This window comes from Dyadobacter sp. HNCC25DJ183, from assembly GCF_056895175.1.
Genome location: NZ_JBXHAP010000007.1, coordinates 287,388 through 345,058, shown reverse-complemented (window position 1 = coordinate 345,058; position 57,671 = coordinate 287,388). Strand labels below are relative to the sequence as shown.

At 47.4% G+C, this 57,671-nt stretch carries 42 protein-coding genes (2 of these 42 cut by a window edge); 8 read left to right on the top strand and 34 right to left on the bottom strand.

The features are described from left to right. The 8 genes from AC1XTG_RS19315 to AC1XTG_RS19280 form a co-directional block, all read right to left on the bottom strand. On the bottom strand, positions 1–952 hold the 5' portion of the coding sequence (locus AC1XTG_RS19315; protein WP_056285352.1) for an AEC family transporter. The gene continues 143 nt to the left of window position 1, outside the view; the window shows 952 of its 1,095 coding nt (coding positions 1–952); its start codon is at positions 950–952; its stop codon lies off the left edge, out of view. Positions 953–1,290: 338 nt separating this feature from the next. Further along, positions 1,291–2,481, bottom strand: a complete 1,191-nt coding sequence (locus AC1XTG_RS19310; protein ID WP_056285349.1) for a pyridoxal phosphate-dependent aminotransferase — start codon at positions 2,479–2,481, stop codon at positions 1,291–1,293. A 123-nt stretch (positions 2,482–2,604) separates the two neighbouring features. Next, positions 2,605–3,177 (bottom strand): hypothetical protein, encoded by a 573-nt coding sequence (locus AC1XTG_RS19305; protein ID WP_056285346.1) that lies wholly within the window; start codon positions 3,175–3,177, stop codon positions 2,605–2,607. Positions 3,178–3,212: 35 nt separating this feature from the next. After that, a complete protein-coding gene (locus tag AC1XTG_RS19300) occupies positions 3,213–4,691 on the bottom strand; it encodes a SusD/RagB family nutrient-binding outer membrane lipoprotein (protein ID WP_484843072.1) in 1,479 nt (492 codons plus the stop codon). Positions 4,692–4,728: 37 nt separating this feature from the next. Beyond that, on the bottom strand, positions 4,729–7,884 hold the full coding sequence (locus tag AC1XTG_RS19295; protein ID WP_484843071.1) for a SusC/RagA family TonB-linked outer membrane protein: 3,156 nt from the start codon (positions 7,882–7,884) through the stop codon (positions 4,729–4,731). 762 nt (positions 7,885–8,646) lie between these two features. Continuing rightward, positions 8,647–9,555, bottom strand: coding sequence for a carbon-nitrogen hydrolase (locus tag AC1XTG_RS19290; RefSeq protein WP_056285338.1), 909 nt, complete (start codon positions 9,553–9,555; stop codon positions 8,647–8,649). 47 nt (positions 9,556–9,602) lie between these two features. Continuing rightward, positions 9,603–10,589 (bottom strand): glycosyltransferase family 9 protein, encoded by a 987-nt coding sequence (locus tag AC1XTG_RS19285; RefSeq protein WP_484843070.1) that lies wholly within the window; start codon positions 10,587–10,589, stop codon positions 9,603–9,605. Beyond that, positions 10,582–11,496 (bottom strand): lysophospholipid acyltransferase family protein, encoded by a 915-nt coding sequence (locus AC1XTG_RS19280; RefSeq protein WP_484843069.1) that lies wholly within the window; start codon positions 11,494–11,496, stop codon positions 10,582–10,584. Before AC1XTG_RS19280 ends, AC1XTG_RS19285 begins: the two co-directional genes overlap by 8 nt. Positions 11,497–11,749: 253 nt before the next feature. Here AC1XTG_RS19280 and AC1XTG_RS19275 point away from each other — a divergent pair, with 253 nt between their 5' ends. Then, the gene (locus tag AC1XTG_RS19275) at positions 11,750–12,019 is read left to right on the top strand and encodes a hypothetical protein (RefSeq protein WP_409012518.1); all 270 of its coding nucleotides are present in this window, start codon (positions 11,750–11,752) and stop codon (positions 12,017–12,019) included. Between the two features lie 3 nt (positions 12,020–12,022). Here the strand turns inward: AC1XTG_RS19275 and cobA are convergent, their stop codons facing one another. From cobA to AC1XTG_RS19185, 18 genes are all read right to left on the bottom strand, one after another. Next, positions 12,023–12,787: a uroporphyrinogen-III C-methyltransferase gene (gene cobA / locus AC1XTG_RS19270; RefSeq protein ID WP_484843068.1), complete on the bottom strand. Its 765-nt coding sequence runs from the start codon at positions 12,785–12,787 to the stop codon at positions 12,023–12,025. A 90-nt stretch (positions 12,788–12,877) separates the two neighbouring features. Continuing rightward, entirely contained in the window at positions 12,878–15,106 is a 2,229-nt protein-coding gene (locus tag AC1XTG_RS19265) for a HEPN domain-containing protein (RefSeq protein WP_484843067.1), read from the bottom strand. A gap of 129 nt (positions 15,107–15,235) precedes the next feature. Then, entirely contained in the window at positions 15,236–16,480 is a 1,245-nt protein-coding gene (locus AC1XTG_RS19260; RefSeq protein WP_056285322.1) for a sulfate adenylyltransferase subunit 1, read from the bottom strand. 94 nt (positions 16,481–16,574) lie between these two features. Continuing rightward, entirely contained in the window at positions 16,575–17,516 is a 942-nt protein-coding gene (gene cysD / locus AC1XTG_RS19255; RefSeq protein ID WP_484843066.1) for a sulfate adenylyltransferase subunit CysD, read from the bottom strand. 138 nt (positions 17,517–17,654) lie between these two features. Continuing rightward, positions 17,655–18,359, bottom strand: coding sequence for a phosphoadenylyl-sulfate reductase (locus AC1XTG_RS19250; protein WP_056285315.1), 705 nt, complete (start codon positions 18,357–18,359; stop codon positions 17,655–17,657). Positions 18,360–18,368: 9 nt separating this feature from the next. Then, positions 18,369–18,815 (bottom strand): type II toxin-antitoxin system VapC family toxin, encoded by a 447-nt coding sequence (locus tag AC1XTG_RS19245; protein ID WP_056285311.1) that lies wholly within the window; start codon positions 18,813–18,815, stop codon positions 18,369–18,371. Continuing rightward, a complete protein-coding gene (locus tag AC1XTG_RS19240; RefSeq protein ID WP_484843065.1) occupies positions 18,812–19,156 on the bottom strand; it encodes a hypothetical protein in 345 nt (114 codons plus the stop codon). Before AC1XTG_RS19240 ends, AC1XTG_RS19245 begins: the two co-directional genes overlap by 4 nt. Before the next feature lie 24 nt (positions 19,157–19,180). Then, positions 19,181–20,368, bottom strand: a complete 1,188-nt coding sequence (locus AC1XTG_RS19235; RefSeq protein WP_056285303.1) for a trans-sulfuration enzyme family protein — start codon at positions 20,366–20,368, stop codon at positions 19,181–19,183. A 198-nt stretch (positions 20,369–20,566) separates the two neighbouring features. Then, the gene (locus AC1XTG_RS19230; RefSeq protein WP_484843064.1) at positions 20,567–21,739 is read right to left on the bottom strand and encodes a sulfite exporter TauE/SafE family protein; all 1,173 of its coding nucleotides are present in this window, start codon (positions 21,737–21,739) and stop codon (positions 20,567–20,569) included. A gap of 156 nt (positions 21,740–21,895) precedes the next feature. Then, positions 21,896–24,184 (bottom strand): FAD-dependent oxidoreductase, encoded by a 2,289-nt coding sequence (locus tag AC1XTG_RS19225; RefSeq protein WP_484843063.1) that lies wholly within the window; start codon positions 24,182–24,184, stop codon positions 21,896–21,898. A gap of 40 nt (positions 24,185–24,224) precedes the next feature. Beyond that, the gene (locus tag AC1XTG_RS19220) at positions 24,225–26,255 is read right to left on the bottom strand and encodes a glycoside hydrolase family 2 protein (protein WP_484843062.1); all 2,031 of its coding nucleotides are present in this window, start codon (positions 26,253–26,255) and stop codon (positions 24,225–24,227) included. A gap of 38 nt (positions 26,256–26,293) precedes the next feature. Further along, entirely contained in the window at positions 26,294–28,015 is a 1,722-nt protein-coding gene (locus AC1XTG_RS19215; RefSeq protein ID WP_484843061.1) for a sodium:solute symporter family protein, read from the bottom strand. 129 nt (positions 28,016–28,144) lie between these two features. Next, positions 28,145–30,715 (bottom strand): glycoside hydrolase family protein, encoded by a 2,571-nt coding sequence (locus AC1XTG_RS19210; RefSeq protein ID WP_484843060.1) that lies wholly within the window; start codon positions 30,713–30,715, stop codon positions 28,145–28,147. Then, entirely contained in the window at positions 30,712–31,731 is a 1,020-nt protein-coding gene (locus tag AC1XTG_RS19205) for an FAD:protein FMN transferase (RefSeq protein WP_484843059.1), read from the bottom strand. Before AC1XTG_RS19205 ends, AC1XTG_RS19210 begins: the two co-directional genes overlap by 4 nt. Positions 31,732–31,747: 16 nt before the next feature. Continuing rightward, positions 31,748–33,538, bottom strand: coding sequence for an FAD-dependent oxidoreductase (locus AC1XTG_RS19200; RefSeq protein WP_484843058.1), 1,791 nt, complete (start codon positions 33,536–33,538; stop codon positions 31,748–31,750). 274 nt (positions 33,539–33,812) lie between these two features. Further along, complete coding sequence (locus AC1XTG_RS19195) at positions 33,813–34,748, bottom strand: hypothetical protein (protein ID WP_056285283.1); 936 nt, start codon at positions 34,746–34,748, stop codon at positions 33,813–33,815. Between the two features lie 213 nt (positions 34,749–34,961). Continuing rightward, complete coding sequence (locus AC1XTG_RS19190) at positions 34,962–36,458, bottom strand: RagB/SusD family nutrient uptake outer membrane protein (protein WP_056285280.1); 1,497 nt, start codon at positions 36,456–36,458, stop codon at positions 34,962–34,964. 17 nt (positions 36,459–36,475) lie between these two features. Then, positions 36,476–39,499, bottom strand: coding sequence for a SusC/RagA family TonB-linked outer membrane protein (locus tag AC1XTG_RS19185; RefSeq protein ID WP_484843057.1), 3,024 nt, complete (start codon positions 39,497–39,499; stop codon positions 36,476–36,478). A gap of 340 nt (positions 39,500–39,839) precedes the next feature. Between AC1XTG_RS19185 and AC1XTG_RS19180 the strand changes: the two genes are divergently transcribed. From AC1XTG_RS19180 to AC1XTG_RS19170, 3 genes are all read left to right on the top strand, one after another. Next, positions 39,840–41,006 carry a LacI family DNA-binding transcriptional regulator gene (locus AC1XTG_RS19180; protein ID WP_484843056.1) on the top strand — a complete coding sequence of 389 codons (1,167 nt, stop codon included), beginning with the start codon at positions 39,840–39,842 and terminating at the stop codon, positions 41,004–41,006. A gap of 66 nt (positions 41,007–41,072) precedes the next feature. Continuing rightward, entirely contained in the window at positions 41,073–41,309 is a 237-nt protein-coding gene (locus tag AC1XTG_RS19175) for a hypothetical protein (protein ID WP_484843055.1), read from the top strand. Further along, positions 41,269–41,535: a Txe/YoeB family addiction module toxin gene (locus AC1XTG_RS19170; protein WP_484843054.1), complete on the top strand. Its 267-nt coding sequence runs from the start codon at positions 41,269–41,271 to the stop codon at positions 41,533–41,535. Before AC1XTG_RS19175 ends, AC1XTG_RS19170 begins: the two co-directional genes overlap by 41 nt. 75 nt (positions 41,536–41,610) lie before the next feature. On the opposite strand, the gene AC1XTG_RS19165 is transcribed toward AC1XTG_RS19170, so the two are convergent. The 4 genes from AC1XTG_RS19165 to AC1XTG_RS19150 form a co-directional block, all read right to left on the bottom strand. After that, a complete protein-coding gene (locus AC1XTG_RS19165; RefSeq protein ID WP_056285269.1) occupies positions 41,611–43,269 on the bottom strand; it encodes a RagB/SusD family nutrient uptake outer membrane protein in 1,659 nt (552 codons plus the stop codon). Positions 43,270–43,314: 45 nt separating this feature from the next. After that, positions 43,315–46,890 carry a TonB-dependent receptor gene (locus tag AC1XTG_RS19160; RefSeq protein WP_484843053.1) on the bottom strand — a complete coding sequence of 1,192 codons (3,576 nt, stop codon included), beginning with the start codon at positions 46,888–46,890 and terminating at the stop codon, positions 43,315–43,317. A gap of 167 nt (positions 46,891–47,057) precedes the next feature. Continuing rightward, complete coding sequence (locus AC1XTG_RS19155; protein ID WP_484843052.1) at positions 47,058–48,173, bottom strand: FecR family protein; 1,116 nt, start codon at positions 48,171–48,173, stop codon at positions 47,058–47,060. A 95-nt stretch (positions 48,174–48,268) separates the two neighbouring features. Next, on the bottom strand, positions 48,269–48,874 hold the full coding sequence (locus tag AC1XTG_RS19150; RefSeq protein ID WP_056285265.1) for an RNA polymerase sigma factor: 606 nt from the start codon (positions 48,872–48,874) through the stop codon (positions 48,269–48,271). Between the two features lie 237 nt (positions 48,875–49,111). On the opposite strand from AC1XTG_RS19150, the gene AC1XTG_RS19145 reads away from it, so the two are divergent. Then, the gene (locus AC1XTG_RS19145) at positions 49,112–50,188 is read left to right on the top strand and encodes a glycoside hydrolase family 76 protein (RefSeq protein ID WP_484843051.1); all 1,077 of its coding nucleotides are present in this window, start codon (positions 49,112–49,114) and stop codon (positions 50,186–50,188) included. A gap of 81 nt (positions 50,189–50,269) precedes the next feature. Here AC1XTG_RS19145 and AC1XTG_RS19140 read toward each other — a convergent pair whose 3' ends face one another. From AC1XTG_RS19140 to AC1XTG_RS19125, 4 genes are all read right to left on the bottom strand, one after another. Continuing rightward, positions 50,270–51,733, bottom strand: a complete 1,464-nt coding sequence (locus AC1XTG_RS19140) for an alpha-L-fucosidase (protein ID WP_484843050.1) — start codon at positions 51,731–51,733, stop codon at positions 50,270–50,272. A gap of 205 nt (positions 51,734–51,938) precedes the next feature. Further along, a complete protein-coding gene (locus AC1XTG_RS19135) occupies positions 51,939–52,433 on the bottom strand; it encodes a hypothetical protein (RefSeq protein ID WP_484843049.1) in 495 nt (164 codons plus the stop codon). A 76-nt stretch (positions 52,434–52,509) separates the two neighbouring features. Further along, positions 52,510–53,931, bottom strand: coding sequence for an alpha-L-fucosidase (locus AC1XTG_RS19130; protein WP_484843048.1), 1,422 nt, complete (start codon positions 53,929–53,931; stop codon positions 52,510–52,512). Between the two features lie 40 nt (positions 53,932–53,971). Then, a complete protein-coding gene (locus AC1XTG_RS19125; RefSeq protein ID WP_484843047.1) occupies positions 53,972–55,006 on the bottom strand; it encodes an isoaspartyl peptidase/L-asparaginase family protein in 1,035 nt (344 codons plus the stop codon). Between the two features lie 252 nt (positions 55,007–55,258). Here AC1XTG_RS19125 and AC1XTG_RS19120 point away from each other — a divergent pair, with 252 nt between their 5' ends. The 3 genes in view from AC1XTG_RS19120 to AC1XTG_RS19110 are tightly spaced (at most 11 nt apart) and all read left to right on the top strand, a layout consistent with a single transcriptional unit that may run on beyond the window. Next, a complete protein-coding gene (locus AC1XTG_RS19120) occupies positions 55,259–56,167 on the top strand; it encodes a hypothetical protein (protein WP_484843046.1) in 909 nt (302 codons plus the stop codon). A gap of 11 nt (positions 56,168–56,178) precedes the next feature. Beyond that, positions 56,179–56,811, top strand: a complete 633-nt coding sequence (locus tag AC1XTG_RS19115; protein ID WP_484843045.1) for an ABC transporter ATP-binding protein — start codon at positions 56,179–56,181, stop codon at positions 56,809–56,811. Beyond that, positions 56,808–57,671: the 5' portion of a hypothetical protein gene (locus tag AC1XTG_RS19110; RefSeq protein ID WP_484843044.1), read on the top strand. Its footprint extends 207 nt past the window's final position; only the first 864 of its 1,071 coding nucleotides appear in the window; it begins with the start codon at positions 56,808–56,810; the stop codon falls past the right edge of the window. Before AC1XTG_RS19115 ends, AC1XTG_RS19110 begins: the two co-directional genes overlap by 4 nt.

The following is a 57,671-nucleotide window of genomic DNA, read 5'->3' as shown; positions in this document are numbered from 1 at the left end:
TGGAAAAAGGCAGTGAGAATGCGAGCAGCAGTACTGCGAGTTCAAGATCAAATGTGCGTTTTTCTTTGGGTAAACCCTTGGCATCTTCTTTCAGGTTGAATGCAGAAATATGCGCCAGCGGCCAAAAGCTTGCCGCGCTCAATGGGATCACAATAGCGAGCAGTATCATCGCATAATCATTGATATTGAGCACATAAATCATCCCTGCGCTGATCAGCATGGTAATGCCCGCGCGAAAGAACAAAATGCTTGCTACGATCCGCTTTTTGCCTTCTTTTAACTGAACCGCCAATCCGATAAACAGCAGCACCAGCGGTGTCATCATCGCACTGGTTTTGTCAAAAAGATCGGTAACCAGGGAAGGAAGGGTATTGTAGTTGATGCCCAGACTAAGCAGAATGATTGCCAAAAAAATAAGCAGATTGATCGGTTCCTGGAACATACTCGCAAACAGGCTTTTGAGCTTTCCGCCCACTTTCGTTTCCTTGTCGTCGCTGTTTTTCAGAAACATATTCATCGCAAGAATATAGAGTGATATCAGTACGAAAAATTTGTTTCCCACATCTGCCAGTGCGGCGATTGCCAAACTTTTTTCACCTAAAAACTCCGCAATAAACGGAAAGCAGGAGAGGCCCGGCGCAAGCGATGGGATCAGCATCATTAATGTCCGCCCGGTCGGACTATTTTTCTCCACACCAAAAAGCGCAAAAGCCAGCGGCGCGGAGAAGAACATCAGGAAATTGAAAACCAATGTCACCAGCGGAATGATGATCATGGAGGAGTCTATGTCGATCTTCATCAGCGAGATGAAGATGGTGGATGGCAATGCAACCGAAAGGATAATTTCTTTGATCCCATTGGTCTGGTCCTTGTTTTTGAACTTACTTTTCAGGAGCAGGCCAAGTGCAATCAGCAATAAGAGTGTTATGGTTTTTTGCAATGCATCACTCATAATCAAGAAGAATTTGAATGGTAAAGTCGGTGATAACGAGATTAAAGAGGGTAGTTACTTCCGGGTACGTGATAATGGGAGTGTGCTTTGACCGCCCGGTCCGCTCAGTGTGACGCTTCGACTGCGCTCAGCGTGACAAAATTGTCGACTGTTGATTGTCAGCCTGAGCGCAGTCGAAGGTGCTACGAAGAATGCACTTCGCAAAAGCACTTCGACTGCGCTCAGTGTGACAAGGGCGGGTTGTATGCACTTCGACCGCCGGGCAGTCGAAGACACGTACCTTCGAGCGCCTACCGCCTTGTCAAACTGAGCGGACCAGGCCGCTGGGCGGTCGAAGTTTAGCTCAACTGGTTCAGCGCCCCTACAAACGCTTTCATTTCATCCATTGTACCGAGACTCACGCGGCACCATGGTTTGTTCTGGATATCGAATGCGCGGACTGCGACGCCTTTTGCATTCAGTTTCGTTAACAGCTCTTTTCCGGGGATCGTAACCGGGAACAACACGAAGTTGGTGTAGGAAGGAATGTATTTGTATCCCATTTTATCCAGGTTTTCGTAGAGGTACAGTTTTGCTTCGTGGTTGAGCTTGCGCGTGTTGCCCTGGAAATCCTTGTCGTCGAGACTGGCAGAAGCAGCGAAGATCGAAGTGTACGATATTCCCATTCCGCCGCGGGTGATCTTGTTGATGCTTTCCAGGTAAGACGGAAGTGCCACCATATAACCCACGCGAATACCTGCCATTCCCATAATTTTGGAGAAAGTACGGGCCACGATCACATTTTTCTTTTGAGTAAGCAGGGATACCATGCTTTGCGTGTCTGCACCTACTGCCAGCTCAATGTAAGCTTCGTCTACAAATACAGGTACTTTTTCGGATACGCGTGAACAGAAATCAAGCAGGTCCTGACCTTTCGTGATCGCGCCGGTGGGGTTGTTTGGGTTGCAAACGTACACCAGCTTGGTTTCGCTGTCGATTGCTGCTTCCATTGCTTTCAGGTCGTGTGACCAGTCTGCTGTACAAGGAACCGGCTTCCAGGTTGCGCCTACTGACTTAGCCACCTGTACAAGCGACATATAGCAGGGGTCAGCCGAAACGATGTTTCCTTTTCCATTCATGAATGTAACCAGCGCCACTTTTTCCAAAAGGTCCGACGAGCCCGGTCCCATCATAATGTGGTCCGCAGATACACCTTCTTTCTTGGCAATTTTATCTACCAGGTCGTACATTTCTTTCCATGCATAACGGTTACCGTTTTTCACAGAATCCGCAACAGCCTTTTGTGCTGACATCGGCGGCCCATAAGGGTTTTCGTTTGCATTCAGTTTTGCTACGATCTTCGGTGCTTTGAAATCAGCTGGTAAAAAATGTTCTCTTACCATTGGGCTTCGGTAAATGCGGTTTTCCGGATCCAAAGACAATGGTGAGTTAGCAAAAGCTCCCATGCTCAGATGCGGAGCCAGGGTCATACCTCCGATTGCCATTAAACCGGATTTAAGTAGATTCCGACGGTCCATTTTGTGGTTCATTGTTCAACAGTTTAGTAAGATTCGTGACGATAAGTATATTGTAATTTAATAAAAATTCAAGTGAATGTGATTGCGATAACTAAATAATGCAGATCAAACCTTCGTATAATTCGAATATTGCAGTTAATTCTTTGTTACAGCCATTTGTGAGGTTCTGGTGAATGCGATCCCCTTATGGGTACCTGTCCAGCTTAGCTTGATAATGTCATCTTTCCGCTGGATCCTGTTCCCGGTAAGTCCCAAAGCTTTGTAGGTGGTCTTTAATGTAACCACTCCATTTGCGTCAGATGTAACCTCGCCCAAAACGCCGGCCGCCTTAAATGTTTCGGCGGTAAAGTTGTAGGTGACACCCTTGTAATCGACTTTGCCCGGTTTGACAGTTTTAGTAAGGTCGAAAGAAACCTTCATCGCAATGTTCGGCACCGGAATGGAATCAATCCCTTTGGTGTGGTCCAGGATGTTCGTTTTGTCAAGTTCGAGGAGGCGGGAAGTCAGTACCAGTTCCTGCATGGAACTGTCGTAAGCTACCGAGGGAGTACTTGCAAGCGGCGCTCCAAACGGTGCACCTACTATATCCACCAGCACCGGCGCTACATTCCTGTCGAGGAAGGGGTCTTCTTCCTTACAAGAGGTAAGTCCTAATGCGGCAGTAACAAGCAGACAAAGTCCGGGGAGAAAAGTCTTGATATTGTTCATGATTTCTGATGTCTTGAATGGATAAAATCGGCTGTCTATTTCTCGGCCCACCAAAGTTTTGTTTTCATATCATCGGCGCCTCCATTTAGATTTACACCATCGGATACCGACTTCTGGTTCAGAGAGTATTCGGAAGCAGGATAGTTGAAGCGGGTTGGCAGAACACCGTTATTGTTTAATACCGCTCTCGGGTCTGGCGCAGGGAATACCGGCAAGCCCGTTCTCCGCCATTCAATCCAGGCCTCTACGCCCTGCCCGAACAATGAAATCCATTTTTGTTCAAGTATCTTTTCTTTGCTGGCCGCACCTGCTTTGGCAAAATAGCCGGCAGGAGGAGTAAGTCCGTATTGTGCAAATGAAGCTGTGATCCCTTCTTCGTAAAGCGTCTGCGCATTGGCTGTGATATCACCGTCAACCGCCGCTTCTGCAAGGATAAACTTCAATTCTGCCAGCGTCATAATCACCTCAGGCGCAGCTGCGTCAGTGAAAGCCTTGCCGATGGTTGCACTCGAAGACAGGTAGTTAGTCGCGATCGCATCCGGTAACCCATTTGGGTGGCCCTGGTAAATGCCGTCTTTGTTTGGGTTGGCGTAAACGGTAATGCGCGTGTCGCCCAGCTCGTTCATCTTGTCGGCCAGCGTTTTGCTGATGTTCCAGTCGGTACGACCGCCCTGTATCAGGATCTGGTTCCATTCATTGTTGCTTGGAAGTACCGTGGTGCATTTCAGCGAAGCATTGTCTGCATTGCTCGTAAACAGGGGATACTTGGTTGCATCTGCCAGGATTTCAGCCATAATCGCCTTTGATTCTGCCGGTTTCTTGGCTGCCTGGCGGTTGGCCAGGCGCAGCCGGAGCGAGTTGGCAAACTTCTTCCATTTCAGAATGTCGCCACCGTAAAGGATATCACCTGCAATCGCCGGTCCGCCTACTACCAGCTTTTCGTTCGCCATTTTCAGGTCGTTCAGCAAACCTGCATATACAGCTTCCATTGAATCATACTTCGGTGTATAAATCGGCTCAGTTGCTGTTCCTTTGATCGCGTCGCTGTAAGGGATTGCACCGTACATATCCGTGAGCAATGAAAAAACCCAGCTGCGCATCACTAGCGCCACACCTTCGTAATTGCTGTTCGGAGTAGCTGATTCTGCGTTGGTTTGTGTGATAATGCGCTGGAAATTCAGCAAACCATCGTTGAAGAAGCCTTTCCAGTTATTGGAGAGCAGGGCAGGAGAAACCGTGTAATCGTCGCCTTCGTTACTGTAAATGTTACGGGTCAAATGTTGCACATACAGCTCGGCAGCATCAATGTTGATCCGTTCAAACCGTTCTCTGTGTCCCCAGTAGCGGTCAATGGAAGTTTCAATGCCTTGGGGAAGCAGGTATTGTGGCCCAATCGCCGTGGGGCTGTTGGGACTGGTATTCATTTCGTCAAAATCCTTGGTGCAGCTGGTCGCCGTAAGAATCCCCGCGAGGGCTGTCATCCAGATATTTCTATGAGTCAGTATGTTTTTCATTTCAAAAATCTTTAATGTCCCTGAATAGCTTGCTGGATCAAAACGAGAGTGAAAGGTTGGCGCCTATGCTGCGTGAGCTTGGCAATTCACCGTAACCAAAACCTTGTCCGTTGGCACCTTTTGCGTCAATTTCCGGATCGATGTGCGGCGTATTCTTGAATATCATCCACACGTTACGTCCTACCACCGATAATTTAGCCGACTGGATTTTTACTTTTTTCAGGATCGAAGCGCTGAAAGTGTAGCCCAGAGACAATTCGCGAAGCTTTACATAGCTGGCATCGAAAATGGCCGATTCGTGGTAGTTACGAGGGTTGCTGTATCCGTAAAGCTGATTTGCAGTTACGATCACGTCATTTGGAACATACGATTTGGAACCATCGGCAGCAGTTAGTTCACGTACACCTTTGCCGATTACACCTTCCTCGCGGCCCAATGCAGTTTCAGCATACTGACCAGTCCAGCGCGCGGTGCCAGTACCTTCGTCATAAATATCACCACCCATACGTACATCCACCAATGCGCTCAGCGAGAAGCCTTTGAAGTTCAATGTGTTCTGCATGCCGCCGATCCAGTCAGGCTGAATGTTGCCAAGTCTCTGGCCGCCAGCAGTGATCGGCAGCCCGTTGGCGCCGTACACCACCTGTCCATTGTATTTCTGGAAACCTACACCGTAGAAGGTACCGTAAGGCTGGCCTACCCGGGCCTCGGAAGACATACCGCGCTGAGTTGTGAGCGTGTAAGTAGTAAGTCCTTCTGCAAGCTCCACCACCTTATTGCGGTTGCGGGCCCAGTTTAGCGAAACATCCCAGCTGAGCCCGTTCGGTAATTTCACTGGGGTGCCCGAAATGCTTATTTCGACTCCTTTGTTGGTGATTTTACCTGCATTCAGGATACGTGTATTGTACCCGCTTGCTTTGGAAATCTCTACGCCCAGGATCTGGTCTCTCGTGGTCTGGTCGTAATAGGTAACATCAAGTCCGATTTTTCCTTTGAAAAAACGCAGGTCTGCACCCAGTTCCAGACCGGTTGTGATTTCAGGTTTTAGCGTAGAATTCGCGATCTCAATGTTCTCTGCAAACTTGGCAACCGATCCGTTCCAAGGACCTTTCGACTGGAACGTTTGTGCAAGCTGGTAAGGACTGGCGTCGTTACCTACCTGTGCATAGCTCGCGCGGATCTTGCCGAAAGAGAAAACATTTCCTTTTAAATCCAGCAATTCGGTAATCACCGCACTTACAGAAGCAGAAGGGTAGAAGTAGGAGCGTGCATTGGAAGGCAATGTGCTCGACCAGTCGTTACGGGCAGTCAAGTCGAGGAACAATGCGTCTTTCCATGAGAAATTGGCAGTTCCAAACAAGCTTTGCGTTTCCGATTCCCTGATCTCGCTTTCAATGCTGTTCTGGCTGGCCACCGAGTTTCCTGCATTATAAAGTCCGTCCACCACCAGTTCGCCAACATAGAAGTAGTTTCTTTTGTAATAATTTTTACGCTGGATACCTCCGAACTGCACATTCATCCCAAAGTCAGATGTCAGGTCTTTGTTGAAAGTGAGCATGAAATCCGAGTTGGTTTCCTGGCTCCTCAGTACTTCCTCAGAGTAGCGGCCCGGCGTGCGTACCCCATTCCTGACGCGCAGGAAGTTGGATACATTGATCCGGGTATCATTCCAGTAATCTGTTCCGGTCCGCACCAGAATGCTCAGCGAAGGAAGGATTTTATAGTTCAATGCGATATTGCCGAGCAGACGGTCCTTTTCATTGCCGGACGGCAGGTTTTTCTGGGAGAAATATGGGTTTGTAAAAAACGTGTGCTGCCAGTGAGGAGGATCGGTGTCTCCGGCGCGCTGGTTATGAACGTCGGTATAGCTTTCATAGTCACGCAGCTGATCCCACGAAACGTGGCGGTGCGACCAGATAAATTCCTGTCCGCCCGTGTAGCTGCGGTTGTCAGAGCCCGACTTAATGTACTCACCGGAAAGGGTTACGCTCAGGTTTTTTGTCAGATTGTAGCCGGAGTTGATACGGAAGTTATTCCGGTGGAAATCATTGTAGTACATGATCCCTTTCTGATCCACGCGGCTTAGTCCCAGGCGAAAGTAACCTTTGTCGTTCCCGCCATTCAATGCAATGCTGTTGGTGATGGTCTGGCCTGTTTGCCAGTATTCATCCCAGTTATTAGGCTGAGGAGTCAGTGGTGCAACATCGTCACCAGTCCACCACTGTCTCACCAGGCGTCCGTCCATCGGAGCTCCCCAGCTTTCGTCTGTACCTTCTGATCCCGCGAGTGGATATCTCGCGTCGTACACGGCACGGTATTGCGCTATTTGGTTAGCATCGGAGATAGTACCGCTCCAACCGTCATTGTACCAGGTGCGGTAGCCATTTCCGCCACCGTATGTATTTTGAAAATCAGGCTTGATCCACGGACGTTCAAATGTGATGTTGGAGTTAATATCAACACCCAATCCCTTAGTTCCCTGGCCCGTTTTCGTTGTAATCAAAATTACGCCGTTTGCTGCGCGCGATCCGTACAATGCAGCTGCATTAGGTCCTTTCAAAACAGACATTTCCTTAATGTTGTCGGGGTTTACTTCCGAAATCCCGCCGCCATAGGTTTTGTTGGCAGTTTGTTCCATAGGCACACCGTCGATAACGATCAGCGGCTGATTATTTCCTGAAACGGAAGAGGCGCCGCGTATCTGGATGGTGGAGCCGCTTCCCGGTCCGCCATTTGATTGAATCCTTACACCCGCGATTTTACCGGATAATGCATTGGCTACGTTGGTTGAGCGCGACTCGGTGAGTGCACTTCCTTTTACTTCCTGTACTGTATATCCCAGCGCCTTTTTCTCGCGCTCGATACCGAATGCGGTTACAACTACCTCGGATAATTGTCTGGTGTCAGATTCAAGTTTGATATCGAATTCGGTCTGGTTACCGATCGGCAGCTCCTTGATCAGAAAACCTACGTAGGAGATCACGAGTATTCCATCGCCAGGCACTGAAAAAGAGAATTTGCCGTCTGCATCTGCATTGGTACCCACATTGGTCCCTTTATAAATGACAGAAGCCCCGGCGAGTCCAAGGCCATCTTCGGCTGCCGTGATCTTTCCACTGACTTGCCTGACCTGGGCGAAAGCAAGCGGAGAGCAAAGGCATACCCATAACAATAAGAGCAGAGCTTTACGCATAGGAGTGTTAGGTTAAATGGTGAGTTGGTGTTCAGCAGGAGAAAAAAGTTATGGCTGTGTGGTGTCCACACTGCCGTGCGCCGCACACACTTTCGCGTGGACAGAACAACACAGCCATAAGCTTGCAACACTGCTTTTCCGGAAAGCAATACCCTCTTTAATCGAGGACAGGCAGGTAAGAATGCAAAGGGAAAAGCATAGTGCTACTCCTGGCAGTGTGCCTGTCCACGTTGTCCTGGGAAAATAAGTATTAAAAAAATTATATTATGTTGGTTGTGAACATCCCTGAAAAGATTACAGATAATCCCTTCGGTTCGTGGTATGTTCTTCTCTCAACAATCAGACATATTCATGTGCGGCTCGAATATGCCTTCGGCTTAGAAGTTCAGTCATTCGTTTAACGACTTCTCAAATATACTGACAATGTGAAAAGATGCAAGAGATTAGATTAAAAATGTCGACTTTTTTGCAATAAAAATTGGTCATTTAAAATCTATATAAAATCCTTTTGTAATAATCTGATAAAAAATTTCAATAAACCTGCTTTTGAGGATTATCTACCATTTTACTAGGTTATTTTTGTCTATAATACTTCCTAAATAGCTATTGTATAGATGTTTATAGGTTTAGAATTGAATTCTGTCTTGTGACAAATGGTTACTTTTAAGGAAATGCCGGTTAAAAATGTTTTCTTAGGTCAGGGACAAAAAAAATAAGGCTCCGGATAGAAGCCTTATTTGTATAAACCAGGAATAATTATATTTAAGCGTCAATGTACCGTTTCAATATCGGCCTGTACGAATCCACCCGTCGGTCGCGTAGGAATGGCCAGGTAGTACGGTAATGGTCGAGCTTTTGGAGATCAAGTTCCTGTACATGTGTAACTTCCTCTTCATGCGGCGCCAGGTATATCAATCTTCCATGCGGATTTGCGATGAATGAACCTCCCCAGAACTGCTGGTCTGCTTCGCGGCCGACGCGGTTCACCGACACTACGTAAACGCCATTTGCGACAGCGTGTCCGCGCTGGATAGTCTGCCAGGCTCCGTACTGTTCCTCATTGGTAGCCGGGTCGGTTTCGTTGGTATCCCAGCCAATTGCGGTAGGGTAGAAAAGGATTTCCGCGCCCATTAAACTTGTAATCCGCGCTGCTTCGGGGTACCATTGGTCCCAGCAGATCAGCACACCGATTTTCGCAAATTTTGTTTCAAAAATCCGGTAACCGTCTTTGTCACCTTGCTCCTGCGGATCGCCGGTAGGTGCATCTCCGGGTGTGAAATAGAACTTCTCGTAATAACCGGGATCGTCGGGAATGTGCATTTTGCGATATTTCCCCAGGTAAGCACCGTCTGCATCGAGTACGGCAGTGGTATTATGGTACAAGCCGTGCGCACGTTTCTCGAATAGTGATGCGATAATCACAACCCCCAGTTCTTTGGCAAGTGCACCGAGCTCTATGGTAGAAGGTCCGGGAATTGCCTCGGCTAATGCGAAATTTCCATGGTCCTCGACATCGCAGAAATAAAGGGATTTGAAAAGCTCCTGCAGGCAGATAATGTTAGCGCCTTTTGCGGCAGCCTCGCGGATTTTTACAGTTGCTTTCTGAAAATTGGCTTCAACATCAGCGGTACAGCTCATTTGTACCAAACCTATGTTTACTTTTTTTGTCATGAATCTGGGTTGGTGGATTTGCCTTTAATTGATCAGGGAAATTAACACTATTTTTCAGGCGGTAGTTCTTTGATCGGGAAAGAGAATGAAATCTCGTTCATGCATTTGAAGTGTTTCTGCGGACATGATTTGTAGCCGATCTTGGAACAGGGACGACAGCTCAGTCCTTTTCTTTCCAAAACTTCAAATGTGGTTTTGTAAGGATACATGCCAAATTCGGGGACTGTATTGCCCCAGATCGAGTACACTTTTTTCCTGAATGCAGCCGCTACGTGCATTAAGCCGGTATCGTGGGAAAAAACGATTTTTGCCTGGCGGATCAGTGAAGCCGACTGGTTAAAATTGTATTTGCCGCAGCTGTTGAAGATCAGTCCGCCGGGTAATGCGTTTGTTATTTTTTCACCATTGTCAAAATCCTCGGGGCCGCCGAGAAGAATGGTCGGGTAGTTGATCTTTTTACAAAGTTCAATCATTCGCTCAACCGGTAACTTCTTGGTACCATGCTGACCACCGATCGCGTAGGCGACAAACCCGTTTTGATGCGCGGCGGGCAGCCACCCGGTTTCTACGTGGTCTTTATAGGGAATGAAATAATCGAGCCCCTCGCCGTCGTTTACTACTCCAAAACCTTTAATAGTATCCATATTCCTGTCCACAATATGTACATCGGGCAGGTAATTGATCTTGAATTGCGTGAGCAGCCACTTTTGCACATTCAGTTTCTTGAAGCTGACAGACGGAATGCCCAGTGCAAACTTGATACGCAGCGTGCGGACATTATGATGAAGATCAATCAGGTAGTCGAAATTCTCGGCTTTGAGTTGTGCGAGCAATTCCTTCGTGTTCTTTTCCAGCAGCCAGATTTTGTCAATATAAGGATTGTCCCGTAACAGGAACTCGAACTTGCTTTTGGTAAAATAATGGATCTCAGCGCCGGGATATTGCTTTTTCAAACACCTCACTACCGGAGTTGTCAGGATAATATCTCCGATTGAAGAGAAGCGTAAAATCAGGAATTTGGCAGGTTTATTCACTTTGAAGTTCTTGGCGTTGCTGATTGGGGAGGAGATTGGCCGGCCGGCGGTGCTTCCAGCGGCGGTGACTCCACAACCAGTTATCCGGCTGTGCAATGATATCTTCTTCCAAATGCTGGATCTGACTTTGCAGGATCGCATTGGTCGGTTCCAGCCTCGGAGTTTCTGTAATCAGTTTAAAGCTGGCCTTGTAAAAGCCCCTTTTCGTCCGGCTTTTGGCGATTCCCATATACAAAACTGGCGCATTCAGCCTGCGCGCGATCAGTTCACCGCCTCGAAAAAAGCCAGTGTCCTGATGCAGGAACGTAGTCCAGTACGCTTTTTCCGGAACAGGGGACTGATCATTGATCAGTACAAAAAGAAATGGTTTGTCGCGCGGTTCAAGTGCTTTGCTGATCGCGTCTTTCATAGGTACCATTTCTGTCCCGAAACGCGTGCGGAAACTGCGGAACCAGTCATCGAAAACGTCGTTGGCAAGCTCGTGGTAAACGACAATGATCTGGTAGGATAGTTTGGCGGAGGCAAACAGATTGAGCATTTCCCAGTTGCCGAGGTGACCAGCCATGACCACCACATTTTGTCCTTTTTCATGATAGTGGTCGAGGATCGGCATTTCAAGATCAAACCTTTCCAGTAAGTCTTCCCTGGAAATGGATATCATCTTGATCGTTTCAAAAATAATGTCGGTGAAGTTCTTGTAGTAGCGTTTGGCAATTGTCTGGATCTCAGGGTCGCTATATGTAGGAAAACTGTTCTTTAAATTACTGATAATTACATTTTTGCGGTAGTTGCCCACATTGAATATCAGGTAGCGGAATATGTCGGAAAGTTTATATAACTTCTTCCAGGAAAGCCTCGAAATCGCAGTAAGAAATGATAGAAGGAGCCTGGTAGAAAATGTCTTCATTACTAAATCCTTTCAAAAAGAAGCATTCTACAAAAAAAATAGTTCCGGTCAAACTATGAAAGGAAATGCTGGCTGATTTAGGCAAAGGGAGGGATGTTGAGGCCACGACAGTAGCGCGCTCAATGGTTGGCTTTGTTGACAAATTTTATTAGATTCACTCTTTCAAACACCTGCATGAACTCATTTGGAAGGATTATTTGACATCAAAAATGATCGCCGCCTAAGCGTGTACTTGTACAGGATGGGGTTCGGTATGTGGATGCTGTACCTGGTCCTGGGTGCACCTGCATTGCATACCTATATGCAATACCGGCAGGATTGCGGGTTACTTTCCTTCGCATTCATGATCTTCGGTTTTACAGCTGCGATGGTCTACGATTACTTTCACCATCACGATCAGTATGAGATCAAAAAGAAGTGGCTATTTGTCAGCTATCTGATCCTGGCGGGCATTATCTATTTTCTTGAATTTCACCAGAAAGGGAGAGTAGTTGACCTTCACTGGCTGATCCGGCTGCTCTGATACTTAGTTTGCGACAGAGCTGCTTTTCTGCATCATTTCCTTTACTTTTTGAATAGACAAATCAGGTAAAGCGGCTACTTTTCCAATCACCATAATAGCCGGGGAGCCAATTTCGCTTACTTTCGAAAGCGGCAGAATATTGCTGATTTTTCCTGTTACCACCTTCTGGTTTTCCAGCGTACCATTCTGGATGATCGCTATCGGCTCGTCCATTTTGTTCAAACCTGAATACATTTCAACGATCTCTTCCAGTTTGTGAAGTCCCATTAAAACTACAACAGTGGCGGAAGATTGGGCGGCCAGATGCAGGTCTTTCGATAGCTCGTGGGCTTTGGTAGTGCCTGTTATCACCCAAAAACTCTCACTTACACCCCGAGAGGTCAGCGGGATACCCGCCAACGCAGGAACAGCATAACTGCTGGAAATACCGGGAATGATCTCTGATTCGATACCATGTTCCGCAGCAAAAACAACTTCTTCGTAGCCGCGGCCAAAAATAAAGGAATCACCCCCTTTGAGTCGCACAACAGCTCCGTATTGTTTGGCTTTTTCAACGATCAGATCATTGATCTCATCCTGTCCGCAGCTGGTTTTGCCAAAGCGTTTTCCAACGAGAATTTTAACACATTCGTCGGGGCAATAATCAAGAAGTGAGGGGTGAGCAAGGGAATCGTACAACACGACTTTGGCTTTTTGCAGCGCCTTAACTCCCTTTAAGGTGATCAGATCCGGATCTCCCGGCCCTGCACCGATTAATGTAAGTTTCATATCTGAGTAACTTCGGCTGTCGGCTATCAGTTATCGGCTGTCAGATTCAGGCGTTATGCTGAAAGCTGACAGCCAATTGCCGACGTTCCATTAACTATCTTTTCCAAACGAAAGCTCCTGCAATACAGGTTCGCCTGTTTCGGCGAGCTGGCTTTCGCGGGTATCTCTTACGAAATCGAGGAATTGCGCGGCAGTACTGATAAAATATGTTGCAAATTCCTGTGTAGGCTCAAACTTATTAATGCTGAAAGCCAATGATTTGAATGGAGTTTCCGCTTTTTCTGGCAGCTGGAACTCAGCAGGAGTTTCATACTTGAAATCCTGTCCGAAATGTGTTTCAAAATCGTTGACAATACCATATTGTGTATTGGTATTGACATCCTTCGTCATCAACAATCCCTTAGCACCAGTGATAAGCACGTTATATGCATGGTAAATGGCATCTGCCCAAATACCGGATTCAAAATTCTCTTTTGCAAGATTCAGTTTTTCCTGACCTTCGGTGATCGTCGTAGCAACCAGGTCAACCAGTACGCTCGCACATTCACCAACACCAATCTCCGTTTTAAACAGTTCATCATGATCCCAGTCACGATAATCATCATCCTGCAAGGTTGACAGGTCAGCGAGTGGTTTCAGGAGTTGGAAAAAGTAATTCTTGGTCTGGCGCTGGTAGTATTGATTATAATACTCACCATCAAAAGCATTTGCCTCGTAATCATTAAAAAGCAGCCTTAAAGCTTCCGGTCCGCGTTTGGTAGGAACTTTAATCACCTTGTCGCCGATCAGTCCAACACCGTCGCCTGTAAAGCCGCCGCCAAGTAGTACCTGCAATGCAGGAAGTACCAGCTTGCCGTTCTTAATCGAGCTTCCGTGGAAACCGATATTACATGCATTGTGCTGACCGCAACCATTCATACAGCCGCTGATCTTGATCTTGATATCCTGATTGTAGATCATCTCAGGATATTCGTCGCGCATTACATCTTCCAGTACACGGGTAATTCCGTAGCTGCTGGAAATCGCCAGGTTACAGGTATCCGTTCCAGGGCAGGTAGTAATGTCCATGGTACTGTCGAAACCAGGCGTAACCAGGCCAAGCTTAGCCAGTTCGTGGTAAATCGCTACCAGATCTTCGCCTTTCACAAAGCGCAGAATGTATCCCTGGTTAACAGTCACGCGGATATCATCGGCTGCGTACTTGCGTACAACATCCGCCAGGCTACGGGCAATATTGGAGTTCATATCTCCCAGCAATACCCTCAGTTGTACCGCATACCAGCCTTTTTGTTTTTGTTCAAAAGTGTTGGTGCGCAGCCATTTTGTGAAAATATCCAGCTTATCGGATTCAATGCTTTCAGCGGCGATTTTGAGGATCTCAGCTTCGCTCAGTGAAGGACGTGGCGCGTAAGTAATGGATTCAATTTCCTTGGTTCCAAAAAGATCCTCAGGAATTGTAAAGACCTTGTTTTTAAGCGCTACTCGCTGCTCTTCCACACGCGCCATCATTTCTTCCAGACCCAGGTCATTTAAAAGAAACTTCATACGTGCCTTGTGGCGACGTACGCGCTCTCCATAGCGGTCAAAAACGCGGAGTAATGCTTCTATAAAAGGAATAACATCTTTTTCTTCCAGGAATTCGAAAGCGGTCTGTGCCGAAAAAGGCTGCGCGCCCAGGCCGCCGCCGATCAGCACTTTAAATCCTTTTACAGATTCTCCGGCTTCGTTCACACCCATTTTAGCGATCAAACCCACATCGTGAATGAATGCAAGGGCAGAGTCTTTCTCAGAAGATGAAACCGCAATCTTGAATTTCCGGCCCATGTCCTGGTTAATAGGATTACGGAGGAAATATTGAAAAATCGAATGCGTAAGCGGCGTTACGTCAAATGGTTCGTCAGGATCAATTCCCGCGATAGAAGATGCAGTAACATTGCGAATGGTATTACCACAAGCCTCTTTCAAGGTAATTCCGGCATCTTCCAGGTCTGCCCACAATTGAGGTGAATCCGCCAGTTTTACAAAGTGCAGCTGGATATCCTGGCGCGTGGTAGCATGAAGGTTTCCGGTTGCGAACTTGTCGGAGGTATCTGCAATGCGAACGAGCTGGTCTGCGGTAATGCGCCCGTAAGGTAGTTTGATACGGATCATTTGCACACCAGGCTGGCGCTGACCGTATACACCGCGTGTCAGACGAAATTTACGGAATGCTTCTTCCGGTGTTTCGCCCGTATTAAACGCATTGATTTTGTTGTTCAAATCAATGATATCACGCTTTGCAACGGCGGATACTTTGTCAGAAATCAATATTTCGCTCATGGTATATATTCTTTTCTTCTATCGGAATAGTATATTGTTTGTGTGTGTGTGTTGCCTTTCAGGGTATTAATTGGTTGCGCTGAGCAACTTGTCATGCTGAGCGCACCGGGCCGCCGGGCAATTGCAGCATTATTCTATCATACAAGCCCCCACAGTCACATTTGATGTCTCGTCAATCAGAATTGCTGCGCCGTTTGCGCGGTTTTTCTGATAGGGATCGTAAGCAATAGGCTGGGCTGTTCTTAATATAATTCTTGCAACGTCGTTCAGTTTCAAGCTGTCAACTTCGTCGATCTTTTCGTAAGAGTTGATATCAATTTGATATTCAATGTCACGGATCGAGCAGCGGGATCGGGCAGTACCGTGTTGTAAGATGTATTTGCTTCCTGCTTTCAGCGGCTTTCTGTCGTCCATCCAGCAAACCAAGGCTTCAATGTCCTGACTTACGATAGGAGCGTTGTTCAATGAAACAATGGTATCGCCGCGGCTGATATCTATGTCGTCTTCAAGCAATATCGTTACCGATTCTAGAACAGAGGCTTCTTCTATTTCGTTTCCGCCAAATTCGATTTTAGCGATTTTAGATTCTTGCTCAGAAGGCAAAACTTTGATCAGATCACCCTTTTTAAAGCTGCCACTCTGTACCCGCCCTGCATAGCCGCGGTAATCATGCAGCTCGTCGGTTTGCGGACGAATTACATATTGTACCGCAAATCGGCCATCTTCCAGATTCTGGTCTTTCAGCACATTGACATTTTCCAGAACCGAAAGCAATGTCTCACCGGTGTACCAGTTCATGCTGGTGGATCTGTCTACAATATTATCGCCGTTCAATGCACTTACCGGAATGATCGTCAGGTCTTTGATAGCGAGTTTCTGCGCTAGTTCCTGATAAGATTTAGCAATTTCCAGGAATGCATCTTCCGAGTTCCCAACCAGGTCCATTTTGTTAACTGCCACAATTACGTGCGGAATCCCGAGCATGGAAGCGATCAGCGAATGTCTGCGGGTTTGTTCCACTACACCGTGACGCGCGTCAACCAGAATGATAGCCAGGTCTGCATTCGATGCGCCGGTTACCATATTTCGGGTATACTGAATATGCCCAGGTGCGTCAATACTGATAAACTTGCGGTTTGGAGTCTGAAAATATTTGTAGGCTACATCAATGGTAATCCCCTGCTCACGCTCAGACCGAAGTCCGTCCGTAAGTAAAGCCAAGTCAATTTCACCTGCATTCCGGGTCTTACTGGCGCGTTCGATGGCTTCCATCTGATCGGCCAGGATATTTTTTGTATCAAAAAGCAAGCGGCCGATCAAAGTACTTTTTCCATCGTCAACCGATCCTGCTGTTATAAATCTTAGTAAATCCACTTGAAATCTGTTTAAAGTCTATGAGTTTATAGTTTATGAGTTCAGAGTTTACGAGAAAACTTTAAACTCATAAACTCCTAAGCTTTAAACTGCTTTAAAAATATCCCCCCTTTTTTCTATCTTCCATTGCCGCTTCGGTTTGTTGGTCGTCAATGCGGGTTTCGCCTCTTTCACTGATCCTCGAAACTGTAATTTCAGCAATTACTTCATCCAGGGTTGCTGCGCTTGATTCAACGGCTGCTGTACAGGTCATATCACCCACAGTCCGGAAACGGACCTGGCGCGTAACGATCTGATCTTCCGGGTCGCTTTCGATCACCGGCGTGTGGTTGAGCAGTTTGCCGTCGCGTAAAATCAACTCTCTTTCGTGGGCAAAATAAATAGATGGTAGTGCGATACCTTCTCTTTTCAGGTAAGCCCATACATCCAGCTCGGTCCAGTTCGAAATCGGGAAAACGCGCACGTTTTCGCCTTTCTGTATTCTTCCGTTAAACAGGTTCCACAATTCAGGGCGCTGACGTTTCGGGTCCCACTGACCGAATTCGTCGCGGAAAGAGAAAATACGTTCTTTTGCGCGTGCTTTTTCTTCATCCCGGCGCGCGCCGCCAATGCAAGCGTCAAATTCAAATTCTTCAATCGTGTCCAGCAAAGTAAAAGTTTGCAGCCAGTTACGACTTGCATTCTTACCAGTCTGTTCTTTCAGCCCTTTCGCTTTGATCGTATCTTCCACATATCTCACAATCAGCTTCGCGCCGATCTTTTCAGCAAGCTCATCTCGGTATTCAATTGCTTCAATGAAATTATGTCCGGTATCCACGTGTACCAGCGGAAACGGGATTTTACCGGGCGCAAATGCTTTTTGGGCAAGATGGACGAGCGTGATAGAATCCTTTCCACCTGAAAAAAGCAGTGCAGGGCGCTCAAACTGTCCCGCTACCTCACGCATAATGTAAATGGCTTCTGCTTCAAGCTGATCCAGGTAATCCGGCGCTTTCTTTTCCGCTCCTACCGAAGCCTCATTGACTGAAATTGACATGGTTGTTTAATTTTTCTTGCAAGAATTATTTGGCAATCGGCTTTCGGTAATCGTCCGTCGGCTTAAAGCCTCAAAATTATTTATAGATCGCGGAAGCAAAGTTCGATTGCCGGCAGCTGATTGCCGACGGCTAGCGCACTATTTCGCATGCAGCCCGCATTCTTTCTTTGATTCATCTTCCCACCACCAGCGACCGGCGCGGAAATCTTCGCCTTCCTGGATCGCTCTTGTACAGGGTGCGCAGCCGATACTTACAAAACCTTTGTCGTGCAGCGGATTGTAAGGGATACCATTTGATTTTACGTAATGTTTTACCTCTTCAAAATTCCAGTTCAGGATAGGATGGAACTTTACCAGCTGATGCGCCTCGTCCCATTCCAGCTGCGGCATGTCGTGGCGATTGCCCGATTGTTCCGCCCGGATACCTGTAACCCATATCTTAGCGCCTTTAAGTGCACGGTTCAAAGGCTCTACCTTGCGGATAAAGCAGCATTCTTTTCTGTTTTCAACGGAGTCGTAAAAGCTTAGCGGGCCTTTTGTGCTCACCAGCTCTTCTGCTGCGGCTGTCTGCGGATAATATACTTTGATCTTCGTGTCATACCGGTTATTAGTTTTTTGCAGCGTCATATAAGTCTCGCTGAAAAGCCGGCCCGTATCCAGTGTGAAAATCGTGATGTTCAGGTTGTTCTTTAAGATCAAATCAGTAATAACCTGATCCTCATAGCCCAGACTGGTCGAAAACACAACTTCGCCCGGGAACAAGTCAGCCAATACAGCCAGCGACTCAATTTCGCTTTTCCCGGCAATAGCAGCATTTAATGATGATATTATTGTCTCGTTCATGGTGATTTATTAATTCAAATCGAAACGGGTGACGTTTAAAAATTCTTTATTCAAATGATCAAAGTCTTTATCCGTCGTTACTAATGTTGCACTCAAAACACTCGCCGTCGCAGCAATCCACAAGTCATTTTTGCCCATGTTTCTGGCTGAGCATTTTAGCGGTTTTTTCGGCAATCTGTCTTGACTGAAAGCGTCAATTTCTGCGTACCGTTGTATTATTGGCTTTTTTAGTTCCTTTATAATCAGCACAGATTCTTCAATAGAATTCAATGCTTTCATTTTTTGCTCACCCCAGTTATTTTGAATTCCGATAGACGTTAACTCTGCCATGCAAACTGCCGAAGTAAACATTTGACTCACGCCTCCTTCATCTTCAAAGTACTTTTGTAATGTGTTAACCAGATTGTGTTTTCGTAAATAAGCAAGCAAAATGTTGGTGTCAAGGAAGTATCTCATTTATTAAGCTGAGAAAGTAAAAGCTCAAATGGTTCTTGTATGTCCATTTTATCAGCAAGCTTTTTCATTCTTTCCTCGTCAAAACCCTTATAACTCTGCTCCTGTTTTATGCTTTCGATCCATTCTACTGTTGATGTGTATTCCGTGGTTGGTTCGAGCAGTTCCTTTGCAGGATCACCCTCCGGCAATGAATAATAAGACAGATCATTCAATGAAACGTCTGCAAGATCTGCTGCCTGCTTCGCATCGAGTGCTCCCTTTTTAAACAGCTGTACTGCAATTGAAAGCAGCACTTCTTTTTTCTCAAATTGATCTGGAATTTCAATTGTTAATGTGTGCATGATCTAGCTGTTTTTAAGTGATTACTACTCCAATATACCACTTTTAACCGACACCTCAACCGCCTGGGTGAAGTCTTCGATCAGGTCTTCAATGTCTTCCAAACCTACTGAGATACGGATCAGACCAGGGGTGATACCCAATGCTTTTTTCTCCTCCGGCTTCAATTTCGCGTGGGTTGTTGTGTTTGGATTCGTTACGATCGTTCTGGTATCTCCCAGGTTTGATGATAGCGAAGCAATTTCAAGTGCGTCCATGAATGCGGCGACCCTTTCAAATCCACCTTCCAGTTCAATGGTCACAACCGCGCCGCCTGCTTTCATTTGCTGCTTTGCCAGTTCATGCTGCGGGTGAGAAGCCAGGAAAGGATATTTCACCTGCTTCACGTCCGGGTGTTTTTCCAAAGCTGTCGCAAGCTGCAATGCATTGGCCGCGTGTTTTTCCATTCTCAGGTTCAGCGTTTCAAGACTCTTGCTCAAAACCCAGGCGTTAAACGGAGACATTGACGGGCCAGTCTGGCGACAGAAAAACCGCAATTCTTTGATATATTCTTTTTTTCCAACAACAATTCCACCCAATACACGGCCTTGTCCATCCATGAATTTCGTAGCCGAATGCAAAACGAGGTCAGCACCGTAATCCGCGGGGGTTTGCAAAGCGGGTGAGGCAAAGCAGTTATCTACATTAAAAATGATATTGTGCTTCTTGCAAATGCGGCCGATCATCGCCAGATCTACCAGGTCCAAACCGGGGTTAGAAGGTGTTTCCAGGTAAATCATGCGCGTATTAGGCTGAACCGCGGCTTCCCATTCAGCTTCTGTTGCGTCTGCATCCAGGTAAGTATGCGTAATGCCCCATTTGCTCAGGATTTGGGTAATTACCTGATGCGCTGAACCAAACAATGCACGACAAGCCAGAATATGGTCGCCCGTTTTCAACAAAGCCGCCATACTCGCAAACACAGCCGCCATTCCGGTTGCAGTCGCAACGCCGTCTTCACAATCTTCCAGGAGGCACACTTTGTCTACAAATTCCTGTACACTCGGATTAGAAAAACGGCTGTAAATATTACCTTCTTCTGTTTCCTCAAAGAGCGCTTTTCCCTGTTCGGCACTTTCAAAAGTGAAGCTGCTAGTCAGGAAGAGCGGAGTGGAATGCTCGCGGTACTTCGTTTTGCCCGTTTGCGTGCGGATTGCTTTGGTTTGTTTTTTCATTGGAAGCTGTTGGCTTTTAGCATTTAGCTATTAGCTTTTTGGCTGTTAGCAGTTAGCTTGTAGCTCTTTACTTTAAATTATTTGTAAAACTATCGATGGTCGTCCCTTATAACTTACCTAATCCTTTCCTTCCTCCTCCATTCTCCCTTTCCTCCCTAAAAAGCTAAAAGCTAATTGCTAACAGCTAACAGCTTTTAGCTAAAAAATAACCATATAAATTATCCTCAAACTCACAATAATAACAATGGTACCTACCATGATCATCATTGTTTTGATCGGTAGTCTGCGTGAAAGGTTGGCGGCGATTGGGGCGGCTACCATTCCGCCTAGTATCAATCCCAGGACGACCTGCCAATGCGAAAAACCGATGATGCTGATGAATGTGATCGAACTGGCAAGCGAAACGAAAAATTCAGCCATGTTAACCGAGCCGATGGTATACTTTGGATGACGTCCGCGGGCGATCAGCGTGGAGGTTACGATTGGTCCCCAGCCGCCGCCGCCTATTGAATCGAGCGTTCCGCCGGCCATTGCAAGCCAGCCAATTTTCCGGATCGGCTTTTTTTCGACACGCTTTTTTAACGCTTTCTGAACGATAAGAATTCCCAGTATCAGCGTGTAAACTGCCACCAATGGCTTGATAATGTAGATATATTGTTCGAGTGAAGACAGTAGGTAAGCACCCGTAATCGCGCCGAGGACGCCGGGGAACAGGATCTTTTTGAAAAGTTTGCTGTTTACATTGCCGAATTTCAGGTGCATGTACCCCGAAACCCCGCTGGTGAATATCTCAGAACTGTGCACACTCGCACTCACAGCCGAAGGTGGTACGCCCAAAGTCAGCAGAAACGTAGCCGCTGTCACGCCATACGCCATTCCCAGTGCGCCGTCGATCATCTGCGCGACAAACCCGCCGAGTACATAGTAGAAAAAATTCTCATTTACTTCCAGCTCATTCCAGAGCACGGTAAGGCGATCGTAGGTGAAAAATGTAAATAACAGATGCCCGAGCACCATTAATGCAATCGCAGAGAAAATATTGACAGCTACTTCGGTCCGGGTACGTTTGCGGACAGTCGCTGCCCATACTTTTTGCTGGATCGTTTCCCAGGTAAGGGGAGTGCGTGCCGGATGAATGTGCGGATTTGCAGTTGTTTCAGAAGTGGTATTTGCGAGAGGCTTGTTGAAAGGCAGGTCCGATTCACCCGGCAAGTCGGGCAGGTAAACAACCTGACCTTTTTCCCGTGCAATCGCAGCCAGCCGGCGATCTTCATCAGGATTTCCGCTCGCGATGTAAGCTACGTCGAGTGATTCCCAGTCGTTTGCTGCGTTGGTATCAGATGAGGGTGTAAAATCCGCCGCTTCCTTCAAAGTCTATTAACTATACTATTCTTATAGAGTAATTTAAGCATGCAAAGTTAATTTCATTTTGTTAATTATCAAAGACAGGTTTCAAGCAGCTGCTTTACAAACCTGTCTTTGACTTGAAGGGACTGTGTGTCGTGCAAAATTCTTCGGCTGATCGCCTCAGTAGCAGCGTATTTCGAAAAGTGCAGCTGGAATGTCCGGGTTTTTGCTAACGATATTTAGTTTCAACGATCTTGTACTAACCGGCTTTTCAAGCCTGATGCGCCGCCTGGTCTGGTGGTTTTCGCTGATGCTGCCAATTACATTTCCCTGATCATCCAAGAGTTCGAGCGCTGTTACGCAGAAAGGCATTACATTTTCCGGGTGAACATAAATCACGTTTTCCATTGGATGATCTGAATCCGTATCAAAAACAAGATCTATCTGGTTGATGCTGACTGCTTCATTCCAATTAATTGTCACAGATGGAGCCTCGTCTTCCAGTGCGGATACCCACGCATTAGGCGCGGCTATCGGTCGGTGCAGTCCGTTTTTCAGGTTTTCTGTTCCAAATGCATTGAGGCGCCCGCCAAGCTGAAATGCGAGGTTTTTTCCCTCAGGTCTTCGTTGCGGACACCAGAATTCAAAGGTATCTACCCCCAGATCTTCGGTCGGCTCCTGTTTTCCGTAGTTTGAAACAGCAGGATTGGTCGCATTGAAAACTGTTAAAACGCCCGTTACTCGCTTGTCGCTGTATTGTATTTTGACTTTTTCGTTCTTCAAAAAACAAACAAAAGCGTAGCATTCTTCGTCGAACGAAGCGTCCCAATCGAGCTGGATTTCCTGCCTTCCCTGATTTAATGTCAGCGATTTTCTTTCGATTGTCACATCAGGAGTGTGATTGAATGCCTTGCTGCTTTTGCGCAACTCTACTTCCAAAGTGGTATTTTCCAAAACATCAACCCAAACCTTCACAAATGGCATTTTACCCTGAACCGGCAACATTTGCGCTACTGAATGCACAATAAGGGACCAGTGATCCGAGCCGGGTAGTCCCGTAAGCCGCAGCTCTGATGAAGCTGAAATGCCGGAAGCTTTTTGAACCAGATCTTCATGATCGGAAATAGCTGTTTGCGGCAGATACTGTCCCGATCTCCAAAGTTCAAGCTGGTATTCTTTTAAATGCTGTTGGCCTATCTCGCGCGGCGTACAGCCGTACTTTTTTGCAAGCGCCGCCGCGATACCTACCGCCTGCCCGCCAACTGCACTCGTTGCCATTACCCGCGTCGAAGCAAATGCCACGTGCGTTGCGCTGATAATGCGGCCTGCTATAAAGAGGTTAGTGATATTCCGACTGTAATAGCATCTGTAAGGAATGCTGTAAACGCCTTTGCTATGCCACTGATTACAACCTGATTGGTCGCTGTAAACACCATCGGCCGGGTGCAGATCCAGGCTCCAACCGCCGAAAGCAGCTGTATCTTTAAATGTCGTTTGCTCAACAATATCCTGCTGTTTAAGCATGTAATCGCCTTCAAATCGCCTGCTTTCGCGCTTCCCCGGAATGGTACCCACCCATTCGAGCGTCATGTTCTCCGATTCGGGAAACTCGCCTGAATTTTTAATGTAATTCCACGCACCGTATACGACCTTCCAAAGCTCCCATTTGATTTTTTCCGTATCGTGTACCGTATCCATTCTTCCACCAAATTCCAGCCACCAGAGCCGGCAGCCAAAATCTTTGGGATTGAAGGTTTTATAGCGTGGAATTTCAGTAATATCCTGTAAAGCATAGGAGGGAGGAATGAACTTCACCGGCCGGCCCACATCTTTGGAATAAAAATACATGGAATGCCCCAGCAGCTCGCCGTAGGCTTTATCCGGCGCAAATTTCTCACCAAACTCCTCCATTGACTCAGCGCCCATTCTGAATGCAGCCCCGGCCAGAAAACCCAGGATTCCGTCGCCGGAAGCGTCACAAAATAGTGGAGCAGACACTTTGTATTTCGTGCTATTCTGACTGCAAAATGCATGTACTACCTCTATCTCGTCACTCTCATTTCCATTCCCTGTTTTTTTGTCCAGATCAAAAACCGCAGTATTGAGCAGCAGCGTGATATTGGTTTCCTGGATTACTTTTTCGAGCAAAACGGTATCGAAAATGAGCGGGTTACCATCAGGGTTCCGGTAGATATTTTCAAGCATAATTTCGTCAATTACGCCACCTTCGCGTGCCCAGCGGTTGTTGTTTCCCATGTGAGAGGTAGCGCCGAGTATCCACAGTCTTACTTCGCTGGAACAGTTTCCACCGAGCACCGGCCTGTCCTGGATCAACGTTACTTTCACACCCGCCCGCGCCGCAGTAATCGCCGCGCAGGTACCCGATAATCCTCCTCCTACAATCACCAGATCAGCCGCAGATTCAATGGTTTTCGGTGTTCTTTTCGCAGAAGCTTCTTCTTGTATCATTTTGTTAGATTTTTTACGTCACTGGTTCAAAGCGCGACGCTTATTCCAGTGCGAACTCAGCTTCCGTTGTCAGGAAACCCGTTGGTTTATAGATCGAGATATGTGTTTTTCCTTCAAATCCGCGGACGGGAACCAGTACTTCTTTGCTTTCTCCAGGGTTTAGTTCGGGGATGCTGACTTTTGTGTCCGAAGTTTTAATGTAGTAGCCGGATAGCTTGCGCGCAGGGAAATCAGCCCGGGCAGTAACTTTGATCGTCAATATGTTAGCTCCCAATCCACCAGACTGGTAACTCACTTTTTCAACGGTCACCGGCGACAGTTCTTCCTGGTGTACCTTGTAGGCAAGACGGGGAGAGCGGTCCGGCCCGACGATCCCCCATGGACGAAAACCATTTACATTGGTACCAAACAACTTGCTGCGATAATCATTGTAAGTCCACCAGGAGGTAGCCGCCACATAAGGTCTTTTGCGTACTTCGGCTATTACGTCCCGGATGTGCTGCGCCTGGTATTCCTCGCCGCCCTTTCCGTCGGAACGCGTGCCCCATTCGCTGATGAAAATTGGTTTGTCTGGATAGAGTTTGTGAATGTGATCGAGGGACCTGGCGTGACCGCCATAAGTATTGGTTGATACAAAATCAACATACTGACTGGCTTCATCCTCCGGTTTCGCAGGCAATGCATTCAGGCGCATCGAGGCGAAAGTGTAAAGGCGCGTCGGGTCCACTTCCCTGGCGAATGCAATCATATCTTTTGTCCAGCGCTGACCGGCGGGTTCTTCGGACAAATATTCATTACCGACGCTGTAAGCAATCACGCTCGGGTGGTTCCAGTCGCGCTCGGCCATTTCCCGGAATTGCGACCTGAAAGTGGCGCGCATGGAATCATTGTCCATTTGCTTGCCTGTCAGCTGCCAGTTACCCGCTTCTGTGATGATCAGCATACCGAATTTGTCGGCCAGGTCATAATAGTATTCGGCAGGTGTATAATGCGTAAGCCGCTGGAACTCCATACCGGCTTCTTTCATCAGACGGAAGTCTTTTTCAACCAGCCAGTCAGGCTCCATGGAGCCGAGGCCGGGATAATCCAGCACCCGGTTGCCGCCACCCACTTTCAGCGGCTTTCCATTTAAAAGGATCTGCGCATTACGGATTTCGAGTTTTCTGATGCCAAAATGGGATGCGATCGAGTCGGTACCTACTGTGGCTTTCAGTTCGTATAGATTTGGCTGGTCGAGGTCCCACAATTTCACCTGGGCGGCGGGAATGCTCGCTTCCGCTTCCATGAGCGCAGTTTGTCCGGCTGGAATGCTCGCCGGTTTTGTTTTCCATTTCAGTGTAACAGGTTTTTTATCCTGGAATACAGTGAATTCTGCTTTTGGCGAAACTGAATTTGCAGATGCATTTTTTACGCGAATCCGAGCAGTAATACTCGCGGTGTTTTTGGCAAGATCCGGTGTGGTTTCAATCTTGATATTTTCAGCATAAACCTCCGGCTCGATGGTGAGATAAACCGGGCGGATCAGCCCGCCGTAATTGACCCAGCCGACAAAAGAATCGTCCATTTTGTTATTATCCTTCACTCCGGGAATGGTGTTGGTTTTCCAGGTATTGTTGTTCACAGCTACCACCAGCTCGTTTCCACCGTCTTTCAGCAAATTTGTTACATCAAAGCTGAATGGGGTATAGCCACCTTCATGCTCCCCGACCTTTTGACCATTAAGCCAGACATTGGTCTTATAGTAAGCCGCAGCGAAATGCAGGATCACGCGTTTGCCCGAAGCAGGTTTCCATGGAAAAAACTTGCGGTACCAGGCGGTTCCTGTGTAAAATTCGTAGCGCGGGTCTGTCGAAAAACAATGCGGTACGGTCACCTTGTCCTGCCGTGCAGTTTTGGCGATCCCTTCTTTATACCATTGATTTGAGATCCCCAGCTCGGCCGGATCCAGTACAAACCACCAGTCGCCATTCAGCGAAATCGCACCAGGGTCTTTGATATGGTACTGCGCAAAGCTGCTTTGGGAAGCCCAGCAGATGATAATCAGGAGCAGCGCTCTAAATTTATTGTTCATAAAATGCGTTAAGGAATCAAATGGAAATAATTAATAGGTCATTCGTGCGGATGATTTTCTTGAACTGGTAGTAGCACGTCCACGCTGACTTTCCGCGACGCTACAAAGGGGATCAATGCTGAAAACAAGACCACAGTTGCGATGATGGCTGTGATCATTGCTCCGGAAGTGGTCAGAAGACTCAGGATAAAGAGCATAACCGCCGTGAAAAGCAGCGCGCCTGCAATGACTTGCAACCCAAACCTGTTTTGGCGCTTGATCTCGACCACTTCCTCTTCATTGATTTCCAATGCGTCAATACGCTTTTGTTCCTTAGTTTGGAGATACGTCAGGTATTCCTCGGCAAAGCGGTTTTTGGACCGTGCCCAAAGTTCATAAGCCAGCAAAAGCAGCAGCGGCAATCCCACACCCACGATCGTTTCCATTCCCCGCGATAGCTTGAAATCGAGCAGCAGCGGAGACAGGATTTTGAAAAACAGATTGACAAGAAGACCGATACCGGTAACCCAAAGCGTTGTTTTCGCATTCAGCCTTTTGGAGAACAAAGCCCAGAGCGGCGGCGCTAGCAGCGGTCCGCCGGAAATGGCAGAAATGCTCAAAACTACTTCCACAATGCCGCCAGCCGCCGGTACCAGCAACGCAATGCCGATCATACCCAAACCAAAAAACCAGGAAGAGCCCCGCGCAACACGGATCAGCTGCTTGTCAGAGGCCGCCGGGTTGACCATTCCTTTGTAGATATCATTGGTGAAGACCGCGGACACCACATTCAAAGCGGTGTTAGCACTCGCAGAAGTGGAGAAATACATGCCTGTCAGCATCAGGCCCAATAAACCGGGAGGTAACACTAGTTTGCAGATCATTAAATAGGCATTTTCAGTGTCCAACCCTGTCAATGCGGGATTGATTGCTTTGTAGATCATAGGGGGGAACATCCAGATCACCGGGCTGATCAGGTATAAGCCTGCAAAAAGAAGTGCGACTTTCCTGGCCGATTTCTCACTGTCGACGCTCGTATAACGCTGCACCATGGTCCAGTTCCCACCGATGTAGCAGATATGGTAAATGACAAATGCGAGGACAAAGCCGAAAGTGTATTCGCCATTTAGCAAATTGAAAAAATCGTCAGGAACATTTTGCGTAAAGCCTTCCCAGCCACCTACTTTTTCAAAAGACAAGGGAAGCAGAATGAACACTGCAGCAGATAACACCACAAACTGCAGAATGTCCGTCACCATCACCGCCCAAAGTCCGCCGACAGCCGTGTAAGCAATCATAAAAAGCCCCAATCCGATCGTACAAGGCACTAATGGAAGATCCAGCGAGGCACTCACAAGCCGGGCGACCGGGTATAAAACCGAGCCTTTGATAAAGACTGAAACCAGTGTAAAAATGAAGATATAAGTCTTCTGGACGGGCAAGCCAAGCCGCTCGCGGATGAATTCGGCGGCGGTGAGCGCACCTGTCCTTTTCCAGCGCGGCGCCAGGTAAAGTGCGGTAATCAACGCGCCAATGCACATCGTCCATTGAATGGTAATCGCCACCCAGCCGTGCTTATAGGCAATGGAGCCCCAGGCCACGAACGTCCCTGCCGAGAAAAAGCTCATAAACAAGGACAGCCCCCCGATAAACCAGGGAACTGCCTCCCCTCCGGCAAAAAAGGATTTCAGATTCCGTCCCGTCCGCGCAAAAAGCATCCCGATCCCGAGCACAAATGCGGAGAAGACAAGGATGACAATGGTATCAATGTTGTTGTTCATTTTGTTGTTATCCGTTGACTGAAGTCAACGAGTAGGGATTTTAAATTGTGAAAGCATCAATTGCCGCCGCCTTCGGGCGACGGGAATTGCGCGCGCAAATCTATAGCCGTCAGCTTCAGCTGACGGAAATTAGAGGCTGAGCGCAAGGGTTTTGATGCCAAAGGGCGGAATTGTGATTTGTTCTATTTTCGCAGGATGGTTGTCTTCCAGCCATTTCATTGCATTGATCTTTTTAGAACTGCCGATTTTAGATTCATCCATTTTCAATGCAAAATCCGTCGCGTCAGCACTGTTGTTCATCAGGATTATATAGATGCTGTTTTTTGAAGTCGATTGAGCTGTAATGCATTCGATAGCGGCATTATCCGGAGTAGCTAGTCCTGCTTTGATCCCGAGCTTTGCCTTATCTCCGTAAACCGTCCCCGGCTCGAAACCGTAGGTCTGGTGCGGACCCACTTTCGGAGTTACGAAGCCTCTCGGGAAGCTGATCTTTCCATTGGATCTCAACTCCGCTTCCGACAACAGGTAATCGGTAATCCAGCCGACCTGCCACCACGCATGGTGCGGGTAGGGGCCGGCTCCGCGGTTCATTGCATTCCAGTAGTAGGAAGCGACGCTCGTTTTGCTGTCCACAAATGCGTCGCGCCCAATCGCAGCCGAGCGTGCCATATCCGCGAAGATCTGCTCGCCGGTTAGTTTGTAAATTCTGATAAACATCCCCGCGTGGCTCGCCAGCTGAATTGGACCGTGGCGGGTAGCCGAACCAAAAATGCCGCCATGTTCAAAGCTGAGACCAGTCTGACTTATCTCCCAATCCTCCCGCGCGATTCCATTTACAGTTTTGGGATTATGGTTTGCAATAGGATGTGTGTAAATGGAGGTAGTGTAAATTTTGGCGCAGGTAACCGCCGCGTCCTGGTATTTTTTGTTTTTGGTCAAATCGTACAAATCCAGCAAAGCCTGCGCCGATTGGCCGGTGGCGAAATCTGGCGCATAACGTGCATCGCCGCAAACGCCGAGGAAAGAGCCCGTTTCTACTGCATTTTTGATAAACCAGTCAGCCCCTTTTTGCGCAGCTTTCAGGTATTTTTCATCTTTCAAAAGCCGGTACGCGACGATCATTCCGTAAAAAGTCGGCCGCACATCTTTGATATCCTTGAAGAGTTCCTGCTCGTTTTTCCTGTCGTAAGCCACTGCCCAGCTGCCGTCGGATTTTTGCCAGCTCAGCAACTTATCGGCCCCAATCCGCAGCCTTTCTTTCAATTCTGCATTACCCGGCTCGAACAAGAGCATATTGCCCACATCGAGCATTACATAATATGTCAGCGCAATAGGCTCCACCACTTCTCCCCATTCTTCAACAAACTTTTTGCTTTTGGCGAGATAGTATTGGCCTTCGATTGCGCCATTGAAAAAGCCTTTATCAGTTTCCTGCTGCACCAGCTTGAAATTGAGCGCAGGTGGCAGCACCTTTTCCTTTAACTCCGGATCGTTGGTTGCATTGGCCAGCATCCACATGGCGCCGTAGTCCGCATTTTTCATCGCATCCTTATTAGAACCCACCACGCCGCCCAAATAGGATTGCGCGCCGATCCGCTTGCCCTCATATTCTTCAATATTCCAAAGTGAGGTTTCAGGGTCGGTGAGATACAGATGCATTTGCTCAATGCGATCAGTGAGGGACTGTTTGTTTTTTCGGAGAGCCAGCGTTTCATCAAATTGATAAATGTTATTCGCTGCGTGCTTGATCGCCTGGAACCAGTCGCCGACAATAATGCTGTACCTGAACGAAAAGGTAAATTCCTCACCTGCATTCAGTTCTGATTTTTCTTCACCCAAAACAGGATAGTAAATGGTAGGCGCAAGCTGACCTTTTCGGTTCATGTGCGACAGGCCAATGTGCCAGTCCGTTTGTGTGATCTTGTCCTTTTTCCAGGGGTCTCTTGCCAGCCCCGGCTCGGGAATTACCGATACAGTCACACCATTTTTGGTAGTTACCAGCGGGCTCAATGTACTTGCGCAACGCTCGCGGTAGATCACCGGCCGGTCGGGTACGCCGTGACCGTAAGCATAAGCGAGCGCGAAGTTCTTTTGCAATGCATTTCCCTGGAAATAACCTGGCACGGAAGTCCAGCCAAGCTGCTCCTCAGGCACGGTTCCCAGCGTAGGAGTGGCCATTGAAAAGTAGCCTTTTGCTTTCGCTTTCACCGTCATTTTTACCAGGATATCCGTCGGATTTTGCGGATCGAAACGCCAGTTGCCGGTAACAGTAGCCACTTCGGTTTCTTTTGAAAACTCGATTGCATCCGATTTGATCAGCATTTTGGCAGGAAGGAAATGTATCGCCTGACCGGCTTTATTGAGAGAAACATCATTGATGCTTTCCTTCCATTGTTCCTGCTGATAATGGTAGGATTCCTCAGGAAATTTTCCACCAGTTATTTTTTCAAAACTTTCGGTAGGCTCTCCGGAGGGTTTTGTTGCCGAATACAATAAAGTATACTCGCCGGAAGGCTTGGGCCCATCAATCCATTTTCCATCCTTTTTAACCTGCAAAACACCGATCGGAAATGTGCCTTTATTGTCTCCCTGCCACACGACTTTGATGTGGTCATTGCTAAGACTATTCGGGTACTTTTTCTGGCCAAATGCTGCTCCTGAGATCAGTAGCGAGATGAATATCGTTGTGGTAAATTTCATGGGTTAGGTATTTCTTTGATCAATTCCTTCATTCCTTCGGTCACGTACCTGCTTACTTTTCCTTTTTCGTCTGTATAGATCAGGTAGGCTTCCAGGTCATTTTGTTGTGATAAAAACTGCTTTGTCGCTTCCAGTCCCATTACAAAAAACGCGGTATCATATCCGTCAGCAGTGATCGCATCTTTGGAAAAAACGGTGACGCTTAGCAGCGACGTTTCTTCCATAGAACCCGTTTTTGGATTGATGATATGGTTGAAAACGCGGCCGTTTCTAGTAAAATGATTGTTGTAGTTACCCGCAGTCGTCATCGCCAAATCCGTGAGTTTCACAGTCGCAAACAATTGTCCGCGTTTCAATGGATTTTCAATACCCGCGGTCCAGGGAAGATTATCATTCTTATTTCCCGAACACACTACTTCGCCCCCGATCTCGACCATAAACCGGTCGATATTCCGACTCCTGAGAAATGCGCTCACAATATCGACCGAATACCCCTGCGCGATCCCGTTCATATCCAGCCTCACACCCGCTTTCATCTTCGTAACAGAATCTGCATTAAAGCTAATTTTCTCAAAGCCAACATATTGAAGCAGTGAATCCACATTCGCCAGCTCGGGATCTGTTCTCTTCGCACCAAATCCCAGTGCTTCTGTCAGCGGCATAATAGTAGGGTCGAAAGCGCCATTGGTAGCTGCGTATATTTCCCGGGATCTTTGTAAAACAGGATAAAAATATGGAGACCTGAACCGATGCGATCCGGTGCTGTTATTGAACGCAACTATCTCTGAATCTTTTCGGTACAATGACAGACACTTATCAAAATCCGTGAGAATGGAATCTATCTGTACTTTGAAATTTCGGCTCTGCTGATCAAAATATTTGATATGATAAGTAGTACCCTGCGCCTGGCCGGAAATGGAAATCATAGGCTCGTCCCCGGCAGCTTTTGCATTCACCGCGGGAACGAGCATTTGAAATACCATCAAAAGGAGCGCAAACGAATTTTTCAAAATCATCGGATCAGTATGTTACTCAAGGCTGCGGGGCGAGGGTTTCTCCTTTCAGGATTCCCATTAATTCCGGTAAATGTTGTTCATACACGCCGCGCGGAGTGGTTCTGTACTTTTTGGTCAGAGCTGCTGCAAAGCCTACCACTTCGCCCATCATGCCGCAGGTACGCATTACCCGCGTGCTGCCGAATGCAACGTGCGTGGTGCTGATATTCCGTCCTGCCATGAACAGGTTCTGAATGTTTTTGGAATACAAACAGCGATAAGGGATCGTGTAAGGCGCAACTTTGATGTGTTTTGTTCCCGCAAAAAACTCCTGGCCTTCAAAGTACTTGCTGTTCTTGGCATCAGGAAAATGCAGGTCGATGGTCCACGTGGCAGTTACCGAACCGTCGGGGTAAAATTTACCTTCCTGAATGTCCATCTGGTTCAGGATATGATCACCGATAATGCGTCTCGATTCCCTTTTTCCACCAATATAGGCTACCCAAGCCAGCTCATGTTTCGCGTACTTCGCGGCTTTGTTCTTTTTCAAATAAGACCAGTTTCCGTAGATCGCACGCAGGTTGTGATCTCGGATTTTCTCGGCATCAGTAATGGTATTGAAGTTGCCAAATCCTGTTTCCCATTGCCAGTCAGCCTTGGGTTCGTCGATATGGTATTCATCGGAAAACTGGATCGCCCAGGGTGTTTCGGGAAATGAAGAAACGGTGTCGCGCGGGAGCGAAGCCCACAAATTTGAGGTACCTAATGTAAAATCGTCCGACTTCTCCGCCGCCAGTGACTCGCCTGTTTCGGCCTTACTCTCCCGTCCCATTCTGAACTCCGCGCCAGCCAGGAAACCGATCGTTCCGTCGCCGGTACAGTCGGAGAAGAAGGAGCCTGCAAAACGTGTCTCTTTATTGGTAGCAATATCCCGGCCCACTACCGCGGTGATGATATCGTTCTCTTTTTCAACTTTATAAACATGCGTATTTAGGAAAAGGGAAATATTTGGCTCTGCTTTTACGATGGATATCTTGCGTGCGTCGCCGTATTCTTTTGCATCCGGGTTACCGTTTCCGGGATCACCATTGTCCATTTCGCGCACAATGCGGCCGAGCTTAGGATAATGGTTTTTATCCACGTCTCCCATTAGATGCACCCGGATTTCAGAACTGTTATTTCCTCCCAAAACGGGCCTGTCCTGGATCAATGCAACTTTAAGTCCCATTCTAGCGCCAGAAATGGCAGCACAAGTCCCGGCAATGCCGCCGCCGACTACCACCAGATCAAACTGGCCGGCTTCGACAGGTTTGTCAGTCAGATGCAGCAGTTTTTTCCGGAAGGCAGTCAGCTCTTCGAGCTTGTTGGGCGGGGTAAATTTCAGATCATCAGTAAACAAAATCGCGTCGCAGCGACCGTTGAAGCCCGTCAGGTCTTTCATCAGGAGCTTTGTTTCGGCAGACTTGATATCCACCTGGCCTCCGTCGTACCATTTCCATTCATCGGACCCGCTTTCACCAAATACCTGACCGGCTGCTTTTCCATCAACCAGAAGCTGAAACTTGCCCGGACCTTTGGGGAACGGCGCCCAATCTTTGGTACGCACCCACATTCGGTATTTGCCCGTCTTAGGAAAATTGACTGTAGTAGTCGCATCTTTCACAGGTCGCCCCATTCCGTGCGCCATTAAGTACGACGAGCCCATTACTACAAAAGACTGCTGATCAATTACCCAGCCGCCTTTGTCGGTAAACGATTCTGTTTCGACAAAAACGTGATTTTGGGCAGAGACAGACAAAGACAGAAGAAATACGAATGATATGATCATCTTTCTAATCATGTTTCCCATTGTCTTCTCGATTGTCTCTCTTATTGTCTTTCTTATTGTCTCTCTTGTTGTCTCTCTTGTTGTCTCTCTTATTGTCTTTCTTATTGTCTCTCTTGTTGTCTTTTCCGTTGGCTGAAGCCAACGGGAATTGATTAAAAAATCTATTGGTCGGGTTGGCTTCAGCCAACAGAAATTGAACAAATAATCCATTGCCCCGGGCTTTAGCCCGGGGACTTTGAAGGGGTTTAGCAATTTGTCAGGTGTTTTCATGAGTTTAGTTTTTTGCCAGTATTTGATTGATTAGCGAGGCTTGTTCCTGGTTTGCATTGGTTAATGCGGCTTTAAGGTTGTTTGCGAGTGAGCTGGTGAGCGGAATATTGGCCAGCTTTTTCAACATTGTGATCTGCAATGGATAGGCAGCTTTCTGATAGCTTTCCCAGAGCCAGACCTGCCTTGCTTCGCTTTCGAAGAAGGAGTTGTTCACATGCTGCAAAGCATATTTGGCCGTAAAAATATTTTTGCCGGCGATGATCTGCTGCAAGTCTTGTTCAAAAGGTTTTGACACACTTCCATCCTTACCTACCACTTTTTCCATTGCCCAATATTGATAATGGTAATTGTTGCTGGTCAGGAAGCTGTGCAGCAGCTTGTCGTCGGTGTAGCTTTCGATGATCTTCTGCATTTCGGGTACCGCTTTTCCGTAGGCGATTTGCCAGAGGGTATAGCAGGTATAAACTGCGCCGTCGATCACCTGATTTTTGATGGTTTTCAAGGTAGCACCGGCTTTTACATCCACTGAATCCGTGAGGTCTTCAGTACCTGTTGTGATGAGATCCTCCATTTTGAGGTCTGCGAAAATGGAGTTGGGCTGCGCGAGAATATCCTGCAACTTCTGGTAATCCTCTTCCTTGAACTCGTCGTGATCGACTTTTGTGAGCACTTTGTTTTTGGGAAGGTCGTACCGCATATAGTTACCCAGCAAGTCCCAGTAAAAATTGATATACACCGGTTTGCATTCATTGGTGTAGCAAACCGGTGTGAAAATGTTTCTGAAAAAATACTGCGGGCGGCCTTTGTCGTCAAGCGCGAGTTTCAATGTATAAGTCAGCGTGTCATTCTCCACGATCCTGAATTCCTTCACCTTTTCATTCCGGGGAACGAAGGAGGGGTTGTTCAAGAAAAGCGATAGGAAGAAAGCGACACTTAGCATATTGTATTCACATTGATTTTAGGTAAAAAAAGGTCTACAACGGATTGTTACATGGACCTTTATTCATTTTCTCTTTACAGCTCGTTTTCCAGGAAGCTCCTCCGGAGCTCGGGATTGTTTGGGGAATGCCAGTTTCTATAAACAGGAGGCCGCGCTGCGGCCGATTGTGACCAACCATTCATTCATTCACTCATTCAATCATTCAAAATTGCCTCACTTCCAATCCGGGTTCTGTTCAATCAGCGGGTTTGCATTGATCTCGTCCTGGGGAATCGGGAAGTATTTGTTTTTGGGTTGAACCGGGCGTGAAGGATACACAGAGTTAACCGCCTTGGGAATCACGGTGAGGAATTTGTTTGTTCTCGTGAGGTCGTACCAGCGGTCACCTTCGGCAAACAATTCCCACGATCTCTCCTGAATCACGGCGTCGATAAAAGCATCTTTGGTCAATCCTTTTGCAAGGTCGGCCAGGCCCGCTCTTGTGCGGACAGCATTGATGAATTCATAAGCCTTAGCGGAAGGTCCGTTCAGACGCGCCTCTGCTTCTGCGGCAATGAGGTAAATATCCGCCATCCGCAGAATCGGTATGTTGGGGATCAAACCTGTGCTGGAAACGGGATCCTGGTATTTCTTTATCAGAACAGCATCCGTAGTTATGGGTGTAATGCTTTTCTGAGGAACCCATTTGCCAGATTTATCAATGAAAGTAGTGTCCAGTAACTGTCGGCGCTTGTCTTTTGGATCAAATGAATTGAAAAACGACATATAGGCGAACATCGAACCATAGGAGGTTTTTGAATACTCCACACCCGCACTGCCGACCGGACCAGCCAAACTGGTGAGCTGGTGCCCGTTTCCTGGCGTAATAGGATCCGCTTCGTAAGCCCAGATATTCTCCCGGCGCGCTTCATCTTCTTTCAGGTAACTGAAAACATCCATTACATTGGGCAGCAAAGCGTATTTGCCAGAATTAATAACAGCTTCTGCCTTTTCCAGCGCCTTCGCCCAGTCCTGATTGTAAAGTGCAGCTTTGGCATAAAGCGCATCTACGGCTTCTTTGGAAGGCCGCCCTTTTTCATTAGCAGGGTAGGAGACAAGCCCGGACTGTCCTGCCTGATCGAGATCGCTGTAAATTTGTTTGTAAACATCTGCTGCCGCACTTTTCGGAGCATAGGCTTCGGTTTCTGTCACGCTGGGTTCGGTTTTTACCACCACGTCTCCGAAATTCTTGGTGAGCGTCCAGAAGTAAAAAGCGCGCAGAAAGTAAGCCTCTCCCAAGATTTGTTTCTTCCGGGTCTCGTCCATCGTTGCGTCCGGGACTTTGGTAATGATCCAGTTGGCTCTTTCTATTCCACTATACGATGATATCCAGAGCTGCTGAGGCGATTCATTGGTGCGACCTGCACTTTTCTGAACTGTATAAGTTGGTTCTACCGTGAATAAGGTTAGTGAGTTGCGGCCTACCACGCCACGCGGATAGACCTGATCTGCGCTGAAATCAGGTACCATGGTGGCAGCCGGACCGCCGTAAAGGCTGCTAAGGGCATCGTAAACTGACAGCAAGCCTTTTTCAGAATCGGAGGCCGTTTTATAAAAGGATTCGACAAAGATCGAAGAGTAAACTTCTTCTTCCAACTGGCAGGAACCGGTTCCCAATGCAAGCGCAACGAGGGGAAGGATTTTCTTGAATGCTATTTTAGAAAGTTTCATATTTCAAAGTTTAGGGCTTAAAACGTAAGCTGAATGCCTCCCAGGAATGATTTCGATTGCGGATAAACGAGGTTGTCAATTCCGATGGTCGTGTTGGAATTGGCATATGTGTTCACTTCCGGATCGAAGCCGCTGTATTTCGTAAATGTGAACAGGTTATTGCCGCTCACATAAATCCTGATTCTGCTGATTCCTTTGATCGTCGGCAGGGTATAGCCCAGCATCAGGTTCTTGAAGCGCAGGTACGAACCATCTTCAACTGCATAGGAAGAAATCGGCAATCTGCCGGCAACGGCAGGACTTACATACTGGTTGCTTGGATTTTGTGGTGTCCACCGGTTCTCTACGCCCTGGAAAAGATTGCGCTGACCCAGCGGGTTCTCGAATGAGAGGCGGCTTACGTTATAAATGTCATTTCCTTCCGTGCCTGAGAAAAACGCACTCAGGTCAAAGTTTTTAAAGGTAACATTCGTAGAAAAACCGTAGATGAACTTCGGATTTGGATTGCCCGTAATGATCTGGTCTGCGGAATTAATGGCGCCGTCATTATTGAGGTCCTTCACTTTGTGTCCGCCCAGCCTGCCGTCGTAACCAGGGATAATAGCTTCGCCGGTCTGGTTGATTCCGTCAAAAACGTATGTTTTAAACACGCCCAATGGTTGACCTACTTTGAGAACGGTATAATTTGTAATAAATCTTTCGTCGGTAGTGCCGCCGTCCAGATCTAGTATCTTGTTCCGGTTAATGGTCAGGTTTCCATTAATGCTCCATTTTACCGGACCATTCAGCAGGTTGGCATTTGCGGCGATTTCAAGTCCTTTGTTTTCCAGCGAGCCGTAATTTCCGGTAATGCTGCTGTAACCGGAGGAAAGCGGCAGTGTTTTGATATAAAGAAGGTCTTCGGTTTTCTTGACATAATAATCCACGATCAGAGAGAAGCGGTTATTAAGCAGACTTGCATCGATACCGACGTTCGTTTGCGTCGACTTTTCCCAGCGCAGATCGGGGTTTGAAATCCCGGAAGGACGAATGGCAGTAAAGTAAGTATGGTTGATATTGTAGCCGCCGCCAGACTCCACCGTTGCAAGTGACTGGTAAGGATCAATTCCGCCTGCATTTCCTGTGATACCATAGCTACCACGCAATTTCAGGTCCGAAAGCGAGGTCGCATCTTTCATGAACGGCTCTTCAATAATGCGCCATGCCGCTGATACAGCGGGGAAAAATCCGTATTTATGATTGGCCCCAAACTTGCTTGAACCATCGACACGCGCAGTAACGTCAACAAAATACCGGTCTTTGAAACCATAATTAATACGGCCCATGTAAGAATCCAGTCGCTGCATGTTGCGCGAGCTTAATACTGTTCGGTTCAACGCGAGTTGGAGCGCTTCATTCCTGGTCGCATCGTTGGGAAAGCCGGTTGCATTGATTTGGTTTTTGTTATATTTCTCTACCTGAGTGGCAAACAAGCCCGTAAATTTCAAACTGTGGTGAGCACCGATTTTGGTACCATAGGAAAGTACACTCTCGTGAAGAAGCCCCAGCATGTTGGAATTGAACTTGGCGGCAGTTCCTGAATTATCGTTGCGGTCTTTCGCAGCGATAATGGAAATAGGCAAGTAGGTGTCGTTAAGTCTTGAGTCTATATCTGCATTGAAAGAGGCCCGGTAGCTAAGTCCTGGAAGGATCGTGTATTCACCGTAAATGTTGATCAATGCGCGCTTGATATTGCGCTTCCGCAAAATAGACGTGTAATTCAATGGATTGATTACTTCGCGGTACTGACCATTCCCCTGTTCCGCAAATGGGAATATAGAACCGTCGGCTTTATAGGGCTGTAAAGTTGGTGGCGCGCCCACAGCAGCTCCGAGCACTGTTCCGGTTACTACACCCGCATCGCCAACACTTGTACTGCCAGCCTCAACCCCATTGCTGTTGGAAAAACTTCCCATAACACTGGTTCCCACACGCAGCTTCTTGCTAACATTATGGTCCACATTGAGCCGGTAGGTGAAACGTTTGAAATCGGAATTAATGATCACACCATCCTGATCGAAGTAGTTGGCCGAAAGCGACAGCTGCGTTTTTTCGGATCCCCCGCTGATCGTGAGCTGGTGGTTTTGGATCGGTGCTTTCTGGAAGATAAGATCCTGCCAGTCAACTCCCTCTCCCAGGCTCGCGGGATCAGGGTAAGCGTTATTTTTGAATGTTTCATTTTCAAGCTGCGCAAATTCGGCTGCGTTTAAAACATCCAGTTTTTTCGTCACCTGCTGCACGCCATAATAGCTTTCGAGAGAAACGTTGGTTCTGCCTGCTTTGCCGCGTTTGGTTGTGATGAGGATAACCCCGTTAGCAGCACGTGCGCCGTAAATAGCGGATGCAGAAGCGTCTTTCAATACTTCAACAGACTCGATATCATTGGGGTTAATGGTAGAAAGCGGACTCACATCATTGATCTCACCGCTGTTCGATATCTGAATTCCGTCGATCACATAAAGCGGTTCTGCATTGCCGTTGATCGAGTTTGTTCCCCGGATCCTCACGCTGATATTACCGCCAGGCGAGCCGGAGTTTTGATTGATCTGCACGCCGGAAACGCGGGATTGAAGTCCCTGCGCCACGTTTGTAATAGGCAGCTGCGTCAGTTCATCGGATTTGACGGAAGCAATTGACCCGGTGGTTTCCACCTTGCGCTGCGTTCCATAACCCACCACGACTACTTCCTCCAGCGCTTTCGCATCTACTTTCAGCGTAACATTTACGGTAGAGCGGTTATTAATGGCCACTTCTTCTTTCAGGTAACCAACAAAGGAGAAAACCAGCGTGGCATTTGCAGGCGCTTCAATGGCGTAAGTACCGTCCACGTTCGTAAGGGTTCCTGTTTGCGTGCCTTTAACAGTTACGCTGGCTCCGGGAACACCTTCCCCTTTTTCATCAGTTACTTTTCCGGCGACATTGCCCAACTGGGCGAAAGTGGTCTGTGCAAGGCTCAGCGACAAGCATAGGAGCCCAAGCAAAATGCGTATTTTTTTCTGCATATTAAAGAATATAGGGTTAGAGTGGATAACGGAATAATTCAATTCGAAACAGATTTCTCGCGGATTCAGATATAGAATAGACAGGCAATTCAGGCTGCAATCCGGTGTGATCTGGGCCTTTTTAACTGAAATTAACCGGTGCAAATGCCGAAATCAAGGCGGTTTAAACCTTATCTAATCTCAAAATTGCTCAAAAACTATCGGGAACGTTTGCGAATACGTTACCGATATATGGTTTTATATATGATTAATATAATAATTCTTTATTTTTGAGCCTTGATTTGAGAGAAGGCAGAAATGGGAGCGTGCCGAAGTGTTTTATTTAAATAGTACAATTGAAATGATCAAATGTGTGAAGTGCGGGCAGGTAGAAGGAATTATGAAGGCTGGGTATGTTCGGGGCAAGCAGCGGTTCCTTTGCAAGCCGTGCAACTATTATTTTACGATTCAGGAAAAGGATGTTTCTGCGGCAGTTCAGCAAAAGAGAAAACGTCACCAGACAACCATCATCGATATTGCCAAAACACTTGGGGTTTCTAATTCGACAGTTTCACGTGCATTGCACGGACACGCGGATATCAGTCCGGATACGCGGCAGGCGGTACTCGACACTGCCGCCTTGCTTGACTACCAGCCCAACCAGCTCGCTTATAATCTGGTGAAAAGCCGCACGAATACAATCGGCATGATCGTGCCGGAATTTCATAATCCGTTTTTCCCCAATGTGATCATCGGCGCGCATGAAGTACTGACCAGGGCGGGCTATAACCTGACGATCATGCAGAGCAATGAATCCTATCAGGTGGAAATTTCCAATACGAAGGCAATGCTGGCGAACAGGGTAGATGGACTGCTGATTTCATTGACGCAGGAAACCAACAATTTTGATCATTTGAGTGTGTTTGAAAAAAGGGGTATCCCGCTGATCCTGTTCAACCGGGTCTGTGAAGAGATTGACGTGCCCAAAGTGGTGGTGAACGATTTCGAATCCGCATTTATGGCGGTGGAGCATTTGATCCTGAACGGGTACGAACGCATTGCGCACCTCGGCGGGCCGCTTACCTTACTTGTCAGCCAGGAGCGGCTGAGAGGTTATAAAGCAGCAATGCAAAAACACGGCAAAACCATCGAAAGCCACATGGTCATTCAGGGTATGCTGACCCAGCAAAAAGCGCGCATTTACGGACAGTACCTGCTCGACCTCGCCGAGCGTCCGGATGCGATCTTCGCTGTGAATGATTCGGCAGCCATTGAGATCATGCTCATTGCCAAAGAAAAGGGAATTGCTATACCTGACGAACTGGGTGTGGTTGGGTTCAGCGACAACCCGGAATCGGCTTACATTGGACCTGGATTAACTACGATCCGGCAGCCGACACTGGAAATGGGGCAGTCTACGGCAGCGTGGATTTTGCAGCTGGTCGACGCGGAGGAGCTCAATTTACACGAGCGTAAAGTTTTGAATACCGAGCTGATAGTGAGGGGTTCTTCGATGCGGAAGAGTTAGCGGATATTTTTATATTTGTCCTGGTTCCTCATTTCATGACACATACTAACATTTAAATTCTTCACTATGTTACGACTTGCAGTGCCTTCAAGAAAAGAAAAGCAGACCATTCTTCGATTTTTGAGGACTATCAAACCTCAAAAACCACTTGACATACCCGAGGATACCACTGAATATTTAATGCGCGGCACCAATGGTACAATCCTGCTGGAAAGGATGCGGAATGTTGAAAATGGGATAAATATTGTTTACCATGATCTGATTGAATTTGACGCTCGCCTGGGAAGCCAGTGCCTGGATTGAATATTTGGAATGGCAAGCGACGGATAAATCCATCGTAAAAAAGATCAATGAGCTTATCAAAGAATGTTTACGGACACCCTTTGAAGGAAAGGGCAAGCCGGAATTGCTTCGCTCAAATTTCGCAGGATGTTGGTCAAGGAGAATTTCGGATGAGCATCGATTGATATATAGAGTCGAAAAGGGTCTTGTCACAATTCTGCAGTGTAAGTATCATTATAATAAATGATTAATGCCACGAATACACGAATGAGGCACGAAAGTATTCGTGCCTCATTCGTGTATTCGTGGCAATTAAAAAATATTAAGGATTCTGCTTCAACACATTAGCCCCCATGATATCGATCTGAGCCTGGGGGATCGGGAAGTACTCGCTTCTTCCTTTTACGAAAGTGGCGCCCGACAGGTAAGAACGTTTCTTGCTTTCTTTGGTCAGATAAGCATTCAAAACTGAATCAGCAACTCCCCAGCGAACCAGGTCGAAGTGGCGGTGGCCTTCCATTGCGAGCTCCACGCGACGCTCAAAACGAACCGCTTTTCTTGCATAATCCTGACTCGCAAATGCCGGATAGGCTTTCACAAGATAGTTAGCCGCAGGCTTTCCGCTCGCGTCCGTTACCACTACATTGGCCGCGCGCGTTCTTACCTGATTAACAAATTTCAATGCAGTTGCAAGGTCGTTTTCTTCCACTGCTACTTCTGCGCGCATCAAAAGAATGTCGGCAAACCGGATTGCCCGGTAGTTGTTCGCATTTGCGCGGGGTGATTCAGCACCTGCATTTTCACCGCTGTAAGCAAAGAACTTCTTGAACGTATAAGGTCCGCCGAAAGCCTGGTCGCGGATCCAGTTTCTGCCCGGGTGGGTACCCCAGTTCAGGAACGGTAATCCTCTGCGGCCCACAGTCCAGTCGAGTCTCGGGTCAAGGGTTCCTTCGTAGGGTGTGAACGGATCGCTGGAAGCAAGTCCCTCATCATTTTTTACATCCACATCATTGAAAGTATCCAGCAATGGCAAACCAGCCGCATCCGTTTTAAATGCATTTACAAGGTTTTGAGAAGGCTGAAAAAATCCGCAGCAGCCACCTGGCGCCGACCCGTAAGGGAAGTTATAGTTATCTCCCCAGCTACCATTCTGGCCGCTTCCGCCGTCACCTACCGACATTTGTACCTCAAAAATAGACTCACTGTTGTTCTCGGTCGCAATGCGGAAGTTATCGTGAAAGCTATTTACCAATGCAAAAGGTCCATTGGTAATGATATCGTCCAAAAGAGGTTTTGCAGCTTTATAATCCTGCTGGTACATGTGCACTTTTGCCAATGCAGCTTTGGCAGTCCACTTGCTCACACGGCCCGCCTGCGCCTTGGTTGCTGATACATTATCTACCGCAAACTGGAAGTCAGCCTCGATCATCGGCCAGATATCTGCCGTGTTGGGCAGGTTCACGAAATCAGTTACCGTTTCGTCAACATAAGGAACCATATTCCAAAGCTTTTTAGCTTCGAAATGGTACCAGGCGCGCAAAAAGCGGGCTTCTCCCATTGCCTGTGCCTTTTCTGCATCGGTCATATCCGTAGCAAGGCCGATCAGCTTGATGGTATTGTTGGAACGGGAAACACCGTCGTATACCGCGATCCATTTGTCATTGTATGCGCCAATGTCCGCCTGTGGAATGTAACGCTCAATGGTCGTGATCTGCGCCTGGTCACCTACGTCGGAACCTTTGTATGCATCGTCGGAGGCAATGGAGCCGTAAATCCAGTTACTTACCGAAGAAGTATTAACCGGTCCGGCGCCAACACCGTCGAGCAAGCTGTACGCACCGATCAATACCGCATTTACACCCGCTTTATTTGAAAGTGATTGTTCATTCCCAACACCAAGCGGTGTAGTTTCCAGAAACTCTTTGCCGCAGGAAGTCAGCATTCCTACGCAGACCATTGCAGTTAATATGCTCTTTTTCATATCTATTAGCTTATAATTCACAGATAAAAAGTTTTGTCCCTGTTGTTAGAATCCGAAGTTGATACCGATCTGGTACATTTTGGAATTAGGATAGTTACCCTGATCCACACCCAGTACAGTACTTCCCGGAGTTGAACCCACCGATGTTACCTCAGGATCAATACCGCTGTACTTGGTGATCGTGAAAAGGTTTTGAGCCTGCACGTAAACGCGCGCACTTTCAAATCCTATTTTTGACAAAACAGTACTCGGAAGCGTGTAGCCGATCGTCAGGTTTTTCATGCGGAAGTAAGAACCGTCTTCAATAAAGTAGCTCGAAGGCTGCTGGCTGCGGCTGTCGTTTGCGTCCAGGATCGGAAGTACTGCATCCGGATTTTCAGGTGTCCACGAATCGTTCAGCATGCGCAGACTTCTGTTACCAGCCTGGTTGTTGAAGTCAACCCAGCGTTTTACCATATTGATAATCCCGTTTCCTTTTACGCCCTGGAAGAATGCCGAAAGGTCGAAGTTTTTATAACCAACATTCAGGTTGATACCGTAAGTGAAATCAGGGTGGGGGTTGCCCAGGAACACACGGTCATTGTCTGTAATGGTACCATCGCCGTCCGTATCGTGGTATTTATATTTACCAACTGCTGCGTAGCCAGGGTATTTAGGTCCTTTGTCTACTTCTCCCTGATTTTGATAGATACCGTCGATCTGCAAACCGTAGAATGAATAAAGCGGCATGCCGGCTACCGAGCGGGTCCAGGTATAGCTGCGGATCGCAGGGCCAAGAAGTACTGCGGAAGAGCTGTTGTTCAGCTTTTTCACTTCGTTTTTGTAAGTAGAAAAGTTAACTCCTACCGAGTAAGTCAGGTCTCCGTTCAATGCTTTGTTATTGAAGTCCAGAGCAAGGTCAATTCCTTTGTTGTTCATTTCACCCACATTCACAAACGGGATCGTTGCTACACCCTGGGTTGCAGGAAGCGCTACCTGATAAAGCATATCCGAAGTAGTACGGTTATACAAATCCAGGTTGAAGTTGAACATGCCTTTCAGGAAAGTCGCGTCCAGACCGATGTTGGTTTGTGTCGTAGTTTCCCATTTCGCATCAGGGTTACCGAATGCTTCTGTGTCAAAACCAGGCTCAACTGCATTGTTACCGCCGCCGATCGCGTATGAAGACAAGCTAAGACTTGAACGGTACGTGCTGAAACCATTGTAATTACCGATTTCCTGGTTACCAGTTTGTCCCCAGCCTCCTCTTAATTTCAGATCATCCAGCCAGGTAAGTGGTTTCAGGAAGTTCTCTTCCGACAATCTCCAACCCACACTGAATGCAGGGAATGTTCCGTAACGGTTGTTCTGGCCAAAACGGGAAGATCCGTCGCGGCGCACTGTTGCTTCCAGTAAGTAGCGGTCTTTCAATGCATAGTTAACCTTTCCGAAAATCGAGAAAAGTGCCCATTCGTAACCTCCGCCTCCGTTGTTGATACCTGCTGTACCGGAGCTCAGGAACATGTACTGAGGATCTTCCGAGAAGAAAGTAGTACGTGTCGCATTGAAGTTGCGGCCTGTTCCTTTAATTGCTTCCGTACCCAGCAAAACGCCCAGCTTGTGGTTAGCGCCGATGTTCTTGTTGTAGTTCAAAGTATTTGACCACGTCCAGTTGATATCGTAAGCATTCTCATTCGACAACGCATTTGCCGCTTCAATCTCCGCTTCTTCAAGGTCCATTAAAGTATAACCCACCCGGTTGAATGCATTCAGATCAATACCGATGCTCGACTTGGCAGTCAGGTCTTTCAGGATATCAATTTCCATGTAAGCATTACCGAATGCACGGAAGTTGTTGGTCTGGTTGTTTCTCGTTCTCCAGAGCTGTGCTACCGGGTTGGTAGCAGGACCAAGTCCGGCTGCTCTGGTTGCTGCGAAATTGCCTTTGATATCGTACACAGGAATGATCGACGGAATGCGGTATCCGTTTCCGATCGGGTTACCATCCTGGTTGTTCAGCGTACTGGCAGTTCCGTTGTTGGCATAATAACCTTTGTTTTCAGTATAACTTACTTCCAGGTTTTCACCCAAACGAACGCGTTTTTTGAATGTAAACTCTGTATTCGAGCGCAGCGAGTAACGGTTGAAAGAAGTGTGGATCAAAACCCCGTCCTGCTTGAAATAGTTAAGCGCAATAGCGTAACGGCCGGTTTCGGTACCGCCGCTCGCGCCAATGTTGTATTCCTGAATGGCGGCCGGGCGAAGGATCTCCTTGTGCCAGTCTGTTCCTTCCTTGTTAGCTTCTACAATCTGGTAAAAACCAGTGCGGTTGTAGTTGTAAAGCGATGGATTAACGCGCGGATCACTGGCAGAAAGGCCGTAGCTTGATCCCGCGAGGATATAGTCAGGTACTACTGCATTCGGGCCGTTTCCGTATTGCTGGTGCGATGGATTTCCGTTTGTCAGCACACCTGCATTGCGGCGTTGCGTCCAGAGCAGGTCACCAAATTGCTGCGGGTCTTTGATCAGGTCCAGGTCCACTTTTCCTGTTTGTAAACCGGCGCGTGAGTTGAATGTAAATCTCGCTGCACCTGCTTTCCCTTTTTTGGTAGTAATGATAATAACCCCGTTTGCAGCGCGCGAACCGTAAATGGAAGCCGAGGACGCATCTTTCAAAACCTGCATTGACTCGATGTTGTTCGGGTTAATGCTGTTGAGGCCGCCTTTTGTCGGTACCCCGTCGATCACGTACAATGGATCGTTGTTATTGATCGTACCAAAACCACGGATACGAACTGTCGCCTCTCCGCCCGGAGAGTTGTTGGAAGTTACCGTTACACCCGCCACGCGGCCTTGCAGCTGCTGCGCTACGTTTGGAGCAGCCACTTTCGTGAGCTCGGTCGCGTCAACCGTAGAAACGGCACCTGTGATATCTCTTTTGGACTGGGAAGAATATCCGGTTACCACCACCTCGCTCAATGCTTTTACGTCTGATTGCAGTACGATGTCGATCTGAGACTTGTTGGTAATGTCCACTTCCTGCGTCAAAAAGCCGATTGAAGACACAACGAGTGTTGTGCTGCCGTCGGGCACAGTCAGTGAAAATGAACCGTCGGCGTCTGTGGTAGTACCTACCGATGAGCTGCCTTTCAGTACAACTGTAGCGCCGGGAACTGTGGCGCCGGTTGCGTCGGCTACTTTTCCTTTAATGGAAACGTCAGCGCTTTGCGCGCTTTTCGCATTTACTCCCGCGCCTTCCTGGTTGTTGGGGGATTGTTTGGCAGAAGTTCTTTTCAGCAGAATCTGCTTTCCGGATACTTCATAAGTTACTTGTAACGGTGTCAGAAACTGGTCGAGCACGGATTCGAGCTTGGAGTCTTTTGCCTCAAAGCTCACCTTGCGCTGCGACTGGATCAGCTCGGGGCTGTACATAAAATTTACCCCGGAGAGCTTACTGATCTTATCCAGTGCAGCGCCAATTTTCTGCTCACGGATACTTACCGTCAAGCGACGGTTGAGCACATCCTGCGCGAATCCGTCTGCGAGGGAAATGCCTGCAAACTGGATGGTGATGAATAATTGTACGAGACTGATTCTCATAATTTTAAGCAGGTAATTCCGCCGGTAAAAGGTTTTTTTCATACTTTTGAACGTTTTGTTGTTTTGAAAAATCGGCAAACAAAATCCCATGCTCCTTTCGGGGCAGCAATCCGGGTAACGCAATCTGGTTGGGGGTTTAATTCGGGTGAGTGATGTGGCGACATCATTCACCTTTTTTCATGATCAGGCTGGTGGTTTATGGTGAATAATTATTTACAAGAATTTCCGGTAATGATCATTTTCTCTCCCTGCCGCTGGTAACTCGCTTCCAGGATCGTGCAAATCCATTTCATCTTGTTTTCCAAAGGCTCGTCTCCGAGTACCGCAGTAATGCTGCAGTCGGACATTGTCTCTTTATTGTACACAATTTTGATCCCATAAGCACTTTCAAGCGATCGGAACACTTCGGATACGGGTGTCTCGGTATAGTTAAAAACCTGCTCTTCAATGGGAATGTCCAGGAGCTTGGGGATTTTCGATTCAGTCCTGGTCAGCTTGCGCAGGTTTCTGTCAAAAGTCGCCTTCTGGTTCCGCGTCAGAATGAGCAAACCCGCACTATTGCCAGTTCCGTTTGTCTGGTAATCCTTGCGTGACCATACTGACACTTTCCCTGTTTTTACCGCCACAACGATTTCACTTTTTGCCATTCCTGCGCTGATGCTGAAACTGGTTCCGTAAACCTTCGTTACCAGCTCGTTAGCATAGACGAAAAATGGTTTTTCAGGATTTTTGGTAACCTCAAAAAAGGCTTCACCTGACAAGAACACGGCCCGTTTTTCCTTTCCAAAATCGCCCGGGTAACTGATTTTGCTATTCTTATGCAACACCACCGAGCTGCCGTCCGGCAGCTGCACGTATTTCAAACTGGCACTCAGGTTCTCATTTTCTATGATTGAATCGCGGTCTGCCAGCTGGTAGAGGTCATTATCATAAGATATCGTCTTGCGAGTATTCCGTGAATGCATGATAAACGCTGCCCACGCGATACCCGCTGTCAGCAGCACCGCCGCTGCAATGGTCCAGTACCTTCTGAAACCGTTCCAGTCAACTGCATTTGCAGCAGCCTTTTCGCGCTCGATCTGCTTTGCCCTTTCCAGGGAAGAGCTTATTGCGTGCTCAATATGCGAATCGGACAGCTGCGGGTAGCTGTTTTCCATACTGTTGATCAGCTCTGCGGCTTCTTCCAGCACCTTTGCATGATCCGGCCCCTTCAATTTCCATTGCTGCCAGTACATATCATCTTCCGGCTTTTCACCTTTCGCCCAGCATATAAACCGCTGGTTTTCGAGTAGGTCTTGAAGCAGGGAAAGGTTACTGTCCGACATTTTTTCAAAGTGGTTTTTTGGCGCCACACAGGTATTATCCCTTTATGTTGTCGGACTACTCAGTTGGCAGCAAAAATTTTTTGATTTTTTAAAATTTAGAACAGAATACGGGAAAAAGCGAGTGTAGCGATTGAAAGAAATGCAGAAGCGGGCCACAATTCCCTCAGTTTCCCCAGTGCACGCTGTATAATGTTGCTGGCCGATTGCGGGTGAATGGAGAGTAGTTTGGCGATTTCCTCGGGTTTGAGATTTTGGTAAAAACGCAGGTAGATCACTTCCTGCTGACGGGAAGGGAGCCGGCTTATCAACTGACGGATGCAGCTGCTGCGCGAACTCGCCGTCTCCTCGCTGATCAGCAATGTTTCGGCGGAATCCTCCTGATGGAGCTGGGCTACCTGATCGCATATTTCCACTTTCGCGGGTGCAGCTTTCAATGCTTTGAAAAGGCGATGCCGGAATGATTTGATAAGGTAAAACTTCACTGACGCCGTATCACCGACCGTGCTGCGATGGAGCCACAAATGGACAAGCAGATCCTGCAATGCATCTTCGATCAGCTCCTGATCGGAACTGAACTTTTGTCCGTAATGGAATAAAATGCGGTAGTATCGGCGGGCTAGTTCTGTGTACGCGTTTTCATCTCCCTGCCGAAAGCAATTCCATAAAGATGCATCATCAGTATGTTTGGAAAATGTAGTCAAAATCAGGAAAACGGTAGGAATAGGTTGCTAATGAATCAAATATAGGTGTTGTGCCTAATGCATGAAATAGTGTTTTGTACTTCCTTTAAAAATCAAAATTTAATTGCATTATTTTCCTAAAATCAGAACGATTTGTCTTTGGAGAGGAGAGGTTTTGTAACCAAAAGTAGATTTAAATTGACAGTAAATCAGACGAATGGCGTTGTTTTGCGAGTGAGGATCTAAACATACCCAACTATGCTACAAAGACGGACCTGGTCATTTTCTATGCTTCTTTGCCTGCTTTTCTCACAGGCAGATGCGCAGACGAAAGCCGAGTACCAGCAGCGGATTACACTTATCAGCCAGAATATCAGCAAGGTATTCTACGAACCGAAGTCGGGTTTGTATATTGAAACAAATGGAAAAAATGAGAAACCGCATTCGTTTCTCTGGCCGTTATGTGCATTGATGCAGGCTGCCAACGAAGCCGATGCCTTGATGCCGGGGGGACAAGCCATGAAGCCTGTGCTGAATGCAATCGGCAAGTACCGTAACAACGACGCGCCTGCGCCGGGTTACCAGGCTTACGTCACCAAAGAACAAAAGGATTCGAGGTTTTACGATGATAACCAATGGATCGCCATCGCGGCGCTCGATGCATACAACCGGACAAATAATACCGCTTACCTCAAACTGGCAGAGGAGATTTACAGGTTTATGATGACCGGATATGACCAGAAATCGGGCGGGGGCATTTACTGGAAGGAAGACGAGAAGAATACCAAGAATACCTGTTCAAATGGACCGGGTATACTGGTGGCGCTGCAATTATATAAAGTCAGCAAAAAGAAGGAGTACCTCGATACTGCGCTGGATCTTTACAAATGGACCAACAAACACCTGCGCTCGCCGGACGGTACTTATTGGGATGCGATCAAAATTCCATCCATGAAAATCGATTCCGCCAAATACACTTACAATACGGGTACCATGCTGCAATCGAATGTACTGCTTTATGAAATCACCAAAGAGCAGCAATACCTGGATGAAGCAAAAACGATCGCACAGGCTGCCCGCGACTTCTTTTATGTAAACAACAAGCTGCCCGCCAACTATTGGTTCAATGTGGTTCTGCTGCGCGGATACGAGGAACTTTATAAGGTTACCAAAGACAAAAACACGCTGACGTTTTTCATTGATGATGCAGAGCGGATATGGAAAGAAGAGCGCGATGAAAATAACCTGATCGGCAGAAAGCAGGAAAAAACGCTGATCGACCAGGGCGCGATGATTGAAATGTATGCGCGCCTGGCGCAGCTCACGGCCGAGTAATCTGAAATAAGCTATAAAAGCAATGTCCCCGATAAGTACAGCACTTATCGGGGACATTGCTTTTACGAGGATCTTTTGCGCTTATTCGGAATCTTTATACAACCCGAACTCACTGATCGCCACACTCACAGGTGACTTGGTAATCCGCAGGCGGATTCGCTGTGCAGTAACCGGAGCTTCCAGCTTGACGATCCTTTTTGCGCCTACGCTGGTACCTTTATGGATTTCCTTCCATTCCGTTCCCTGCCACGCGTCTACTGCAAATTCTTCAATGCGCTGACCGAGTTTGATGAATTCCTGCAAGGTTATAATGTCAAAAACGGAAGGTTGTCCCAGGTCCAGGATCACTTCCGGCGTTTTAAAATCATCGTCTGTTGCCCAGTAAGTTTCAGGTTTCCCGTCCAGCAGATTTTTAGCGCTGTAAATGGAGTTATAACCTCTTACATTAACCGCTTTGGAGCTGGCTTTCGCAATCAGGTTGGTAGCAAAGGTTTCTTTAACATGATCGCCGAATGCTTTCAGCGCAGCAACATCATCGGCGTGCAGCTGGCCACGTGTGTCGGGAGCTAGCCCAAGGTCCAGCGCTGCGCCGCGACCAACACTTTTCAGGTACAGGTCAAACAGTTTCTCCGGCGATTTAGGCTTTTCGTTGGGGTGGTAAAACCAGCCTTTGCGAAGCGGCACATCGCATTCAGCAGGTATCCAGAACTTTCCATTGCGGGTACCGCCTGGGTTTTCGGTTGCATTTGCCTGTCCCGGAACTGCTACATTCTTGCCTTCTGAGGGTTTAGGTGTTAATGTAGCCCATGAGGTTTCATTTACACTTCCATCTTCATTTCCTGCCCAGCGCACATCCCAGCCTATATCGCTGAAAATGTTTGCATTGGGCTGCAATTTGCGGGTCAGGTTTGTCCAGGTTGAATCCCATTGGTAGTAAGTGGTATTGTCGATAGAGCGTTTTTCCCTGGCTCCTCCATAGTATCCGTCGCCTCCATTTGCGCCGTCGTGCCACGACATAAACAGCTCACCATAATTCGTATAAAGCTCGCGTAGCTGCTCGCGGTAAATCGCCAGGTATTCCGGGGTGCCATATTTTGCATTGTTGCGGTCCCAGGGCGAGCAGTAAACTCCGAATTTCAGGCCATGCTTGCGCGTCGCGTCGGCTACTTCTTTTACCAAATCGCCCTTTCCGTCCCGGAACGGACTTTTGGTGATATTGTATTCTGTGGTTTTGGTTGGCCAGAGCGCAAATCCGTCGTGGTGTTTTGCCACCAGCACAATGCCTTTCAAGCCACCTGCTTTTGCTGCGAGTACGATCTGTTCTGCATTGAAATCACTGGGATTAAAGGCTTTCGGATCAGCATCTCCAAATCCCCATTCCTTATTTTCGAAGGTAGTAGGAGTGAAGTGTATAAGGCCGTAAACCTCTGTCTGGTGCCATAAAACCTGCCTTGGAGCAGGTGTTGCACCGTAAGGTTTCGGGGGAGTCTGGGCAAAAGCATTCAGTGCCGAAAGAAAGAAAAGTGCGGCTATGGGTTTGATCATTGGGAAAGAAATTGCTGTTCCTTGCGGGAAATGTTCGTTGGTTAATATTTTCGGGATGATCCGGTATTTTTTACCGAAATAATCGATGTGACAGTTTTTGCCCTTTTAATCTTGAGCAAACTGGAAATTTCATGTAAGTCTGACCTCCGAAGTGGTTTGCTCACTACTTCCAGATCAGTTTTATCTAGTACTTTGAAGTCTGGTTTCATTTGAAATAACGTTTAACAAGCATATCTGCTTCAACTGTATCGATAAACATTCTGTTCCTGGCCAGGATCTTCGCACCAACTGTTTGCTGATAATGTTCGATCAGGCTGGTCTTCGATTCAAAAACAACAATTCCGTCAAACTTGTGCTCAAAGCTTAACTTGCAAGCAAATGCTACAAGATTTCCGGCAACTCCCCGATACAATTTCGTCTGACCTTTATTGAAAGCAGCATTCTCCAGGAGATGCATATAAACGTGGTCTTCGTTAATACCTATACTTATCAATCCATGAATCAGATTAGGTTCGGCCAGCGTGACAAGTTTGTAGATTTCTCTTACTGGATTAGAAAGTTCTTTTTTCCAGTCAAATGCCCAGTTCTTTTTATTCAAACGCTCACCGTAAGGAATGCGTAACAGTTGCGTCTGAAAAACCTGATTTGTAAGTGCGTGTTCAATTGAATTTGTTAGTTTGTCAATTTCGAAATCCAGCATGTGTAATGTGTGTTGTTCAAGCAAAGATAAGATTAATCTAATGCCTGGCAACAAGCTTTTGGTATAACAGGTTACCCTAGTTAATCACCAGCAAATAAGCCGGTTGTTCACCCAATTCAGTCACTGATTTTGCGGGTAGCTGGATTGCTCCGTTTTTTACTTTTAATGCTTTTTTACTTCCTGCAAAGGTCACTTTTGCATTGGCGGCTAGCGTTAATCCTTCCGGTTTCAGGCTGGCTGGTAGCTTTTCTCCGGCATCTGCCAGATAGAATGCGTAAGTGGTGTTACCTTTTTTGGTATAAGCCCATTTGCCCTGACGGTACGGTGCCAGCGGCTTGGTCTCGTAAATCCCTGTTCCGTTTACATTCATCCATTTTCCTATTTCTTCCAGTCGCGCGTATGCTTCTTCGTGCCACTCTCCATCAGGCCCCGGCGCTACGTTAAGGAGCAGGTTTCCGCCTTTGGCGACAATATCCAACAGGGTATGTACAAGCTTCCGGGTAGATTTGAAGTTCTCTTTCGGGATGTAAGACCACGAGTCGCCCATTGTCATACAAGACTCCCACGGAATGGACATATAATGTTCAGGAATCGATTGCTCGGGTGTTACATAGTTTTCAAACTCGCCGGTAACAGTCCTGTCCACAACCAGCAAACCAGGCTGGTGCGAGCGTGCCATCTTGGCAATGCGTGCCATATCAATGTCCTGCTCGTAAGGAATGCTTTTCTGCCAGCTGATATTCGGGTCTATCGTGTTTAATGGACGTACCCAACCTCCGTCCAGCCAGAGAATGTCCACCGAGCCGTAGTCCGACATCAACTCTTCGATCTGGTTGTAAGTGAAATCCTTAAACTTTGTCCAGAGCTCGGGCCGCTTTTTGGGATCGTAAGAGGCATTGCGGTCTTTCGGCGGGAAGTACTTCCACCAGTAAAACTCGTTATTCCAGTCTGGTTTCGAGAAGTAGGTACCTGTCATGAAATCCTGGTTGCGGAATGCAGCCAGTACTTCCTTGGTTACGTTGCTTTTTGGATTTGATTTGAATGGCGTGTTCGTGATCTTATAGTCCGTGTACTTGGAGTCGAACATCGCAAATCCGTCGTGGTGTTTGGTAGTAAAAACCACATATTTCATCCCCGCATTCTTCGCAGCCTGCGCCCACCTTTCGGGATTGAATTTGACGGGATTGAAGGTTTGTGGTATCGCTTCGTAAGCTTTTTTATACTCGTACCAATCATGTGAATGCGGACCTCTGCGCTCGCACCAGCCTTCGTCTTCCGGGCAAAGCGACCACGATTCCACAATGCCCCATTGACTATACGTTCCCCAATGCATCAGCAAGCCGAATTTAACATCCTGCCACTTGCTGAGCTTTTGCTGCACAAGCGGATCTGTTGGTGCTACATACTTGGAATGGTCCTGCTCGGCATGTTGCTGCGCAAGGGACAGGTTTCCTAAAAGCAATCCCGAGAACAGGATTGCCGCAGATCGTAGTTTCATTGCGAAAAAATTAGTAACTGAATTATAAACGAGGTGACTGTCAGGCAAAATGGCTGTCCGCATTGAATACCTTTCCTTTTCCGCCTGTTTCGGTAACTGTGTAGTTAAAGCCTTTTTGAAGAGAATACGCGCCGACTTCCCCGTTTTTGTTGATTGCTATAAACCCTACCTGAAAAGTTTTCGCCTTTTCGGGATTGATCTTTACAATGCGTTCGATGGCTTTTTTGCATGCATCTTTTGGTGAAGCGCCGTTTCGCATCAGCTCCACGATGGTGTGGGTACCGCAAATGCGTATCACTTCTTCGCCCTGGCCTGAGCCCGTCGCAGCGCCTACTTCATTATCCACATATAATCCCGAGCCGATAATAGGGGAATCGCCCACACGACCGCGCATTTTGAAACCCATTCCACTTGTGGTACACATTCCCGACAGGTTGCCGGCGGCATCCATCGCGAGGGTGCCCATTGTATCGTGGTTTACCGAACCGTCTTCAAAGTGGCTGGGCGCAAAAGGGCCGTGGCCTTTTGGCTTGGATTGTTGATGTTCAATGTTGATAATGGGCTTGTATTCAGCTTTTTTCAACCATTCTTTATATGCTTTCGCAGCATCGGGCGACAATTCTCCTGATTCCAGCTTAAAGCCGCTTGCTACTGCAAACTGCTGCGCACCTTCGCCCGCCAGAAATACGTGCGGCGTGTTTTCCATCAGCTTCCTAGCGAGTGACGCCGGGTGTTTGACGCGCTCCACAAATGCAACTGAGCCGCAGTTGAACTTATCGTCCATGATGCAGGCGTCCAAAGTTACCCGTCCGTCCCGATCCGGATTTCCGCCCAGTCCGACACAGCAGTTCACTTCATTTTCCATCGCGATTGCCGCTTGTTCCACGGCATCCAAGGCTTTTCCTCCTTTTTCAAGCACCGGCCACGCTCCTCCATTTGCAATTTGCCCGCTGTCCCAGGTAGATATGACAATGGGCTTGTTGACCGGCTTGCTCCTGGCAAACAAATCGTTAACTCTTGTAAAAGGGAGTGCAAAAGCAGAAAGTTGGAGGAAAGACCGGCGGTTCGATTTCATAGAAGAGAGAAGATGTTTGGGAATAACTTTCTAAATATTTTAAAAATACCTTCGTATTAATTCAAATTTTTTCAAATATACTGGGCTAAGTTGTCCCGGCAAATGAAAATACAAAATTTCATTTGCATAAAGGCCCGTTGAAGAGTCAGGCACCTGCAACATTTTGTTTGTATTTTGATTTAACTGAAATTCGGAGTTCGAAATCACAATGACACCACTAAGATTGTCAGTCAGCTTAAATGCCGCCTTATCATGAACCTTCCTAAAAACAGTGTTGACGTAGCGATAAATGCTTACGGTAAACCTTATCAAACTGCAATGACATTGCTGACTTTGATGAAAGAATCAGGGCAATGGATCAATAAGATTTACTTTGTTGAGGAAGCGAAACAGCCCGAGCCTTCCAACTTCCAGTTTATTCTGGACTATCTCGGGGATAAAGTGGTCTACTACAAGCCAAGTCTCTGGCTTTGGACCAAAAATCTGAAATTCAACTTCCTTTTAAAACTGCCGTTTTTCCGACGTGCAATCCGGTACCAGTATGCGTGGGAGAAATCAAATGCGAAGTACCTGCTGGTGATGCATAATGACGTATATTTCAAGGCGGACCTCATTCAGGAATATCTTCGGCATATAGGCGATACTTCGGGAATCGGGCGTATCGGGCAGTGCTGGGGCTGTCCTGCATTCGAGGCGAAGCGTTGTAATCCGGATATCTATACCCTGTACAAACCAGGTTACGAAGAGGTAATGCAATTGGCTGCCGAATACCCGCAGGCGCGTACATCCACGTACACCGAGGTTGTCGATCCCGCCGCACCCTGGCCGCTTCCGGAATGCAGGCTGAATGAATATGTTGCGATGATCGATCTGGAGAAAACCAGAAAAGATACGTTGCCGGTTGGTAAAGGATCTGCATTCGGGAGCTATGACCGCCTTGATGTTGGCGTGAAATGGTTTGCTGACATGAACAATCTCGGGCATTCTTTCCGCCATTTTGACTACGATCCTTACGCTACCCATAGTTGGATCAGTATGAAAAACGCGGGTCACGATGCACTTTTCAATAAAGATCTGTATCAGTATGAAGAGTCTGTCGCATTGCAGCAGCTGGTCGACGAGTTTGGCTTTGACCCGAAATCAAAAACCTTCAAAAAATAACTGTCTGACTTATGGTGCTCGAAATCCGGGATCTTCATCAGCGATACGGCCACGTGGAGATCATTTCCATTGAGCACTTTCAGGTAAGCGGAGGTATTTACTGGATTCACGGAGGAAACGGCGCAGGGAAGTCTACCCTTTTCAGGACGCTGGCCGGAATGCTTCCATGTACCGGATCAGTTGTTATTGACGGGAAATACGATCTCAAAAAACATCCTGTAGATTATCGCTTACGACTCAATCTGGGCGAAGCAGAGCCGCTATATCCCTCGTTTCTCACTCCCCGTGACCTGATTGACTTTATAGCCGGCGCGAAGAAAGCGCCGGAAGGACAGGCTGCACATTTGATCGGAAAGCTTGGCATCAATTATCTCAACAATACATTTGGCAGCTGTTCCAGCGGAATGGTAAAGAAAGTGTCGCTGGCTGTGGCATTTCTGGGTAATCCCAAAATCATTATCCTTGATGAGCCGCTGATCACAATCGACCGCCAGGCCCGCGAAAACCTCTTTGACCTGATACGCGAGTATCGTGCCGCCGGAGTAACATTTTTGCTTTCATCACACCAGCCTTTTCAGCAGGAGGGTCTGCAGGTAAACGAAAGCTTTGCACTCAGTAATAAAACACTTGTTCCAATGCTATGAAAATGCTCCTGCTATCGACAGTATCGGAGTTTTTCAGGCGGCGCGCCGGTACATTTCTGGTGCTTATCGGCGTTCTGTTTGGATTTCTGAGCGGGGCGGAGCATTATGCATTTGCCACATTCTTCTTGACGGGAAATTATGGAATGCACTTTCTTTTCCTGTTGTGGCTTGGATACACGCTGGTATGCGCGCAATTTGTTAATCAGCTCTGGCAGCAGCCTGATTACACATTTATATACAACGCCCGGACCTGGCCAGCAGCACTTCGCGGGCAGCGACTCTTTATACTCGCACTGGGCTTTTTGCAACCCATATTGTACTACGGCATATATCTGGCTTCCATTGCTATTCAGGATAAAGTAATGGACAGGATCTGGCTTGCTCTTCCTATGTATGCTGCTCTCGCTATTTTGCTGGCTGCGGTAGCCGAGCGGCGGCTGCGTAATCCGGTAATGTATGTAAAAAGGAATGGCAGACGGATTTTCAGCATTCCGTTTCCCCGTCCGGCCTCGTGGCTGTACTGGATTTTTGAATGGCTGTTGCGGGAGCGTGGGATTACCTTGCTTGCTGGCAAAACCGGCGCGATACTTGTTGCAACGGGTACAATGCTGTACTATTCCACCGATCAGTACGACCTGCGGCTTCCGGCAATCGGACTGTCGCTTGCTTACCTGCTGAACTTCGGTATATCAATGGAACTATACCAATGGGAGAATGAGGTTTGCCTTTGGGAGAAGTCTATGCCGGTACCTGACCTGCGCCGGTTTTTGAGGGTGGCAGGTTTTCATGCGTTGCTGATTGTGCCCGAAACAATGGCAGCAATGCGGAATGCGGCACTAAGTTTTGCAGAGTTGTTGCAA

What these genes read in the sequence shown, in the direction of transcription:
- AC1XTG_RS19195 (WP_056285283.1), bottom strand. Translation starts at nt 34,748, where the DNA reads ATGCTAAGTGTCGCTTTCTTCCTATCGCTTTTCTTGAACAACCCCTCC.
- AC1XTG_RS19310 (WP_056285349.1), bottom strand. Translation starts at nt 2,481, where the DNA reads ATGAACCACAAAATGGACCGTCGGAATCTACTTAAATCCGGTTTAATG.
- AC1XTG_RS19245 (WP_056285311.1), bottom strand. Translation starts at nt 18,815, where the DNA reads ATGAGATACTTCCTTGACACCAACATTTTGCTTGCTTATTTACGAAAA.
- AC1XTG_RS19200 (WP_484843058.1), bottom strand. Translation starts at nt 33,538, where the DNA reads ATGATCATATCATTCGTATTTCTTCTGTCTTTGTCTGTCTCTGCCCAA.
- AC1XTG_RS19145 (WP_484843051.1), top strand. Translation starts at nt 49,112, where the DNA reads ATGCTACAAAGACGGACCTGGTCATTTTCTATGCTTCTTTGCCTGCTT.
- cysD (WP_484843066.1), bottom strand. Translation starts at nt 17,516, where the DNA reads ATGTCAATTTCAGTCAATGAGGCTTCGGTAGGAGCGGAAAAGAAAGCG.
- AC1XTG_RS19155 (WP_484843052.1), bottom strand. Translation starts at nt 48,173, where the DNA reads ATGTCGGACAGTAACCTTTCCCTGCTTCAAGACCTACTCGAAAACCAG.
- AC1XTG_RS19190 (WP_056285280.1), bottom strand. Translation starts at nt 36,458, where the DNA reads ATGAAACTTTCTAAAATAGCATTCAAGAAAATCCTTCCCCTCGTTGCG.
- AC1XTG_RS19275 (WP_409012518.1), top strand. Translation starts at nt 11,750, where the DNA reads ATGTGGATGCTGTACCTGGTCCTGGGTGCACCTGCATTGCATACCTAT.
- AC1XTG_RS19295 (WP_484843071.1), bottom strand. Translation starts at nt 7,884, where the DNA reads ATGCGTAAAGCTCTGCTCTTATTGTTATGGGTATGCCTTTGCTCTCCG.
- AC1XTG_RS19160 (WP_484843053.1), bottom strand. Translation starts at nt 46,890, where the DNA reads ATGAAAAAAACCTTTTACCGGCGGAATTACCTGCTTAAAATTATGAGA.
- AC1XTG_RS19250 (WP_056285315.1), bottom strand. Translation starts at nt 18,359, where the DNA reads ATGAACGAGACAATAATATCATCATTAAATGCTGCTATTGCCGGGAAA.
- AC1XTG_RS19115 (WP_484843045.1), top strand. Translation starts at nt 56,179, where the DNA reads ATGGTGCTCGAAATCCGGGATCTTCATCAGCGATACGGCCACGTGGAG.
- AC1XTG_RS19265 (WP_484843067.1), bottom strand. Translation starts at nt 15,106, where the DNA reads ATGAGCGAAATATTGATTTCTGACAAAGTATCCGCCGTTGCAAAGCGT.
- AC1XTG_RS19125 (WP_484843047.1), bottom strand. Translation starts at nt 55,006, where the DNA reads ATGAAATCGAACCGCCGGTCTTTCCTCCAACTTTCTGCTTTTGCACTC.
- AC1XTG_RS19215 (WP_484843061.1), bottom strand. Translation starts at nt 28,015, where the DNA reads ATGAACAACAACATTGATACCATTGTCATCCTTGTCTTCTCCGCATTT.
- AC1XTG_RS19140 (WP_484843050.1), bottom strand. Translation starts at nt 51,733, where the DNA reads ATGATCAAACCCATAGCCGCACTTTTCTTTCTTTCGGCACTGAATGCT.
- AC1XTG_RS19280 (WP_484843069.1), bottom strand. Translation starts at nt 11,496, where the DNA reads ATGAAGACATTTTCTACCAGGCTCCTTCTATCATTTCTTACTGCGATT.
- AC1XTG_RS19185 (WP_484843057.1), bottom strand. Translation starts at nt 39,499, where the DNA reads ATGCAGAAAAAAATACGCATTTTGCTTGGGCTCCTATGCTTGTCGCTG.
- AC1XTG_RS19300 (WP_484843072.1), bottom strand. Translation starts at nt 4,691, where the DNA reads ATGAAAAACATACTGACTCATAGAAATATCTGGATGACAGCCCTCGCG.
- AC1XTG_RS19135 (WP_484843049.1), bottom strand. Translation starts at nt 52,433, where the DNA reads ATGCTGGATTTCGAAATTGACAAACTAACAAATTCAATTGAACACGCA.
- AC1XTG_RS19220 (WP_484843062.1), bottom strand. Translation starts at nt 26,255, where the DNA reads ATGAACAATAAATTTAGAGCGCTGCTCCTGATTATCATCTGCTGGGCT.
- AC1XTG_RS19290 (WP_056285338.1), bottom strand. Translation starts at nt 9,555, where the DNA reads ATGACAAAAAAAGTAAACATAGGTTTGGTACAAATGAGCTGTACCGCT.
- AC1XTG_RS19120 (WP_484843046.1), top strand. Translation starts at nt 55,259, where the DNA reads ATGAACCTTCCTAAAAACAGTGTTGACGTAGCGATAAATGCTTACGGT.
- AC1XTG_RS19305 (WP_056285346.1), bottom strand. Translation starts at nt 3,177, where the DNA reads ATGAACAATATCAAGACTTTTCTCCCCGGACTTTGTCTGCTTGTTACT.
- AC1XTG_RS19205 (WP_484843059.1), bottom strand. Translation starts at nt 31,731, where the DNA reads ATGATTTTGAAAAATTCGTTTGCGCTCCTTTTGATGGTATTTCAAATG.
- AC1XTG_RS19235 (WP_056285303.1), bottom strand. Translation starts at nt 20,368, where the DNA reads ATGAAAAAACAAACCAAAGCAATCCGCACGCAAACGGGCAAAACGAAG.
- AC1XTG_RS19130 (WP_484843048.1), bottom strand. Translation starts at nt 53,931, where the DNA reads ATGAAACTACGATCTGCGGCAATCCTGTTCTCGGGATTGCTTTTAGGA.
- AC1XTG_RS19240 (WP_484843065.1), bottom strand. Translation starts at nt 19,156, where the DNA reads ATGCACACATTAACAATTGAAATTCCAGATCAATTTGAGAAAAAAGAA.
- AC1XTG_RS19175 (WP_484843055.1), top strand. Translation starts at nt 41,073, where the DNA reads ATGTTACGACTTGCAGTGCCTTCAAGAAAAGAAAAGCAGACCATTCTT.
- AC1XTG_RS19225 (WP_484843063.1), bottom strand. Translation starts at nt 24,184, where the DNA reads ATGATACAAGAAGAAGCTTCTGCGAAAAGAACACCGAAAACCATTGAA.
- AC1XTG_RS19210 (WP_484843060.1), bottom strand. Translation starts at nt 30,715, where the DNA reads ATGAAATTTACCACAACGATATTCATCTCGCTACTGATCTCAGGAGCA.
- AC1XTG_RS19165 (WP_056285269.1), bottom strand. Translation starts at nt 43,269, where the DNA reads ATGAAAAAGAGCATATTAACTGCAATGGTCTGCGTAGGAATGCTGACT.
- cobA (WP_484843068.1), bottom strand. Translation starts at nt 12,787, where the DNA reads ATGAAACTTACATTAATCGGTGCAGGGCCGGGAGATCCGGATCTGATC.
- AC1XTG_RS19180 (WP_484843056.1), top strand. Translation starts at nt 39,840, where the DNA reads ATGATCAAATGTGTGAAGTGCGGGCAGGTAGAAGGAATTATGAAGGCT.